This is a genomic window from Shouchella miscanthi, assembly GCF_007725405.1.
GTDB lineage: Bacteria > Bacillota > Bacilli > Bacillales > Bacillaceae_D > Shouchella > Shouchella hunanensis.
Genome location: NZ_CP042163.1, coordinates 1268776 through 1322700 on the forward strand (window position 1 = coordinate 1268776; position 53925 = coordinate 1322700).

A 53925-nucleotide genomic window follows, 5' to 3' on the forward strand; every position below is an offset into this window, starting at 1 on the left:
ACGTTTATTGTGACGATTATTGTCTGCACGGTTACTGGACTTGTTCTCCTTATGACAGGCTTTTGGGATTCTTCAGGTGGACTTCTATCTGGCGTTATTCATGATCCATCTCTGGAAGGTGGCGCATTAACGGGAGCCGCGTTCGGATCGGTCCTTGGAACATTTGGTGAGTATATCGTAGCGCTTTCCGTCATTTTCTTTGGCTTCACAACAATTGTTGGCTGGTATATATACGGTGAAAAGTGTTTTGAATACCTTGTTGGCACAAGAGGTATTACCGTTTATCGTCTTATCTATGTAACAGCCTGTGGAATTGGGGCATTAGTAAGTCTTGAAGCTGTATGGGCATTTGCGGATATGGCGAACGCGCTCATGATGATTCCGAACTTAATTGCCTTATTGTTACTGTGGAAAATCGTCGTATCGGAAACAAACGATTACTTTACAAACTTTTATAAAAAAGGAAAGGTATAATGAAGGGAGGTGCTGTACAGGTGTACAGGCCTCTTTTTTTACCAACTACTACGTGATACAATGTACGGATGACATTAGCGAATAAAGGACGAAACCTTATATGAAACAGATAGTACCTGTACAAAAAAATGAAACCCTCACGGTAACAATAGAAGATTTGACTCATGATGGCTCAGGTGTGGCAAAAGTAAAGGGCTATGCTTTATTTATTCCACAAGCACTTCCAGGTGAAAAAGCGGAAGTGAAAGTTGTGAAAACGAAAAAAGGCTACGGGTTTGCGCGGTTAATGAACCTTGTCGATGAAAGTCCGAGCCGAGTAGAACCACCATGCCCAATTTTTCATCAATGTGGTGGCTGTCAAATTCAACATATGGACTACGGCGCCCAACTGCATATGAAACAGAAGCAAGTCAAAGAAGTAATGGCACGCATTGGTAAATTACCAGATGTTCCGGTTCATCCAGTTGTAGGAATGAATGAGCCGTGGCGCTATCGGAATAAGTCGCAAGTTCCTGTAACATTCCAACGCGGAGAACTTGTCGCAGGCTTTTATGCAAAGCGAAGCCACCATATTGTTGATATGGATGAATGCATCATTCAGCATAAAGAGAATGATCTTGTTGTTCAAACCATTAAACGATTAGCAAAAGAATTACGGATTCCTGCCTATAATGAAGAGAAACATAATGGCGTTTTGCGGCATATTGTGGCAAGGTACGGCAAGACAACGGATCAAGTAATGGTTGTTTTAGTAACAAGGGGTAAAAAGCTCCCACAAAAGGACGAGCTGATAGCGGGTATACGAGAGGCAATCCCAACTGTTGTATCGGTTGTCCAAAACATAAACAACGAACGTACCAATGTGATCTTCGGAAAGCAAACGGATGTGTTATGGGGAGAAACGTATTTGTACGATGAGATCAACGGCATCCGCTTTGCCATATCGGCACGCTCGTTTTATCAAGTGAACCCAGATCAAACAAACCGACTGTATCAGAAAGCACTTGATTACGCAGAACTCACTGGTAGCGAAACCGTTATTGACGCTTACTGCGGTATCGGAACCATTTCTCTTTTCCTCGCTCAAAAAGCAAAGCACGTGTATGGCGTTGAAATTGTGCCTGAAGCGATTACCGATGCAAAGCGAAATGCAAAACTCAACCATATTGACAATGCAACCTTTGCAGTTGGAGAAGCAGAAAAAGTCATCCCATGGTGGCATGCTCAAGGCGTTACAGCCGATGTTATCGTTGTAGATCCACCGAGAAAAGGCTGCGATGAAGCATTGCTTAACACGATGCTTAAGATGAAACCAGAACGAATCGTCTATGTCTCGTGTAACCCTGCTACCCTTGCTAGAGATTTACGCATTTTAGAAGACGGCGGCTACCGGACAAAAGAAGTTACACCAGTTGACATGTTCCCACAAACAAATCATGTGGAGTGTGTGGCGGTTTTAACATTGATTTAACAGGGTTTTACGTGCCGATATGATGTAAATGACCACATTTTGACCACATTGCTCAGGAATTGAATGCTTGTTCGATTTTCTGAGCGGTGTTTTCTTGCATGTCCGGTGTGACATGAGAATAGGTATCGGCAGTAATTTTGGTGCTGCCATGACCTAATCTTTCTGATACGATTTTAGTGTTTTCTCCTAGTCGTAATAGCATCGTAGCGTGGGAATGCCTCAAGTCGTGAATTCTTATTTTCTTTAAACCTGCAAGTTTTGATATCTTATCCATGTGCATTGACAGTTGTCTTGGATATATTGGTTTGCCGTTAGGCATACAACAAACTAGATTACGGTTATCGTAATCTTGTCCGTGAGCTAGTTTCATTTCTGATTGTCTTCTACGATGCTCTTTTAATAATGTAATTAAAGAATCGTTTATAGTTATTGTTCTATATGAAGATTCTCTTTTTAAGTCACCAAAAACAAATCCCTTTGATACTTCGTCAAACATCAACGATTGGTCGATGATAAGTTTTTTACGTTCGTAATCAATTTTATCCCATGTTAGGCCTAAAAACTCGCTTCTTCGCAAGCCAGTTTGTGCAGCTATAACCAATGGAACCATGTAGAATAAATTGTCCATTTTCAGGAAATTAATGAATTTAATTAATTCTTGATTGTCCCAAACTTCGTAATTTCTTCTTCGTGCTCTTGGAAGTTCTAAAAATTCAAATGGATTCTTTAGAATAAGCTCAGTTTTAATGGCGTGTTTTAACGCACTACCTAAAACCGTGAAAGTATATTCGATGTAGCGCGGAGACTTGTCCTCATTGATCATGTCATTAACCATTTTTTCTCCATGATGTAGTCTTAAGTCCTTAATTTTCATTAACCCTATAACCGGCTTGACTCTTCTCTGCAAAGCTCTGTTATAATTAATGAATGTAGAGGGTTTTACGCGATGTTTGGCAACAGCTTCTAACCAATGGTCAAGAAACTCGCCTAACTTAACGTTATCATTATTAAATGAGTAACCTTTTTGAATTTGATCAATTATTGAAGCACATGCTGATTGTGCTTCTTTTTTAGTTTTAAATCCACTTTTTGTTTTTTGTTTTCTTTTTCCGGTGGCGGGATCGACACCTATATCAATTGTGAAACTCCATTTATCTCCTCTTTTTCGAAAGTAACCTTTCATAGAACCACATCTCCAATTTTAATATTCATTATGTCGTTTATTGAAGAAGACAGGTTAAGCAATAGACCGAAATATTATTTATCGCGTATTTCTCTGGCCATCTTAACCCATTTACGAACATCCTCCGCAGATACGCCTTGTCTTTCTAATTCTCGTAGATCTAACACCCATGCTTTTTCTTCTTCAGATAAACTAACTTGATTTCCTTCTTCAAAAAAGTAGGTTATATCAACGTTAAATAAATCCGCCATTTTTTGAAGAAATTCAATGGAGATTTTACGTTTGCCACTCTCCATCTGTGATATATAGTTTCTTGTTAAACCTCCAATTCGATCAGCGACCTCTTGTTGAGTAACACCTTTTCTTAATCGTAATTCCTTAAGTTTTGCTCCAATTTTCTCTTGTGTATTCATACAGGCTTCCACCACCAAATAATTCATTTTATATGCCAATAAGAACATTATGATACTAATTGTAACTTCAAGCAACAACGAATAGAATATTTGTAACATATATGAAACAAAAGTAACTAATTTAGTGATTTTAAAAATAAATGTTTACTTATTTGTTACGTTGGTTTATACTAAAATTAATCAAAAAGACGCAAACAAATTCGTTAATGAGCAAAATAAATTTTTTTGTCTTGTTGTTAACTTATTTGTTACTAAAAAGGAGGTGTGTTAACAAGTGAAAAAGCAAATTGAGGATTATCCTTTACTGCTTAACATGAAAAACGTTGCAGAGATAATGGGTTTCTCAGAGCGATTTACGTATGACTTTGTAGAGAGAGACGGTTTCCCTTTAATAAGAGCTGGTCGAACAAAGAGGGTGTTTAGAGACGATATGATTAATTGGCTAAACAATCAAAAAGTCAGAAAGGAGGCTTAACTAATGGAACCTACATCAGAAATCAAACGCCGCTGCATCGAACTGGTTCAAGATGAGTATGCGGAAGGATCACCACACACGCTCATTGATCGCTCTTTTTTTAGAGATTTCGACCGCTTAAAAGGTGTTATCGCATTAGAGCTACACAAGCATGGTTTTCGCACATTAAGCATTCAAGGAGATTTGTTGGTAACTAAATTCTAAAGAGGAGGTGAAACACATGGATAACATTATGGAACAGCTCCAAATGCCGTTTAAAGCAGAAGATATTGAGTGGCGGGTGCAGAGAGCAATGAAGACAAAAAAAGGGCCGAAAGCAACTGTAATGGCATATGTGACGAACCGAGCTATCATGAATCGTTTAGATGAAGTGTTCGGCGTAGGTGGGTGGAAAAACGAATATGTTGAGTGGAGACAAAAAGGCGTTATGTGCGGTATCACAGTCAAAATTGGCGGTGAGTGGGTCACGAAATGGGATGCTTCTGATGAAACGAATATCGAGAGTACCAAAGGCGGTTTCAGTGGGGCTATGAAACGAGCGGCTGTACAGTTTGGTATTGGTCGTTACCTTTACAATCTTGATGAGTATTGGGTGGATATAAAAGACAAAGGTCAATTTTATATTAAATCAGGCAAAGGTAATGATGAAATAACAGGTCGATGGGATGCACCTACATTACCTGCATGGGCGTTACCGAGTAATAATCAACCAAACAATAATCCTACCCCAAGTCACTATCAGGAATTATCTGTTATTGATCTAGAAGCTAAGTGGGAAACGTTAGCTGGCACAAAGGATGGCTTTGAAAAATTCTTTAATGACAAAATTGATGAAGGTCACTCTTACGAAAAAATTAATGATTTTTTACAGAGGAAGATAGATGAAAAACAAAAATAGAGCGCTCACAACCACGAAAGCGCTCTAACATAAAAAGGTTAGTCCAATTATAACACACTTTTCAAATAATGGAGGAATTAATATGACTGAATTACAGAAGCAGGTTGAAGCAATTTTAAACGATGGTGAGCAGGCTGAGGACTTTACCGTATCAAATATGGAGGATGCATTGGTAGCTGACGCTCGCATCATGTACCACAAAGGTAAGCAACAAGAGATTCAAGATATGCTCGACAGTCAATTGGAAGCTCTCAAAAACAAGGAGAATCGCTTGAAAGAGTGGGCAGAAGAGGCTAAAAGACCTTATCTGGAATCCGAGCAATTTTACACGCATCGATTAGAGTTTTTCCTTCGAGAGCAATTGGAAGGTGGGCTGAAAAAGAAATCCATTGAACTACCGAATGTGAAGCTGAAAATGGTTAAACAACAGCCTGAATTTACGAAAGACGAGGACATGCTCTTTAAATATGCCAAAGCTAACGAAATGGTCAAGGTGAAAGAATCGACTGACTGGTCAGCTATTAAGAAAGCGGCCAAGGTTATAAACGGTGTACTGATCGACGAGAACGGCGAACAGATACCCGGTGTAGAAGTAACGCCACGCCCTGACAAATTTAGTCTTGAGGTGATCAAATGAGTGCTAAATCAAAGGAAATCACAAACGCTCAGTTGTTGGTAGATAGAATCATTTGCATAGGGCTAGGAGCGATTTTAGCCATTGGGTGGTTAAGCATATGAGCGATACACAACAGGCTTTACAAGAATGGCTGTCACACATACCTGACAGCCTACACAACGACATACGCAATGCTTTAAAGCAGATGGGGGATAAACGTGGATCTTAAACAGCACTTGGAACATCCATTTTATAAAGAGGCGCATGAGTACAGAGAAGCCGTTCGTAGAGAACAAATAGAGAAGGGGTGTCATAAGTACCCTAAACCCTTTACGCCTTCTGATTGGAGCAACAGCGATCTAGCAAAGCACGCCATGCAAGAGAATGTCGATCAAGCCGTATACATTAGCGGCATGTTAGAGCGGATGGAAGAGCAGCAGGATTTTATCAACCGTTTGTATATCGGGTTTGTAAATGTGACGGATGAACACAAGCAATACGTAGGCGACCACCAAGTAGATAAGGTTGTCCGTGAAACTATTAGACCAACAGATTTACGATTGATTTCAAAGAACAAGTAGTATCCATAAACTGTAGGGGAGGAATTTAAATGGCTGTAATTTATTGTGAAATTTGCGAACGTGAATTAGAACGAGAAACTGGCATATGCGAGGAATGTGTTAGTGACATTGAACTCGGAATTATTAATCCAGAAGAATACGGATGGTAATTCGCAGTATGACCAAACAGCGATAAGGAGGATTAAACATGGTCGCCTTAAATGATCGTATAGATGATCTTGCAGAGGCTGTAAAAATATTAGCTTATCATCAACGATTAAGAAATGATTTGAGAGATACAGAGGTTGAAATGGCAAAGAAAATTGTCGGCAAACCATATGAGTGGGGCACGTACAAAGGTTACCTTATTGCTGGATCAAAACCTCATAAAGTGACCGCTGTTTTAAAGTGCGAGAAGACGGGCCATGAAACACATTGGTTTTATGATGCACATCATATTTACGACCGGATTATTAAATAAGCAAAGGGAATCGGAGTTACTAAACAATTAGGCTATTAGGAGGATCTTATGACGACAAACTTAAAAGATTCACAGGTGACAGCGGTATTAGAAATCAATGGAGAAGTTCACTTGTTAGCTATGGAACAGGAACATTATGAAGCTGTATCGACACTTGTAAAAATGAGCGCTACAACTGCTTATCCAACTGGTAAGAGTCAAACGGAATTACGTGAGTTTTTAGGAATAAACAATTAGGCTACTGCCACTAGGAGGATAAGCATGTCAGCATTTAAAGGTAATCGAAAAACAAATGATATTGATTTTGGTGATTACGTAAAGATCGAACAGCAAAGATACGGAGTAGCGAACGAATGGTATGTGCACAAAGTAATAGGTGCTCTTGAATCTAATACGTGGGTTGAAACGCCAATTGAAATTAGTGGCAAACCAGTCAATCATGACGAGATAAAAAAAGTGCTTAATGTAATATGTTGCGGAGTAGATGAAACCGAAGTATTTAGAGTACTTGAAGAGGATTGCGTACTTATAGAACGATGATACTGCCTATATAGGAGGGAAAACGTTTGAAATCAATATTTAAATATAACTTGAAATTGGTTCTTACACAAAATTTGGAATTGCCAGAAGGGGCAAAAGTTTTATCAGTTGCCAATCAGAAAGATCAGTTAGTTCTATGGGCTATAGTCGATCCAGAAGTAAAAGAAATGGATGATTATACAGTCGTAATCGGAACGACAGGGAATCCATTACTTGATACAGCAAGTTATATGGATTTTATAGGAACTGTAATGTTTGATAATGACACGTTCGTGGCTCACGTATTTTGCGAGAAGCTATAGGAGGGGAAACGGATGCATGAAGTTAAATTTAATTTTGAAGTAGATGGCACCAAAGTAGAGAAGGTACAGACATACAGTACAGAGCCAACTCTGGAGCAAATTAAAAAAGATATGCAAGAGTGGTTCATGAGTGAATGCTACATGTGGTTCGGTTATGAAGAGAACGGCGTTTACAGGAATTTAGCGGATTACGAGTAAGGCTACTACTGTATAGGAGGAAGAGGGATGATCTGTTACAAGTGCTCAAATGAAATGGAGCATACCGACAGTATTAGAAATTTTAATTGGTTTATATGCAAGACCTGTAATTCCAAAGCGCATCAAGTAATTGGATCATCTAGTGAAGTTATGAAGGTAGTCTGGCATAACATTGCTGTGTTAAAAGAATTTGATGCAGATTAACGCTCCCCTCTGTGGGGAGTATCACACTTGGGAGGGATAAAGCATGCAATTACATTTTTATACGGATTTTAAAAACATTAACAGACTTAAATCAGGGATTGAAATTCAAGTTTGGAATAAGAGTTTAGCGGATGAATCCGATGTTCATATTTGCTTTGATCCCAGTGAATACGAGATCCGTAGGAAAAACAAAAGAGTGTTTAAAGTAAATAAGCTATCATTTTAAACGCAACGATTGCTATAGTATCTGCGATTACTGTAGGGAGACAGGCATTAGGTAAGGTTCAAAAGACATAAGGGGAGTCAAACTCTCCTTTCAACGCGTTTCAAAACCGAACATACGTACTAAACTCATCACGAACATACATAAGATCAAAATAAAAAGGAGCTGATCACATTACCGTGCGCGCCCCTCCCTTCCAGTTAATATGCAATTGACATGTGCGACTGGATTAGTTTTGTTCTTCTTCTTCATCAGTAATTATAAAAAGGTCATCAAATGAACATTCAAGCACTTTGATAATAGCAACGATTGTATCGTAATCGATTCTATTATTTTCGTTTCTAACGAACTTGTCTAATGTTCTTCTGCTCATGGTGTAGCCTTGCTCTTGTATCAAACGATGAAGTTCAGAAACACTGTTTATTCCTTTCTCGGCCATCAAGATTCTAAGGCGGTTTTTCATTCCCATTATGAGACACTCCTTAAGCTGTTGTTATTTACTACGATTATACTCTAAATGACAACTTTTATACAACTTTTTATTATAAAGGTGTAAAAATTAGTAACAAAGACCCATAATCGCAATATTGTTATTTTAACACCTTTGTAGTAAAATTATAAATGAAGGTAGCAAAGTGAGGTGAAACAATGAAACTTCGGCATAACCTTCGTGAGCATATGGCTCGGAAAAGAGTCAGGTCCATAAAAGAATTAAGTCAAATAACTGGGTTGAATTATACAAAGCTAATCAAGTTTAACAACTACTCCCAGAACAAAATTGATCCAGACTTAATCGTTCCTTTATGTGAATTTTTCGGATGTAAGCTAGGTGACTTCATATACGTGTATGAAGGATCTGACGGAACAAACGATGGATTTCCGAAGAAGAGTAAATGTTCATGAATACAGATCTGGAGACTGCTTTCATCGGTAAAACGACTAAGTGGTTTTCAGATAACAAACAGTAGAGGAGAGATCAAATGAACGACTTGATGAAAGTATTTAGTTATGAATCTTCCGAAATTCGAACAGTTGTACAAGATGGCAAGCCATGGTTCGTTGCAAAAGATGTTTGTGAAATCTTAGGTATTACAAACGTATCGAAAGCTGTAATGACGCTTAATAACAAGTTTAAAACCACTCTAACTTTAAGTTATAGCGGTACAAATTATAAAACGAACGCCATTGCCGTTAACGAAGCAGGACTATACAAGCTAATCTTCAAGTCTCGAAAAGAGGAAGCGGAAAAGTTCAGTGATTGGATCGCGGAAGAAGTTTTACCAAGCATTCGAGAAACCGGTTCTTACAGCGTTCAATTACCACAATCATTTTCAGAGGCTTTAATGTTAGCCGCTAATCTTCAAAAGAAAATTGAAGAGGATCAACCAAAGATCGAGGCTCATGATCGCTTTATAAGCGCTTCTAACAATCAAAAGATGGCAGAGGTTGCAAAGGTGCTCGGGTTAGGTAGAAACACTTTATTCGCAAAGTTGAGAAGCATGAAAATACTAATGCCTAACAACACACCGTATCAAAGATACATCGATCAAGGTTACTTTGTCGTAAAGGAAACATCTGTAGTTATTGGTGACGAAACGATAAATAAGCCGCAAACATATGTTACGGCAAAGGGTGTTGATTGGCTGTCTAAGAAAATTGGACAAACAAAAAAGCCACTGTTGGCCCAGTGACTTAGAAATAACACGAACAAATATTAGGTACTAACAGTATACCATAAAAGGCTTGCTGTTAGTACAACTTTTTAGCAAATAGCAACTATTTTTTAAGGGGAGTTACAAATGGCTAAATACAGAAACGTAAGAATTGATTTCTGGCAAGATGGTTTTGTTCTTGACCTAACACCAGAAGAAAAATTCTTCTACCTATATCTCATGACAAACAGTAAAACGACACAATGTGGAATATACGAATTACCATTAAGGATTATCGAAACGGAGACGGGTTACAACCGAGAAACGGTTCAAAAATTAGTCGATCGATTTGTCGATTACGGTAAGGTACTCTACAACAACCCGACAAAAGAGATTGTCTTGCTCAATTGGGCAAAGTACAACTTCATCAATAGCCCGAAAGTGATTAAGTTACTAAAGAAAGAGCTAGAAAGCGTTAAGCATCAACCGTTTGCCGAGTTATATGTCGAGCAATTAGAACGGTATGGATACCCTACCGATACCCTATCCATAGACCATGGGGAAGAACTAAGAACTAATCATAGAGAACTAATAACTAATAAAGAGAATGTCGTTGAGATTATAAACCATCTCAACACCGTTGCCGACAAAAACTTTTCACCCGGTTCTAAGAAAACAAATAGCTTAATCAAAACGCTGATTGAAGAAGGTTATTCTCTAGAAGATTTTAAAACCGTCATTGAACGTAAAACCAAACAGTGGAAGAACGATCCTAAGATGGACAACTATCTAAGACCGATTACTTTATTCGCTGCAAGTAACTTTGAATCTTACCTAAACGAGAAAGATGTTATTGCTAACAATGGAGCAACCAAATCTGCTTTTGAAGATCTATACCGATACGCTGCTGAAAAGGATGAGGGGATATGAAAAGACTTGAATTAGTTCAACTGCTTGAGCAAGTCGATGCTGCTTATCCCGGTAAATTAAAATTGAACGAAAAGACCGTTGAACTTTGGTTTCGTCATCTAGAAAGCCAAGATTTTAAGAGAACGCTGCATAAATTGGACAAGCACATTGAACGTTCTCCTTTTCCGCCATCACTTCATGAATTGCGAGAAGTCGAACGGAGCGAGCATAACAAAGGTTATCTAACCAAAATGGATCAATGGGAGGCAGAGGCTAGTGGACCACCAAAACGTTATAGCTGAACAAATGTTGCTAGCCTGTGTGCTAGCCGACAACACGGTCATTAAAGAAATTGAACTATCGCCAGAACAGTTTTCTCCGCATCATGCGCCTGTTTTTAAAGCAATGAGGGAGCTAGATGCTGATGATAGCTTGATTGATATGGCTGCATTACACATGAAGTTAGGAACGGCAATGGGACAGGTCAATTTAAAAGAAGCGGTTGATTCACTTTTGACAACTGAGTCCTACAAACACTATGAAAATACGATTATACGAGCTTGGAAGCGTAAAGAAGCTAGGTTGAAAACACAAGAATACCTACAAGCAACGAATGATACTGGTACAGAAGAGGGCTTGAGTGAGTTAATAAGCCAATTATCAAGCTTAGAGCAAGCTGGGATTCAATCAGATGAATTTGATACTAGAACCGAGCTTATGGCTATATACGATGAGGCTTACGATGGTGTAGTTCAAAAGGGATTGCCAACCGGGTTCGTAGAGTACGACAGAATGACAAACGGTCATGATGAGGGGCAGTTAATTATTGTTGCGGCTAGGCCCTCCGTTGGTAAGACGGCATTTGCTCTAAATGTAGCGATGGGCCATATGAAGCAAGGTGCGTTCGGTCACTTATATTCACTAGAAATGAGTAAGAAAAGCTTTCTAAAGCGTATGTGGTCGGCGAATGCTCATATTGACAGTCAAAAAATGCGTGATCCACACCGACTCTTTAGCGAAAACGATTGGAAGAAATTCAACAATGGCATGTCTGAAATAAGTGAACTTGATATGTACATTGGCGATAATTCTTCGGTGACAATTCCGCAAATCTACGCTCGAACAAGAAAACTTATGCGTAAGTACCCAGATAAAAAGCATTTTGTCATGATTGATTATCTGCAATTACTCAAGCCGATAGCGAAGCGAGGCAACCGACAAGAGGAAGTAAGTGAAATGTCGAGGGCGCTAAAAACAATGGCTAGAGATTTAGGAATACCGGTTATTGCATTGTCTCAGTTATCAAGGGGCGTTGAGTCTAGACAAGATAAAAGACCGATGTTGTCCGACATACGTGAATCAGGCGCAATTGAACAAGACGCTGACTTAATAGCATTCCTGTACCGCGATGACTATTACGATAAGGAATCGGAAAACAAAAATACGATTGAAATTATCATAGGTAAACAAAGAGAAGGTCCAGTCGGAACGGTGGAACTGGCTTTTGTTAAAGAATATAACTTATTCGTCAACTTAGATCGGAGGTATGAAGATGACCGTCCGAGAGCTGTTTAACGAAGCGGCGCTTGAACAGTACGAAGAGCTAATGAAATGCATTCAGGTGCTAATTTATAAAAAAGCGGTTGATTGGTCTGATAGTGCAGATAAATTAGATTCGCTAATCGATCCAAAATACAAAAGACGCTTTTACGAGGTCGCTAAAGAAATGGGGGTTACATTTTGACAGAGGAACAAAAGATTTTAGTTAACGAAAATATGAAGCTCATTTATTCAATAGCTAATAGGATCAAGTCATCGCTAAAGCTTACAACCTTTGATTATGAGGACTTAGTAAACATTGGAGTGGTTGCGCTCATTAAGGCAGCTACAACATTCAAGGATGACCGAAACGTTAAGTTCTCCAGTTACGCTTATATAATCATCAAGCGTGACATGGTGTTTGAGATCAATAAAGATGTTGTTCGATTGGGTGTACCAAAACATTTGCTTGAATTAATTCCGCGATTAAAAGCCGAAATAAATTGGCGTGAATTGAATGAGAAAGAAGTATCTGAAAGGTTGAACATACCCGAAAAACGAGCAATTAGTTTATTGATTGTTGCCAATAATCAAACTAAATGGTCAATGGAAAAGCAAGTCAGTGAGGATAATGAGCTAGGTGAGCTCTTGGGAAAAGAAAGTGATTTCGGGATGGTGTTTGTAAGAGACTTCCTTTCAACTCTTGATGGTAAAGACCAAGAGATAGTAAAAGCCAAGTTGCTTGGTTATAAGCAAAAAGAAATAGCTAAGAAGTATAGTTCTACACCTCAGATGGTTAATCAACGCTTTAGATTGAAAATAAGACCGATGGCAAAACAATATTACGCGGAGGTGTAACGATGCAAGACCTATCGCAACAACCAGTGAGGGCAGTCGCTAAACCAAAGCATAAGAGGCGGACAAGGCAACGAGTGAACAGAGGCAAGTTCTCGGAGACCATACGCCAGCAGATCAAAGAGCACTTTGAAAACACATGCCAAGAGTGCAATGGGATAGGTGATCACATTCACCACGTAAAACCAAAGGGTAGCGGGAGCGGTCGAGGTGTATTCACAAACGGTCTGCTTCTCTGCAACGACTGTCATATGCAAATGCACGCTGAGTTAAGCCAAGCAAGGCTAAAACATTGGCAATCAGAGTTTGAATTTATGTACGGACCTTATTACTACATGGATAGTGAGGATCTAAAGGCTCTGTGAGAAAGGAGATCCCGATGGATCAACTTAAACTATTTGAACAGCCGAACGACTACACGCAGCACAAAAAGTATATCAATGGCGTCTTTAAATCAAAAGACGATCTTATAAATGATTTGCGTAATAACGGTAAACAAAACATCTACAGAGTCTTGTCATTTGGTGGAGGTACCCAATCTGCTCACCTCCTAGAAGATCACCTGCAAGGTAAGATCCATTACGACTTTATCGTTTTTGCAGATACGGGAGCGGAACCGCAATTTATACATGAACAAGTTGCGTGGTGGCAGGATCGTCAAAAGCAATTTAACAATCGTACACCGTTTATTATCGCCACTCACAACAGCATGGAGGGCGGTCTAGAAGAAATGCTGCACCGTTATATCCTAACGGACTATCAGCGCTTTCAGATGCCGGTTTATTGCAACACGATCGACGAGAATGGTCAAGAAGTAAAGGCAGGGATTATGCCGAGGCAATGCACTGTGGACTTTAAGATCGTCCCAGTAAAGCAAGCTGTACGCAGAGCGGTGTTAGGGCGGTTAAATCGCACAACAAAACAAAAAATGCCAGACAACATTGCATTTGTAATCGACATTGGTTTTTCATACGACGAGATTAATCGCATTAGCTTACAACAGTCACCGCAATTTAAATATATCTACCTAGCTTATCCTCTTGTAGAACAGGGGTTAACAACACAGGATAGCATTAAGTTCCTGCAAGACAACCAGTTACCAGAGAAGCGATCACGTTGTTACTTTTGCCCCTTTAACTGCGATAAACCTGAGATTGGCATGGATTGGGCAGAGATCATACATGAGGAGCCGTTATCGTTTTTAAAAGCCTGTTACTTTGACACGATGCTTCGCAATGTAGTTTTAAATGGGGGCAAACGAATCAAGTCGATACCTTATTTTCATTACTCAAGGCGTCCGCTCGCAGAGGTTTATGCAGCAGAATACAGTTATTACTTCAGACAATACGAAAACGAGCTATCCAAATGGATTGGTGAGTGGTTGGACAAAATCGAACAGAAATACGGTCAATTAATTCCTGTATAGAGGAGGCCCTTATGAGGTGGGTGGCTTATCACCGTGAAGGCGAGGAAAAGTTGTTAGTCATCCAAGTGTACGCAGAAGGGGAGACGGAACGGAATGTAGCGAAAGACAAAATACCGGGCAGGGTGAGAAAGCCTCTGTCCGATTGGGAGGGAGTAACCCATGAGTGAAGCTCCTTATACGCATTGTAAAAGGTGCCAGCGCAAGCTAATGAGTCCAGAAAGTCAAGTGATCGGTTACGGGAGAGTTTGCGCGGAGAAAGTCAGGTACATGCAATCTATGGATCTAATAACACTATTAGGAGGCAATGAAGAACATGTTAACGATACAACATAACGGCGACAACACAGCAGACATATACAAAGGCATCAGCATAGTAGCTAGGTTGGCGCGTCAGGCTAATGGAACAGTGGCGGTAAAAGTACTTACAGACGGACATGACGAGATCGCAGACGACGAGCAAAAAGCTCTGTTAATCATAAAGGAGCGAGTATAGATGGGTTTGCCTATTGAAAAGCAGACCTTTTACTCCATTACTATCGGGAAAGACATCCACGACATAACTGGAAGAAAAAGAACCAGAATGGGTTACGTTGTACTGTTAATTAAAACCCATCCAAATGGTGATGTATCAGGCTATGTTATGGAACACAGGGTTATAATGGAACATCATTTAGGGCGTTATTTAAAAAGTGATGAAGTTGTACACCACTTGAACGAAATTAAGCACGATAATCGACTGACTAACCTAGAAGTGATGAATCATACGGATCATACAGTTATGCATCATACAGGATTGAAAAGATCCGAAGAGACAAGAAAAAAGATATCCAAAAAAGCAAGGCAACGATATAAGGATCGGAAAGATCACCCTTTCTATAAAGATGTGGATGAACAGTTAAAGCAATTCTTTCTCATGGGCAAGAAACCGACAGAAATTTCGCGTCTTTTAGGGATTTCAAGAAGGTCTGTTTATAACAAAATAAGCTATCTAAATTTAAAGGAGGATAATAACAATGCTCAATAGAGTAATTTTAGTTGGTCGCCTTACGCGCGATCCTGAGCTTAAATTTTTGGCTAATGGAACGGCTGTAGCGAACTTTACAATTGCCGTAAATCGACCATTTTCTAATCAACAAGGAGAAAGAGGAGCAGATTTTATCAACTGTGTTATATGGCGCAAACCAGCAGAGAACGTTGCTAACTTCCTCAAGAAAGGAAGCCTAGCGGGTGTGGATGGCAGAATACAGACGCGCAGCTACGACAACAACGAGGGGAAGAGGGTTTTTGTGACTGAGGTAGTCGCAGAGTCGGTGCAGTTCCTAGAGCCGAGGAATAGCCAAGGTGGAGGCAATAACACGAATAACAATAACGGTAAGTACGACAACGATCCGTTTGCAAATGACGGTTCGATTGATATTAGTTCGGATGATTTACCATTTTAAGAAAGGGTGAATGCTGTGGCTAAGACAGAATTAACCCTTCAACTTGAAAGGGCCATATACAAAGCGACTATCAAGCAAGGGACTTTTGGTGGCTTCGAGGTAACAATTGGCTGGTTTGGCAAAGAGCGCGTGGATTACATGACTTACGACACAAAAGGTGTTTGGCGTTGTTATGAAATTAAAGTGTCTGTTGCGGATTTTAGAAGCAAAGCAAAAAAGACTTTTGTCGGTCACTTAAACTATTACGTTATGACCGAGGAGCTTTTTGACAAGGTAAAGGATGAGATACCGCCGGGCATTGGAGTTTATGTGCATGGGTGGTGCAAAAAGAGAGCGCGCAAACAGGAACTTTTAATTGATGAACAGGTGTTAAAAGATAGCATGATTCGATCACTAGCTAGAGAAGCGGAGAAGTTATTTAACGGCAATGATCCCGACTTTGTAAATTATATGAATCGTCGTATCAGTTATGAACGGTCGCAGTATGAACGTATGAGAGATGAATACTCCAACTACCGCAGAGAAGTCGAAGAGAAATACGGCCGTAGGTGGAATAGACAGGAGATGAAACAATGTTAATTACATTTCAAATCATTTTAGCAATCATGATCGTAATATTTGGACTCGGAACAATCGGAGAAAAACACGAAGAAGACAAACGAACATATAGCTTGGTGACATGTGTAGCAATAGCGGCAATGGCAGTAACCATTATATTTTAGGAGGCGCTTATGAATCTAACAAAGCTGTTTCAAATACAAAAAGAACTAGACGAGGCAATCATTGAAAAGAAAGAACTCCAAGGCAAAGATCTTTTGCCTGAACGCATCCTAGCCCTTCTAGTAGAGCTAGGAGAGTGCGCCAACGAGTGGAGAGGGTTTAAGTTTTGGAGCGAGAATCAGAAGGCGAGAACTTTTGCACCGAGAATGAAATACAGTGACCCAGAATTAAAACTAGGTGCATATCCAGCACCTTATAATCCACTCCTCGAAGAGTATGTAGACTGCCTGCACTTTGTATTGAGTATAGGGAATTCTGTCATAGATCCTGAATTAAATGGATTAGTGGATAACATTTATTTCTACCATGATGATGCAAAAGATCAAGAAAATGTGACCAACTATTTCTTACGTATGTTTGATAAGGTCGGTGACTTTAGTGCTTACAATACGGTCGGAAATTTCAAAAGCATGTTAAATATCTTCTTGGTGATAGGAGAAAGTCTTGGATTCACATGGGAAGAGATCGAACAAGCCTACTTAGACAAGAACAAAATCAACCACGAACGGCAAGCAAACGGCTATTAATGGTGAAACCTAAATGGTCTGATGCGGTAAGGGAGCAGAGAGAGGGTCCTGCTCCTGAGCCGGAGGTCAGAATGAGACATGGACGGTGTGAATGTGGTGATGGAAGATTCAAGCTGAGAGTGGCGAAAAGCGAGTGGACAAGAACCTGTAAGGGATGCGGAGAGGAGCAAGAAGTGTGATCCATTTACCAAAGATATTTATTAGCTCATTTATATTACTAGCAGCAGTGATTGTATATTGTTCCATTGCTCTTGCTCTAATGGGAAGAGAGGAGCGGCGCAATGGCAAAGATAAAAAGCAGAAAGACAAGCTACTACGGAAATGAATTCGACTCCAAGGCAGAAGGTGAGTTCTATCTCCTGCTAAGGTCAGACGAGAACGTAAAAGCAATTGAATTACAACCGCAGTACACGCTCTTGAGCGCCTTTTCTGTGCCGTGTTACCGATGTGAGGGTAATGGGAAGGTCGAGAATAAAAAAACGCTCAGAATGAACAAATGCACGTTGTGTAGCGGCACAGGTAAGAGGATGCGCCAGCCATGGAAGTATACTGCAGATTTCAAAGTGACTTATAAAGATGGCAAAGAGGAAGTCATTGACGTAAAAGGATACGCAAATGAACGCTTTCCACTCGTTAAGAAGATGTTTGAGAGCGTAATGGGCATAGAGTTGGTTGTCTGGCAGAAGAACAATAAAAAGGGTTGGGTGAGGAAATGAATAGTTTTGAGTATGATCTTTCGATAAGAGGAATAGACAACCGCTATATTAAACAGTTAAGACTTCTTGCTGAAGGGTATGCATCAACTAATCCAATTTCATTACCGGAATCATACCGAATTTTATTAGAGGCTTGGGATGTTCTTTGGTGGATGGAGCAGGATGATCGGTATAAAACCTTAGCAGCTTTATATGAGTGATTTACAAAGCGTCATCCAGTCAATGCGAGAGGTGCAGCAGAGGCTAGATGTGACCAGTAAAAAGATCTTTAATCTAGCGAAAGATAAAGCAGAAACGGAAAAAGCATACAAGATTGCGTTAAGGCAGGAGATCTTGAGGTTAAAAGATGATCGAAAGTACCCGGCTACACTCATTCTTGAATTAGCAAAGGGGCAAAAAGACATAGCAGAACTTCGTTTTAAGCGTGATATAGCTAGAGAAATGTATAAGGCAGGGCTAGACAGCATGAACAACACACGAACCGAAGCAAGCCTGTTACAAAGCATATTGAGGTGGCAGAACGAAACCGGTTAAGAAAAGGGGAGAGTGCATGAGTAAAGTCGATTTCATAGAAAAACCATTTGAAGAGCTGACTGTAGAAGAATTTAGAAGCATGAGACGCAACCCAAAAGGCTCAATCTCCCTAACAGACTTCTTAGGCCATTATAACATCAGTATTCAAGAATATTGGGATTACGTCACTGAGAATAAAGGGGTTGCTATAGTTCATGAAGAACGGCAGACACTCACTAACTATAAAGCTGCACAAAATCAGAGACAACCAGATGAACTAGAATACACCGGGGCAGAGATACAAGGGTTTCGAATGTTACGAGGCTATAACACTAACAAAATGAGTCATCGGATTGGAATATTTGCGGACGAACTTAAGAGATACGAGCGTCGTAAAAAAGTGCCAAATTGGATTGCGGATAGATATATAAGTGATCTCATGATCACGAAAAATGAAATACATCGATTAAGAATGTACCTAGGCAGGAGAACAAAAGGGTTTGAAGCAGAACGCACTATACCAGAATTTATAAAAAACGAAGTTAGGAAGCGTGATCGTAACAAGTGCACTAAATGTTTTAGTGAAAACAGATTGCATTTTCATCATAAAGAACGATTTTCAAAAGGTGGACTTCATGTAGAGAGTAACATTGTGCTTCTGTGCGCCGCTTGTCATGCGGAAGAGCATAAGAGTGAACAATCGTATTGGTTACTAAAGAAGATGGCTAAAGATGCACGTATCAACGAATAATAGGGGGGTTCTTAATGACAGCAATCGCAGAAAGAAAAGCTTATAATTCAAGGTTAAAACATGTGGAGGCTGAGTTATACCAATACCCTCATATCGTGAAAGAAATAGAAAAGCGCAGAATGGAATTGCTTTACCCTTATCAAGAATATGTAGATGAAAACCAAGGGAAGGGGGTAAACAGCGTACGAGCAATTTCGCGACAAACAGAGCGAATTGCAACCCGTCTTGTTGAAGATCGTAAACTTAGAAATTATGAAGAGATAGCTGATGCGATCGAAAGGGTATATAACGGGTTAGATAAAAATCAAATGAAATTTGTGAGGGTTAAATATTGGAGCGGAAAAAATTATTCTGCAATTCAAGTTGCTGACATGATAAATGTGAGTGAAAGAACATGTCATTATTACCGAAAAAAAGTGTTAGAAGAAATAGGGCACATAATTGGATGGGTGTAAGTTTGCAGTAAGTTTGCAGTTTTCGACCCTAAATCCATAGTAATATGTAAGTATGGGATAATACCCAATACGATATAACTTATTCCGCACTCCATATTGGGGCTAGAGGCGTGTAATGCGCACAAAGATTGGGCTGTCCATGCCTCACGTGGAGTGCAAACCTATAATATCACGTACCGTAAGCAAGATAAGCCCCTCACTCCAGTGGTCTTGCTTACGCAAGCGTGAAAAACTACACATCGGTGACGGAATAGGTAGACGTTAATCAGGTATAGGAGAGCTATTCGGGGATCAGTAAGTAAGGTAGGAACACAGCCGAATAGAGGTGGAAAGTCGTGTCCTTTGCTCTTTTGAGTAACCGTACACCTACCCATAGCAGTAAAACGAGGCGTCTGATGTCACGCCTATCCTATACTTTGTTAGGTGCAAATCCTAACCCGATGAACAAACAAAAAAGAAGCGTGTACGAGCTTAATAGCCGTATGCGCTTTTTATATTAAAAGGAGATGAATTAAATGAACATAGAACAAATAGCGAAAACAGCGCATGAAGTCAATCGTGCCTATTGTCAAGCAACAGGAGATCAGAGCCAACCGAAATGGGAGGAAGCTCCGCAGTGGCAAAAGGATAGTGCAATCAATGGCGTTTGTTTTCACTTAGAAAATGATGTGACGCCAGAACAATCCCATGAGAACTGGATGAAAGATAAACAAGAGAACGGATGGAAGTATGGAGCTATAAAAGATCCAGAGAAGAAAGAGCATCCTTGTTTCGTCGCTTATAGCGAGTTACCGAAAGAACAACGTGTAAAGGACTACTTATTCAAGGCGGTAGTCGATTCAGCTAAGTAAAGGCGTCCTAGCGGACGTCTTTTTATATTCGCTCTTAAGGAGAATAAACATGAAGAAGATCGATCCCAATAAAGATTGCGTAAAATGCGTATTTGCCCAGAAGATATACGAGACAGAGGAAAAGACAAGAATGTTTTGTACGTATGGGGCAGGGTGTGTGAAAAAATAACAGGATAATCCTCTTTGATGTCGAATAGTGCGGAAAGGGGGTTTTTGTATTGAAAGTTAAATTAAACCAAGCTATTAAGAAATACATGCTTGCTGTTGCGGCAATAGGACAAAGGATGACCGCTACAAGCGAAAAGTTTAAAACTGCTGAACCGAAAGGGTTAAGTGAAGTTATAGCAGTGAAAGAGATTTATAAAGAAGGTATAATGGAATTTGAAAATCAGTTTAAGGATTTAAAGAGGCTTGAAGCTCCCATTGAATTGAAACAAGAGCACAATGAGCTAATCGAAGCTTATAGGCAGTTTGTCGACGCTACTCAAGGTATGTCTGATACTCTTGATACAGTTAACATCAAGACAGATTCTGAAAAATTTGAGGTTGAAAAAGACAAACAAATAAACGCGAGTAACAGAATTGTTCAAATATCTAATAGAATTGTTCAGAAAGTCAGAATGTGATACCTGAAAAGAGGACTACCTTACGAGGCGGTTCTCTTTTTGTGTGTTAAAGAGGAGGGGTTTAGGTGGAAGAGGTCATATTGACGCAAGAACAGTTGCAAGAGCGTTTAGAATACTGGCAAGGAAAACTTAGACTGAGGGATTGGATCATCACAGCTAAGATAAAACGGCTGGTTGAATTTGAAGTTACTGGTCGCGCTGGTGAAATACATGCTCTTTACGAGTCGAGAGAAGCGGCAATTAAAATACTAGATCCGATGGATTGGAACGGCTCAGATGGATTTCCTCTCAATGACATGGAGCATACGTTAGTACATGAGTTATTACACATACACACTATGCCTATCAACAAGGATAAAGAAGATATAGGGGGCGGTTGTGTGTTTGAAGAGCAAGCTATAGAAAGTATCACAAGAGCCTTATTGTCGCTAGATCGGGAATAATGTAAGATATGGAAAAAGAGGTGAGCGGTTGTGAAGAAAAAGAAGATACCTGATTTAAACGTAATCATTGAGCTTGAAGCGGAACGCATGAAACAAGACAGGGAATTCGCGCAATGGCTACATACGATTCTGCCTAAGATCAAGAACAAGACCATCACAGAGGGTGAGACAGTAGCCGTAACGCAAGCTTTAGAAGCGAGATACATGAAATACCACGCAAAGTAGTCCGAGGGGCTGCTTTTTTATTATGAAAATTGAGGGGTGAAATGATGAATTGTTATGGAGTTTATAAAGGGTATAAAACTGGTGGAGTTGTAGGTACACCATGTGTAGATTGGGCGGCACCTGCTGCATCTGTGGTAATGGAAAACAGTGCAATTCAATTCTCAGTTGAAACGATAAAATTCGAGGATGGAGAGCGGATAAAGCTGACTGCAAGACGATTAGATAAGAAGTACTTAGCGGAGTCTGTACCTATGACCGATAAAGAGCGCGAGTTCTATCTGGAACACAAAGATGAATTTATTCGCTTATTGGTTAACGATGATAGATATACAAAGCCGGTAGGTTTGTATAGTGGCATTATTTAAATAGATCAGCAAAGAAGGGGGCAGAGGTGTATGTAGATGGCTAGACAGAGAGATCCAAGAAGAGACGAAGCGTATGAGATATGGAAAGAGACAAAGAAGCCGTTGAAAGAGATAGCGGAGGAGTTAGGTTGTTCCCCGTCTCAGATACGCAAATGGAAGAGCCATGATGAATGGGAGCGCAATGGTAACGTTACTAATGGCAAAGGGAGCGTTACTAAAAAGAGCGCACCAGATAAATCAAGAAAGAAACAACAGAATCGGAGTGGTAATCCCAATCCACAAAATCAATTTACCGAACGGAACAGTGCCGCGCTAAAGCACGGGCTTTTTTCTCGTTACATGCCAAAAGAAACATTGGAGATCATCGGTATGCTTGAAGATGCAAACCCTGTTGATCTTTTGTGGGATCAGATACAAATACAATACGCCGCAATTTTGCGTTCTCAAAAGATTATGTGGGTGAACGATGCCAATGATTCTACAAGGGCGCTCACGAAAGTTAAGGGTGGCTTGAAAGTCGATTCAGAAGGTAACTTGGTAAAGGTTGCTTTTGCAGAAGAGCTTCAATACGACAATCAATATGCATGGGATAAGCAAGCAAACTTCTTGAGCGCGCAGTCTAGAGCTATTGCAGAGTTACGCTCATCCATTAAACAGTTTAACGATATGGCACATGAAGATGATACTCGCAGACTCAAGTTAGAACAGTTGCAGCTTAACGTTAACAAGACAAAAGCGGAAGTCAGTCTCCTCTCTAATGATGAAGAAGAGTACGAAGATGACGGCTTTATGGATGCGATAAAGGGCGCTAGTGAGCAGGTGTGGAACGATGAAGAAGCTTAAACCTGCGCTGTTTAAATTTAAACCGTTCAGCACGAAGCAACTCAAGGTATTAACATGGTGGCAAGATGCATCGCCTTTTAAAGATAACGATGGCATCATATGTGATGGTTCAGTCCGAGCGGGTAAGACGGTTGTCATGTCTCTCTCGTACATTATGTGGGCAATGGAGACATTCAACGAGGAAAACCTTGGCATGTCTGGTAAGACGATAGGAGCGCTTAGACGGAACGTTATTACACCGTTAAAGCGAATGCTCAAGTCTAGGGGCTATCACGTTAAGGATCACCGCGCAGATAACTATTTGTCCATTACATTCAGAGGTAAGGCAAATTACTTCTATATCTTTGGTGGTAAGGATGAAAGTAGTCAAGACTTAATCCAAGGTATTACCCTTGCGGGTATGTTCTTTGATGAGGTCGCGCTCATGCCTGAATCATTTGTTAACCAAGCAACCGCGCGTTGTTCGGTGGACGGGTCGAAGATGTGGTATAACTGCAATCCTGCTGGACCGCATCATTGGTTCAAAACGAAGTTTCTTGATCTTAAGCACGAAAAAAGACTGCTACATTTACACTTTACGATGGATGATAACCTTTCGCTCTCAAAAGCGATTAAAGAGCGATACAAGCGGATGTACACGGGCATATTCTATAAGCGCTATATCTTAGGTCTATGGGTACTCGCTGAGGGCGTTATCTATGACATGTTTAATAAAGATTATCACGTCGTACCTACAGAGGAACGGCGCTATTCGCAGTTTTATGTATCGATTGACTACGGAACGCAGAACCCTACGACATTTGGATTGTGGGGCAAGGAAAAGAACACGTGGTATAAGGTGAAAGAATACCACTACGATGGTCGCGAGAAAGGCAAACAGAAGACGGACGTTGAGTATAGCCGTGATCTAAAAGAGTTTACAAATGGTTATCGCATATCCTCTGTCATTGTCGATCCCTCTGCTGCTAGTTTTAAGGCTCAGCTTAAAAGAGATAGCTTTAGGGTGCAAGACGCAAAGAACGATGTAGCGAACGGTATACAGAACGTAGCAAGCGCGCTGAACCGTATGCTCATTCTCTACAACGACTGTTGCATTGAAACATTTAAGGAGTTCAGCTCCTATACGTGGGATCAGAAAGCGGCTAAACGCGGCGAAGATAAACCAATCAAGCAAAACGATCATCATATGGACGGTGATCGTTATTTTGTGAACACCATTATATTTGCAAAGAAAGCGGGGTTAAGTTCAACAAACCCTTGGTAGGAGGTGACACATGGCATTAAGAACATGGGACAAGTTTGACAAGAGCATCATAGAAGAGACACACGGAAGCATTGAGCGGTACCGCGACCTGTACGAAGGTAATCATATTGAATTGTTCCCACGCGCTAAACGACTAGCGCAACAAGGCGAGATCACAGACGCAATCGCAGAGGGGAATCATGTAGCACAACAAATACAGACGCCTTACATCATAGCGAATGTGAGTAAGTTAATACCAGAGATACCTGCGGTACTCGTTGCTCGTTCGATTGGTTCGGTCACATCCTCGCTTTTAAGACGACAAGAACAGATCGAAGAGCTGGACGACGAAACAGACAGCATGATAGAGGGACCAGATGACAACTCGCTAAATGCTGAAATACTGGACGCGCAACAAGAGATCATTGAACAAATTGAGAAGAACAGCAAGCTTCGTACCGAACATTGGACGAACATAGTTCAGCATCAGGTAGATGGTGGTTTGGTTGGTTGTGTATGGATCGACGAACTGGGCCCACGTATGGAAATGAAACAGCGTGACGTTTATTTTCCGCACGATGACGATTTGGGTGTAGATCTGGTTTATGATCGCAAGATCTATGACGACCGCTATTTACACGTTTACCGTGAACGAGTGGAGAAAGATGGATTGCACACTGAACATCTACTCTTTATGGGTGAGGACAACAGCACTGAGTTTATCCCTGTTGATGAAGAGGAAGCGAAACAGCTACTTGGTATGAAGGATCTCAAGAAGGTATACAAAGGGCGCAACCGTCCATTTGTTGTGTATTGGGCAAACGAGAAGACATTCCGAAACCCGCTAGGTCGTAGTTGCCTTAAAGGCATAGAAGGAAAGCAGGATGAAATCAACTGGACACTAACGCGCTCGGCTATAACTTTTGAGCGTAATGGTAAACCTCGTATCGCAGTGAGTGAAGAAGTATTCAGTAGATTGGAAGAGTTAGCGGCTCAACGCTATGGGGAAGACAACCCGGAGAAAAAGATTGATCATCGCGATTTAGAGATCACAACGTTTGATGAGAACGGAAAAGCGCTTGAGATCATTCAAATTGATACGAGCAAGATTGGTGACATTGAGACTGTGCGCAACCTTATGCAGATGGTTCTGTCAGAAACGCGTACAAGCTCAAAGGCGATTGATTACTACTTAGGTGAGTCAACTGGTACCGCATCCGCTCAAAGTGGTGTAGCGAAGTTCTACGACCTTCTAACATCCATTCTAAAAGCGGAGCAGATACAAAGCGAGTACATCTACTTCCTCCAACAGCTCTATGAAAATATTTTGTGGCTCATGGCAGAAGAGGATGAGGCGGTAATGATTGAGGAACCGGACATTGCAATTCGTTCTATGATTCCAATTAGCCGCAAAGAATTGCTGGAAGAGAACGCGATGGCTTACGAGAAAGGCACGCAGAGCCTTGAAACAACTGTGCGCAACTGTAACCCTCTGGCATCAGAAGAGTGGATACAACAAGAGCTAGAGCGCTTAGAAATGGCATCAGAAACGCCTAATACATTTGGTGGTGGCACGTTGTCGAGTTACCTTGATAACCGCGACCAACCGTTGACGAGCGATGAAGAATGAACATTGACCAACTTCTACGCTACTTCTCTGATGCTCTAGAAGACATTTACCGTAACGTCGGTAGTATAGAAGGTTTATCGACCGACAGAGGCGCACAGGAGCTTATACGTTCAATCTCTGACACACTCGATAGTTTAGGAATAGCCATTGAAGAAGTCTTGCCTAACGAAATCCTAGAAGCGTATACGTCTGGTTTGATAACAGGTAATACGCTGCTAAGGGAAGAGGGGTTGGCGGTCGCTGGCATTGTGAAGAGTGACCAAGCGGTTATTCGTCCCATTCTACAGCGTAAGTTACACCGAGAGGCTTTATTTGAGATCACAAACAGTGGAATGGAAGACATACGAGCTTCGCTCGAAGTTGCCAAGAGTTATATGGCCGCTGATATTAATCAGGTCAGACAGACCTTTAAAGATGATATGGCGCGTGGGTCTATTCAAGGTGATCATAATCGCGTGATATCCGCTCGCATCAGCCAGAGATTTAAAGAACATGGCATTGTCGGTCATCGTACTATTGATGGGAAGCTGTTACCAATCGACTTTTATTCTAGTACAGTGGTTCGAACGAAACTGAGGGACGCTAACACAAAGGGCGCTGTTAATCGCTACACCGAAAACGGAGTGACAACCGTCAAGATAAGCGGTCAGGGGCAAACGTGTCAGGTATGCGCTCGGTATCAGAACTTAGTCGTAAGCTTAACAGGTGAGCATGAAGGCTTCGCGTCAATCAATGATAACAATATCAAGCTACCGCCGTTTCATCCGAACTGCCGTTGTACGTGCAGGCCTTTTGTATTGGAATACAAGACACCTCGAGAGATTCAGGAAGAAAAAGACCGATGGAAAGCCTTTGATCCTGTAAAGGATGTTCGCTCCCCTACACAAAAGAGAGCGTATGAAAGAGAGCAAAAACAACGTGTACAACGTAACGCCGAAAAGAAACAATACGCTGAAATGGTCATGTTGCTAGGTGATGATGCCCCTAAGACATTAGGCGCCTTTAGACGTATGAAGAAAGCCAACTCGCTTAATTTTCGAGATAAGAAAGCAGAAATGCGAGCAATCAAACGAAACGCAAAAGCCTCTAGTGGATAGTGGCTTATTTGTCGTGTCAAACCGTGCTGGGACACTATAAACATGTACGAGTAACGGGATCGCACACCAGACGTGCAGACGAAAGGAGAAAGATTATGTTTGCTAAACCATTGTTTAAGAAAAGAGCGCTACGTTTAGATATGAACCTTCAAATGTTTGCTGATGGTGGTAAGGATGATGATCCAGACGACGACCAAGGGGACGATACTCCTGACCTCGCCGAGTTACTGAAGAATCCAGAATTTAAAAAGCAATATGAAGCAGACATGAAGGGGAAACTAGGGAAGCGACTGAAAAAATATAAAGACGTTGACCTAGAAGAATATGAGCGCCTTAAACAAGAAGCCGCAAGCAAGGAAGATCCAGACGACGAAGAGGATGACAATAAAGCAGACTCTAAGTTGGACGAGTATGGAAAGCGTCTCGCCCGCGCTGAACGTAAAGAGAAGAGGGCAGCGGTCAAAGAATACGCTATGGAAAATAAGTTCAACGCTAAACTCGCAACGAAGCTTATCAGTATTGATGAGATTGAGTTGGATGATGATGGCGAACCAACGAACTTAGAGGAGCTATTCGAAGACCTAGCAGAAGAGTTTCCAGAGTACTTCACTGAAAAAGAGGAGGAAGAGGAACCTTCTAAATCTGGTTATGGACCAGGAGTGAAACAAAAGAATAATAGTAGAACGAAAAAGCCAGATGGTTACGAGGTTGGTAAAAGTTCTTACGCTCGTATCCAAGCAAGACGAAACAAAAATCGGAAAGGGGAATAACACATGTCTTATACGTTAAAACACGGCCGTACTGAATTTAAAGGCGGTATCAATATCCTCGCTTCGCGAGATTTGCAGTGGACTGAACACGGTATTACGCTCGATGCAGAGCATACAGGAGCGAAATACTTACCTGTTGGAACGCCAGTTTGTCGGAACCTTGGGACTGGTAAATACGAGGTTTATTCAGATGGCGAAGAGGGATCAAAACCAGAGGGGTATGATGATTTTGCGTTATTAAATGTTGATGTAAACGTTGATGGTAAGCATGACGTCATCATTGGTGAGGTACTTATCAAAGCATCAGTTTATGAAGCAAAGCTTCCTGATACGGTAACAGAGAAATTCAAAGAACTTACAAGACCGCTTATTCGCTATATAAAACACATCTAAACGCCAAACAAGGCGTATTTTTTATGTTTAAAAACGAGGAGGAAACAAAATGCCAGGTATTACACACTTAGAAGAATTCCAACAGCCAGCGCTTCGTGCGTTGGTCGATGAGTCGGAGCAAGATGCTCCCATTTCATTTGCAGATCGCTTTTTGCCAACAGAGCCCGTGTTCTCGCGTAACTTCGCTGGTGACATCATCAAGACAAATAATTTCCTAGCCGGTTACATCGGGAAAGGTTCAGAACCACCGACCGTTGATCGTAACGAAATGGCTTCGTACATGGGCGAAATTGCCCAGTTCGGTCTACAAGACATTGTAACGTATAGCGAGATTGAGGCGCTTCATGAGGCAATGAATAATGCTCGCTATCAAGATGCTGTTGATCGTATTACGGTACGTGCTGTAGATATTGTGGATGCGACGCGCCGCCTTATTCAATTGGCGAAAGCTGAGGCACTTTGTAAAGGAGAGTTATCTACTAACCGTAACAAAATTAAGTTTGATTTCGACTTTGGCATCCCCGCTGAAAACAAAGTAGCTCTTACAGGTGGCAATGATTTTAGTTCTCCTGACTTTGATATCTTAGGGTTCTTAGAAGAGCAAGTGCAAGCCTATTCAGATTTGAATCGCCGTCTGCCTGAAACCATGCTGTTGTCTCGTCAGGTTCTTCAAATGATGTTAAAGAACGAGCAAATTATTGCAGAGGCTGGACGTTCAGAGGGTTCTAATCGTGCATCCCAAGCAAATTTAAATAACGTGCTGCAAGAATTTGGTTTACCTTCAATTGAGGTAGTGCTAGACCGAGCTATAACGTATAAGGATAACGAAACCTCAAGCATTCTTACGAATGAGTTCCTACCTGTTAATCGGATTGTTATGGCTTCAAGCGGCGCAGGCAAATACTTACTTGGCCCAACGCTAGAAAATAACTTTCAACCAGGTATTTTGTTGACAGCAGAAGATCAAAAGAAACCAGTACAATCTGTCGTTGAGACGGTAGGTGCCGGGTTCCCTGTACTCGAAAACCCATTCTTAGTTAAACACTTGGATGTATTCACACCATAAGGAGGTAGCGCATGTCTAAACATACTGTCGAAGTATTAGATGCCATTGTTGATGGAAAAAAGAAAGGCGAAAAGCTGGATATTGATACAAAGTCAGCGAAGTACCTTGAATCAATCCATTACGTTAAAATCATCGGACCTGTGAAAGAAGAGAATAAGCAGAAGGATGATGAAAAGAAGGAGGATTCAGATGCCGAAGCCAAGCAAGGGGACTCCGAAGGACATGAGGCTCAAGAAAAACAAAAGGAAAAAGGGCAGAAAAAGAAGTAGGTGATTGGAATGGACTATGAGTCTATAAACGCTTATCTCGCTCAAATGCCCTTTACAGGCTTATATGATGGGTTATCGTCCGATGACAAGGTAAAGCATGTTTTCAATGCGCAGGAGGTACTTAAAGCGCACTTCCGTCCATCTTTGTTATCTGAGCGTGCTGTAGCCTTACAACTCTTGTATATGCTTGAAGGAGAGGAAGAGGAATACGCTAAGCTTCGAAGGCAAGGAGTGTCCTCTTTTTCTACCAATCGCGTGTCTGCTTCTTTATCAGGAAACGGAATTGCCCCAGAAGTGAAGGCTTTGCTTAAGTCTAAAGGTAGAGTGGGTCGGCTACAATGAAACCTCCTATGAGAGACGATGTAGTCGTCATGACAACGCAATTAGATGAAAATGGCAATCCTATTACTGACAATCGCGGTCGCCCTATAGCACCTAAAGAAACACCGACAAAAGCGCGTATCACAAACAAAGTTAGGGTCGTGCGTAACCGTCAGGGTGTGGAAGAGAAAACGAGTATTGAATTTGACTTACCGCCTGATGTTGAATTCGGTTTCGACTCAACCATTTCGTATACAGACACATTCGGCCAAGAGCGCAAGGCTCAGGTTGTTAACTGGGAAGAGTCAACGAACCTTAGCGGTTCGAAGGTCTATTTCAGGACGGTGTACGGTGGCTAGACGCGATTTTATGAGTGTTCAATGGCGAGGGTTGAAAGAGCTTGAAAAAGAGTTTAAGGCGATGCCTAAGAGGTTTGAGCGTGCAGCCATTCAAGAGCTAGGCAAGTACAGTTCGTTGCTTGAAGAAGGCACCAAAGCACTTGTACATCATGACGAAGGGGATTTAGAGGACTCTATCTCCTTTGATCCACCTAAGAAAAAGGGTCAAGGCTTTGAATTCGAAGGTGGTTCTTCTTCGAAGTACGCTTTAAGAAGACATTATGAACCTCCTAGAATGGGTGTACACGACAAGTTGCCGGGCGATAACTATTACGTTGGTGGTAGAGGGCGAAGAACGCACAATAAACCAGCGTGGCGAGGCGAAAGGGCAGGAAGACTTTATTTAGAGCGAGCTATCCGTGTAACGGATAAAGATTTCCAACGAACGGGAGAGCGCATTTTAGAACGAACCATGGATAGGAGGGGGCGCAAGTGATACAGGCTTGGATGCGTGAAGAGTTAGCTAGGGCTTTACCTAAGTTCACGTGGACGTTTGACCAGTATACAGCAAAAGACCATACTGGCACTGTCTATAGCGAAGGTGGATTACGTCCCTCATCAAGCGAAATTATGATGCGATACCCTAACTATCAGGTTTGGATACGCTCTTCTGATTGGGATTTAGCGCAACACGCAGCATATAAGGTATTCGATCTTTTCCACCGCCGAGGTTTAGATCGTAATTTTGATATATCAATAGACGACGGGATAGAGAAAAAGAGCTATCGCGTCTTTTTAATGTCCGCAGTTCAAGACCCGATACAAATCGGTCTAGAGGGCGATCTCATGCAATGGTCCATCAACTTTGATGTGACTCTATTAGAAATCAAGGAGGAATTATAATGCCAGAATTTAATCCATATGACATTCCGTTTGGTCCAGCAACTTTTATCATTGATGAGGGTTTAGATAGCGAAATTCGTTTTGATGGTGTAGATGAAATGCAAAACGAAGGTGGAGAGGTGACACTCACACCAGAAACTGAAGACATCGTTATTTTAGATTACGGAAATACAGCATGGGATAAACGTTTAGTTGGATGGGAAGCAGAGGTGGTTGTTTCAGCAGCACGTCAGACGCTTAAAATCTTACACGCAGCTATGTCTTTTGCGAGCGAGGTTGAGGGTACTGATGGGCGAGTAATAGGACTGCAAGATGCAAAAATTGGTTCATCTGCCAGGGAACGAGCACGCACCTTAACAATTCGTCCGAGAAATGCATCTGATTCGTCTCAAGATATTTATCTCTATAAAGTTGCGGCGATTGGCGATTTTAACCGATCATTTGGCAACGAGCAAGGTAATGTGCCGATGACATTTTCCGTATTTCCTAAAGACGGCGCAGACCCAACAAAGGACGGAAACTATTTCTATATTGGTGATCGTTCGGGATTAGATACGCCCTAATGAGCCCCAACCGGATCCTGAGCCACAACCTGAACTACAACCAGAAGAGCCGGACGGGGAACCAGAAGAACCGATAGAAGAAGACGAATAAAGGGGCTTATGCCCCTTATCTATTAGGAGGAAGTTAAATGACAACAATCTCGTTAAAAGTAAAAGGTGAAGAAGGCGAAGTAAAGAAGGTTAACCATGAAATTGAAGCGATTGGCGTATTTCAATTAGAAAAAGCAATGCGGACTCTAAAAGAAATCTTTGACGTTTTACAGCAAGACGAACAGCTATTAAACGTTGTAAATGATTTCTTGGAAGAATCAGAAGGCATGAGTGATGAACAAATGGTACAAAAACTAGTATCGTCGTTTGAAACATTGACAGTTAAATTGCCTGGTAAAGCTGTTGAACTCTTATCTGTCTTATCTAATATCGACTTAGAGACATTACGTGAACAAAAGGTGTTGGACGTATTCGACATTTTTGAAGCAGTTGTAGAAGAAAATGATGTGGAGAAGTTGGTTAAACGTGCAAAAAAGTCTTTGGGCGTCGCCAAGAAGGCGTTCAAATTCCTCAAGAAAGAGAAGAAAGAAGAGGAGACGTCAGCTTAGAGGAGGCTTTTGGCTATAAATTAGCCAACAAATTAGGTGGTTATAATCAAATTAAACAAATGTCGGCGATGACTCTCTTAGGCTTTATGGATACTGCACTAACAGAGGATGAAAGCAAAGCAGATCAAGAGCGTCAGCGTATGTATATTGAATATCTCATGATGGTACATGCGCGTACTCCACAAACAAAAGAGGAGAAGAAGGCGCAAGATAAATTCGCGCAAGAGCTTAAGCCGAAAGAGTTTATCCAACAAAAGAAAGGCCCTGCGAAGGTCTATAAGTGGGATGAAGGTCTCATGAACAGACTTAAAGCGGAACAACAAAAAAGGCTGAATATGTAGTCTTTTCTGCTTATTACTCGTATACTAGTTATATGAATAAGCGGAGGTGTTTCTTATGGCTGAGAAACAAGGGTTTTGGTCATCGATAGTCAATGGTGATGAAAGGTCTCAAGGATTAAGGGATTTGAGGAATCAGGAAACTGAATTACAGCGCAAATATCGCGAGGATATAGATGCGAATTTTAAAGAAGAAATGAATCTTAGGAAGAAAATGAACAAATTACCAACAGGAGATAGGGAAGACATTCATAATTTGATTACTGATTTAAAAAAACAAAAACAGATTATTAAAGCTCGTTATAAATCAGAGAAATCATTACTAAAAGACGAGGTCAAAAATTATATCAGTGAAACCTCTTCTATCAGAAAAGAAAAAAATCGTACAGAGAAAGAAATCTTAGCCGAAACAAATGTAGAGTTTAAGGAGTCTTTAAAAGCTATCCCAGAGATATTCAAAGATAGTATAAAAGAAGCGAAAAAAGGGTTGCAAGAATCTAAAGTAGATGGTTGGGAAAAAGAGAAACAAAGACTAATTGAAAAAGGTTATTCAGAAAAGGGGATTGAAGAGGCTAAATTTCATTGGGACAAACCGATGTGGCAAAAAATGGAGGAAAGTTACACCGGTCAAAAAAGAATGCCCGATTATGAAAAATCACAAACCACTAATAGAACATTAGGTTCAATTAAATTAGAACATCTAGGCGGTCATCCTAGAGTTAAAAAAGGCAACGTAACTATTAAGGCAGGGAAAGAGTCTGGGACACTTCAATTTGGAAGTAGATCTATTATGGTAACAGGAATGGGTTGGGAAGAAAAAGGAAAGCGTTCTGGTGGTAAAGCCGCCGCGGGCGCTGTTGTAGGTGGTATCGTTACCGCTCCAATTACATGGGGTGCTGGTGCTATCGTGGGTGCTGCTATAGGTGGTAGAAAGAAAGATGATTCAGTTGTAGCAATTGCGTTTTCTGATGGGAGCGTAAATTACACAATGTACTTAAAGGCTGACGCAAAAGAATATCAGAAGCTATGTAAGCTTCTTGCATAAGCATCCTGCTTTCAGGGTGCTTTTTATTGTGCCTTGAAAGGAGGATGGAGAATGGCAACATCTGTACGTGAGTTACGTGCAAACTTCACTGCTCATGCAAGAGGTTTAAGAACCGCTATTAGACAAGCGATAAAAGATTTGCGGTCAATGACTCAAGGTACTGTACAGAATACACGTGGTTTGAATCAGACAAATCAAGCCGCTCGTACAATGACGAGAACATTTAAAACAGCGGATGGACAAACGAGGACGGTTACAGCACGTATTAACAACATGTCCAAAGCTAATACGTTAGCGAGTCGTAGTTCAATTACACTCGCCAATCGAACGAATGAATTTGGTCGAGTCGTAAACCGTACGTCTGGACAAGTCCGGTCGTTTGGGACAATGACCGCTCAACAGTATCAAAATATTGCCAGACAGGGATCAATTGTTGCTAGAAGCACAAGGGCAATGGCAACCGAATCGTCACGTTCATTTAATCAGATGAACAGAACCTCAACGAACTACTCGCGTCAATTTATATCAGCGATGCGCAACAACGCGCGTTCAACCGAAGATATGAATCGTTCTATGCGTTCATTAGGCACACAGGGCGTTCGCCAAACCAATACGCTCAGTAACGCGATACGAACCCTAAGAAACCCATTGAATGAAGCGAATGCATCAACACATGCAATGGCGAGGAACTTCGAAACGATGTCATCTAGCTCTGTTCAATCTGTACGTAGAGTGGGAAGAGAAGTTGCAAACACAGCGAGCCAAATGCCTCAACAGGCGTCTATCATGACCTCGGCTTTTAACGGAGTAAATAGCGTATTGAGAAACCTTGGGGGTGGCTTAACTACATTCCGTAACGCTGTAGGGACGATTGCACAACCTGTAATGACCGCCACGGCTTCTATATCGAGAAGTGTTATTGGTGGAATCGTATCGCCTTTCCGCGAGGCAACGAATGTCGTAAAAGGGTACGCGACGGCGCTAGGGTTGTTATCGACAGGTGCATTAGCCAATACAGGGATGGCGCGGTTATCTGCGATTGAAAACGCTGGTGTGTCCCTAGAAGTCATGTTGGGTGATGCTGAGAAAGCAGATGCTTTTCTAGATGATGTCCTTACATTTGCGCGTACAACACCTTTTGCGTTCCCTGATCTGGCTGAGTCTGCGAGAAACCTTGTAGCATTCGGGATGGAAACGGATAAAGTAGTTCCGACAATGCAAGCAATTGGTGATGCTGCCGCTGGTGCTGGTAAAGGATCGCAAGGGTTGAACATGATTGCGGCCGCTTTTGGAGATTTACAAATAACAGCCAATGCTAGCCTCGACCCCATTAGGCGACTAGAGGGTAATGGTGTCCCTGCTCTTAAAATCTTGGCTAACCAAGCGGGTATAAGCGTTGATGAAATGCAAAAGAAAATTTCGAGTGGATCTATCGAGTCTACTTGGGCAATTGAATCGCTTGTAGAGGGCATGCAAAACGGAACCGATGGCGTTGCTGGTGAGACGGCTGCCATGGCTGGTTTAATGGAGCGAATGAAAGATACGTGGACAGGCTCTGTCGATAGTTTGAAGTCATCCATATCGTCAACAATGGCGACTATCATGGAGCCGATGAAACCCCATATCCAAGCGGCAATGGCTTGGTTCGGTGATACGTTTAGTAAACTACCTAATGCGATAACAATTTTTAAAGATGTTGCTGTAACAGCATTTGACTATATATCTAACGCTATAAGTAAGTTGCCTTTGCTTTCGTTAAGCGATGGGTTCAGTATCATTAAAAATGTTTTTCAAGCAGCTATACCGATTGTGCAAAGTTTTGGTAGCTCAATGGTTGAACATTTCAAGAACATCTTACCTACATTACAATCAGTCTTAGGCGGTATAAAAGAAGTTGCATCATTCGCGATGCCATATCTTAAAGATGCCGTAAATGCAGTCGTTCCGTTTGTTTTAACGATGTTTAATAAAATCTATGGGTTTTGGCAAAAGGAAGGTCAATCCATTTCCAATGCTGTATCCAATGCATTTAACACGATCCTATCAATCGTGAACTTTGTCATGCCAGCAGTTTTATTTGTTGTTGATATGATATGGACAGCGATAAAGAACGTTATTAATGGTGCAGTCAATGTTATTCAGGGTATTATAGGCATTTTTGTTGGTATATTCACAGGCGACCTGTCTAAGATGTGGGAAGGCATAAAAAATTTATTCATTGGTGCCATTGAACTTATTTGGGGAATTATTAATCTAACGTTCTTTGGAAGGATCGCAAAAGGCGTAATCATGTTTTTTACCTTGTTAAGGTCACTAGTAAGACAAGGTTGGGAGTTTGTTGTAAAACTCTTCACTAAAGGTGTGCAACCTGCATGGAAAGTGCTGAAAAGAGCTTGGGATTATATTGTAGATATAACCCAATTTACATTTAGAAATATAAAGAACTTTATTTCTGACTTCTGGGTGGGGTTAACAAAAATATTCGGAGCGGTTAAAGAAATAAGTTTACCAGTTATCAAAGCCTTTACAACCATGTGGAAGTCAGTGGGAAATATATTCACCAATTTAAGAAAGGTCATTTCAGATGGTTGGAATTTTATCACTGGAATCTTCTCAAGTGTATTAATTAGAATAGGTGAGCTTATTTCAGCAGGATTTAACGCTTATATTCGAACAGTAAATTCAGTACTAGGTAGCATTAGGAATGGCATAACATATGTATGGAATGGTATTTATAACTTCTTCAGTAAGGTACTAACTTCAATAGGTCAATTCATTGCCCGCACTTGGACTGGCGCTAGAGATAACACGATGGGAACTGTGAACGCAATTGCCAGCTTCATTAGACGTATATGGAATTTCATGTTTACGACGATCAGAAATTTCGCTGGTCGTATTTTTAATGCTGTTAAGTCCGCATTTACTAGAACGTACAACACAACGAAATCAGTGTTTAACACGGTAAAGGACTTCATTACGACAGTCTGGAATGCTTATGTCAATATCATTCGTACAGTCGCAACAACAATCTTTAACGCGGTTCGAACAGCTTTTACGAATGTCTGGAATACGACGCGAAACATCTTTAACACAGTACGTAACTTCATTTCAAATCTCTGGACGAATCTGTTTAACATTATCCGTACATCCGCAAACAATATTTTTAATGCCGTACGATCAGCGTTTAATTTTGTTCTCAACACAACTCGATCAATATTCAATTCTGTGTGGAATTTTATAAAACGAGTGTGGAACAGCATCTATACGACAATAAGGACATTTGTGCAAAATACGGTAAATCGGATACGTCAGCATTGGGAGATGGCCAGAAATAATACGATGGGTATTTTCAATGCCGTTCTCGCTTTCATTAGAAGGGTATGGACTAGTATCTTCAATGCCATTCGTGACCGTGTGCTTTCAATATTCAATCGCATTCGAGACACGTTCAATTCTGCAAGAGAGACGATATCGAGCATCTTTAATAACGTCTGGACATTCATTCGATCTATATGGACACGTATTTATGAAAATATCGCGTCTCGCGTAACTCGGATTCGAGATAACATCCGCAACGGCTTCGACACCGCAAGGAAGTGGGTAAGCGACATTGTATCCAACATGTGGACGAATGTTAGGAATACATTTGACGACATCGTATCTGCAGCAAGAGACTTACCTGGTAGAATTGGTACGGGGATTAAAAACATGGCCAACAAAGTTAAGGAAGGCATTAGTTCAGTTAGTAACCGAATGCTAGAGGGTTTAGCTGTAGGTGTTAACGGCGTTATCCGTGGCGTAAATTGGGTGCTTGATAAGATCGGAGTAAGCACTAGATTGCCAGAATGGAAGCCGAACTACGCGAGTGCATCAGGTGGAGGCAATAGAGGACGTCAGCTAAACAACAGCGAGATTCCACAATACGCTAAAGGTACAGGAGGACACCCCGGCGGTCTTGCGATGGTCGGTGATGGTGGCATGGAGGAATTGATTCAGTTCCCGAATGGTCGCTTAGCGATGTCACCTAATACAAATACGCTAGTCAACATGCCAAGAGGTACCGCTGTAATGAGTGGTCCAGATACGAAAAGCTTTTTAAGCTCATTACCTCACTATAACAATGGCGTCGGTAAATTTGTATCTGGCGCGATTGATTGGACAAAGGACATGGGCGGTCGTGCTGTAGGCGCTGTGAAAAACGGTGTTGGTGCCCTAAAAGACAAAGCAATGGACGTATGGGACTGGATGGCAGGAGGTGCTAAGAACCTCATGAACAAAGTATTGGATACAATGGGCGTTGTCGCTCCTAGTTTCCCTGGTGGCATGGGTGAGATGTCAAAAGGGGCTTTTGGTTATGCCAAGAATAAGGTCATTGATTATGTGAAAGGCTTACTACCTGACTTTAGCGCAGGTGGTGGAGGCAATGGTCCGGGTTGGCCGTCTCCATTTAGAAAGTCGTCATCCTTTAACCCGGCTAGACGTCATCCTATAACGGGTAGAATCCAGCCCCACAACGGTGATGACTGGGCGGCGCCGAGCGGTACGCCAATCCCATCACAATCCGCTGGTCGAGTCACAAAAAGCGGATGGGGTACAGGTTATGGAAACGTCATCTATGTACAATCAGGCGGTGGATTAGAATATCGATATGCTCACAATAGCCGTAACCTCGTATCTGTTGGCGATATCGTCAGACCGGGACAAACGATTGGACTTGTAGGTTCAACTGGTGACAGTACAGGGCCGCACGTACACTATGAGGTGCGACGTAACGGTAGGCCGCTTAACCCTTCTGGCTTTGCGGATGGTGGTATTGTAGACATGGCTCAGTTAGCTTGGATTGCGGAAGGTGGATGGGCAGAGTCGGTTATCTCTCACGATCCAGCGAAGCGCGTAAGACAAAAAGCAATCTGGAAAGAGACGGGTGATAACCTTGGCTTCACAGACAACGACAGCAAAGTGGTTAGCTTGTTACAACAGCTTAATCAGTTAGTTGGACAAGGCTTCGAAGGGATGCCTGATGAGCTTGTCTTAAACGTGGATAGCCGACCGATGGCAAGAACGTTACTCAAGCCATTGAATCAGATGCAAGCGGATATGGCTGCAAATAAAATCATTATGAAGGGAGGGGGAAGACGTTGATTGTTACAGTAGAAAGGCTAGACGGTACGAAATACGTGTTGGATGAGGAACTAGGATTGATATGCTCTGATTTCATCGTAGATTCTCCCTCCCCGGTAACAGAAACCTCTACAAGACCGGGTGTAGATGGTTATGCCGATCTAGGCACAACATACGAAGGGCGTACGCTGTACGCTCGCTTTTACTTAACCGGCGTTAATAACTATCATTATGCAATGCTTCGCTCACAGGTGTTTCGCATTTTCGACAGCCGAGAGGAATTTATTGTTTATACAAGTGAGGAATCTAGAAAGAGGTGGCGTGTTAAATGCGCTGCTTCTTTTCCTGTTAATCGAATTGCGGGCCCGGTTGGAGAGTTTGAAGTACCGTTCATATCGAAAAGCCCCTATGCAGAGTCGCTAGGGACGCTAAGAAACGACTTTACCTTTCGTGAGGATGTATGGGCATTCGGGCAGAATATACCACTTGGCGTGCCTCTCTCGTACGAATTTACGCAACGACGATTTAGCGTATGGAACCTGGGTGACACAGATGTGGATGGACGTCATGATTACCTACGCATTTATTACAAAGGCGCAAGCAACAACCTCACGATTACAAATCGGACAACAGGAGAGGTATGGCGATACAACGGATCAAGCAATACAAATGACACCATTGTTTTAGATGGTGTTTTTTCGCGTAAAAACGGGTCATCTATATTCGGACAAACAAACCGCAATGTCATGACATTGGCGGTAGGAGAAAACATTTTCGAAATAACAGGTACAAGCGGAGCCTTTACGATTGAATTCGACCTCCGCTTTTTGTACTTCTAGGAGGGATTGCATGTCAGGTATTAATGATCAGGTAGGCCCACGGCTTTATCAAACGCTTGAAGATATAACGGGATTGCATAAGGAGTCAAAGGAAGCGCGTGAGCGTTCGCAGAAAGCAGAAGATAAAGCGGCTTCCGCAGATTGGAAAAGCGAAATTACGCAGAAACGTCTATTTGAAGCAGTGGACGGGCAAGAGCAATTAGACGAAACCAAAATGATTCGCGTGGATGTAGAAGACGGTAAAGTTTACCCAAATGCATCCGCTAAATTGGACGCGGTACAGCAACGGACTACCGCGCAGTTGGCACAAACAGCACTACACTCGGTTGGTGGTGATAAAGTTGTTTCTATGGCTGTTTATAAACGTTTAATTCCAGAAAATGATGATAAAGGTCGGTTGGAAAGAGCTTTGATTGACATAGCTCCAGGTGATACACTCGTACTTGGCGATAAAGAATACTACACAGGATCAACAATTAAGTGTGAGAAGCATGTGAATCTGTTGGGATTTAAAACAAAAATTAAACCTACTACAGATGGACAAGATGTATTGCTTCAGTTTGACAAAATTGATGGACTAATAATTAACGGTCTTGATTTCGATCAGGAAAATCGTGGGCGAACATCATTAGCATTGAATGAGTGTACAAACTTCTCGATTATTTATTGCTCGTTTACTGGGTATAGCAAAGATTTCGGACACGGCACGACCGATAGTGGCGTGAGATTGCATAACTGTATTAACGGAAAGTTAATTGGGCTCGATTTTGAAAATCACGGTTTTCAATACGGAGTCGGAGTTAATGAATTGAACCGATGCATTACCATTCAAGGCGAGAAGAGTGATGGCACGTTAATATCTGATTGTAGCTTCAATAAAGTAAATCAAGCTATTGTTATTTCGCACGGAAACCATATCGTGGTTTCCAGCTTTTTTAAAGATGTTCGAGATAACTCACTATACTTCTTATCTACAGTAGATAGTGTTCTTGTAACAGCGTGTCAATTTGACGATCGGTATGATGAAAGTATAGTACTGTCAGGTGGATCGTATATCATAGCAAACAACCGCTTTGCTAATGTCCCAAATAAATTGGTTGCGATTGCAGGAAATACTAAAAGTATAACTTTCTGCAATAACGACTGCGATAACAGCAGTATTGATAGAGGTCAATTCATTGTTTATCGAAATATGGATGACGTAGTTGGTAACTTGTTTATTTATCAAAATGGATTTTTGCAACCTATAAACGCTAACAATCACGAATATTTCGGTATCGGTTCAGTTAAAAACTTCAAATTTTACGATAATGACGTTGAAGTGTTTACAGCCGCTTATCAAAGGATGATTTATTTCAATGGTAAAGAAGCGGTAGGCTTTGTTGATCGCAACAGATTTAGAGGGACTTCGGCGCAAGGCGTGTCGGTTGAGATTAATATCAATAAGGTTGAAAACCCAGTAGTCGTGTTCGGAGATAATGAACAACGTGCCTGTCGTGCAAATGCAAGGGGCTTAATAATTAGAGGGAATAACCAGCTACAGTTTTTAAGTAACACACCGTATGTATTAGGACGTGTTCAAAATAGCGAGTTTTGGGCTGATTCAGTACCAACAACCGGGACGTGGAAAACTGGCGATGTTTGTAAAAATACGAATCCTGATAGTGGTGGAATTGAAAAATGGGTATGCGCCGCTAGTGGGACACCCGGTACCTGGGTGCCTGTACAATTGGGTGTGAGACGTAGTATCGGTTTTACACCAAACTATGTGGGGCAAAAGGCTATTGTTAACGGGGTTTCTTATACGGCGGTTGGACTAGGATCTCAAGATGATTGGCAAAGAGATACAAATGCTCAAGGGTTTTACACTCAACAGCATTATATTGTTCTTATTAACCGATTTGAAGCTATAGAAGCCAGATTAAATAGAGGTGGTATTTAATGATTATAGGTTTGGAAATACCCTATTATGAGCTAAACAATGGTCTTCTGGCACGCAGGGCTTTTGCGAGGATCGATACGTTTCAAGGGAATCGTAACAGCATGGCAATTGATGTGAAAGTTTACGCGAATCAATCGCAGGCAGAATTGGGAGCGCCCTATATTGATTCTTTTATTGTTGACATCCCGTATGAAGGTGGAGATGTTTTTGAACAAGGCTATGAATTTTTAAAGACAATAGACCGTTTTGAGGATGCAAAAGACGTTGTTTCAGAGGAGTAGGACGCTACTGTCTGGTAATTGTCGAATAATATCAAGCACAAATGTTCGTCTATTTGTTGAATGGAAAAACGTGGTATGATAGCCTAGGAGTAGGTAGGAAAGGGTAGCTCCCTGACCGTCAGCGCACCCAGATGCGCACCTGCTCTATTTTTATTGGCAGGTGTTGTCTAAAGCGCAATACATTCCGCTGGGGGAATAAAAAATGAATAACGTAGCAAGAATGGAAGTCAACGCGCAAGAGTATTTGTTGTCTGAAATGGTTGCACTTGTGTATGATCTTGTGCCAGGGATTGATGTGGACAAGCTTAGAAACAAAGTGTCATTTATTGTATCCAAGTACCATGTAAAACAGTCTCGAGCCCAACAAGTCGAGTCAGACTTACCTAAAAAGGTTGAGATGTTCCTTTCAGCCAAGAAGCTTGAGAACAGAAGCAAAGAGACCATAAAAGGTTACGGCATTGATCTCAGGCTCTTTTGTAAGCACATGGATCATCATAACAAACAGACTGAGCATATTACGAGTGCGGACATTAGAACGTACCTTTCCAGCTACGAAAATCGAAAAATGAGCACAATTGGGAAAAAGCTATCGGTGTTAAAGTCATTCTTTGGATGGCTTGTCGCCGAAGAGTTTATTCAGCGTGATCCAACTTTGAAAATAAATCCACCTAAGACTGAAAAACGCATGCCGAAAGCGTTGACGATAGAAGAATTAGAACTAATGAGGGAATCGTGTAAAACGATACGACAACGAGCCTTTTTAGAGGTGTTTTACGCCACTGGTTGTCGTTTGTCAGAGATACACTCTCTTGATCGATCTGATATCAATGCACAAAACATGAGTAGCAACGTTGTCGGGAAAGGTGATAAAGAGCGAGAGGTTTACTTGTCGTTCAAAGCCATGTACCACCTTAACAAGTATCTAAAATCGCGAAATGATGATTGTCCTGCATTGATGGTTACGCAGCGGTCGCCGATCAGACGTATGGATAAAAAGACCATCCAAGATGAGATCAAAAAAATAGCAAAGAATTGTGATCTTGATCATAAAGTTTCGTGTCACGTGCTAAGGCATACATTCGCGACTTTGACTTTAAATAATGGTGCAAAGTTAGAAGCGGTTCAAGAAATCCTTGGACATAGCAATCCGCAAACAACATTGCGATATGCTCACATAACAAAGGAATACAAGCAAGAACAATATAGAAAGCACTTAGTGCAATGAAGCATCTCGATTGGGGTGCTTTTTTCATTGAAAGGAGGGTCTATGAAAAAACCTGATCCAATTATTATCCAAACTATGTCCGGTGTATTTGAACCACTCACAGGCACCTTTGCCGAGGCAGCGCGAGAAACCGACGATGGCGAGAAATCTTTCTCATTCAGCATCCAAAAGGATGAGAGTAATGCTCATTTATTTGATCTCCTCTTGCCAAAAGAAGCGATCATATTCGAGAACGAGCGCTATGTCATTGATCCATACGACCACGATCCACTCGGCACCACTGTCGTAAAGTCTATAGAGGCGCGTCATGAGATATTTGATATCTTAAAAGCTGAGTATCAAACAACCGAAACAACAGGCGCCTTGCGTATCAGACGAGCGCTTGATCTTGCTTTAGCAAACACAGGTGTCACATATACCTTTGTCGGTGCAGACTTGCCTAGTGAAGACTTTGAAAACTTCGGCCGCGCTTCGGCGCTTGAAATGATGCAACAGATTATGGATCGTTTTGGTGTCCATTACCGAATAAGCGGCAGACATTTAACGATAGCGGTTGAAATTGCGCGCTACACCGATGGTCAATTCCGTCACGGTCACAACCTTAAATCGATTCGTGAGCATCAAGACGGATCTGATATCATCACGTACATCGAAGGTTGGGGGCGAATGAATGAGGAGACTGACCAACCGATTGTTAAAACGATATACGAGTCTGAACATAGCGGACGGTATACCGATCACGAAACTGGTAATAAGCGCTTGTATAAAGCATTCTTTCAGGATGACCGCTTTACCACCCAAGCTGGTATTGATGCAGAGGCGGCGCGTAGAGCAAGTGGACTGCCGCACTATCACTTAGAAGTGGAATACGAGGAATTAGTAGAGAATGGTCTTAAGCTACATGACTTTCAATTAGGGGACTATATTTGGGCCATACATGAAAAGATGCAGCTCGATATTCAAGCGAAGATCATTTCCGTCGAGCGCTATCCATATGAAAACAGAAGTCCCGTTGTCGAACTGGGCTCTTTTCGTCGTGACATCACAGACAAAATCAATGGTCTTGAACAGAATAACAAACGCATCGATGTGTTGAATGCATCTGTTGCGGTCGCTAGGCAAGAGTCAATCAACGCTAATGAAGTAGCAAAGGCTGCTCAACAAGCAGTTAGTGGAAACAGTCAAGATTTATCAAATCATATTAACGATATGACACGACATGTAACGCTCGAGCAAGTTCGTAGATGGGATAGCAACCCTTCATCTAGCGATGTGGAAGCGGATATTAGAGCGGTACGCGATGATTTGAACAAGGTTGATGAAAAAGTAGCTTCTGCACAGCAAGAAGCTAGTGATGCTTTAAATCAAGCCAATAACCGCAATAGGTCAAGAGCCTTATTCATAGGTGACGGTACTCAAACGGTTTTTACATTGCCTTTTTCTTATGATATTGGCATGAACCAATTAGACGTGTATGTAGGCTATACGAAGCGTATAAGTGGAACTCCTGCTGACTTATTGCCCGTTGGATTCATACCGGATTATAACGAAACAAGCACAACGCAAATTAGTTTTACTGATGCACCACCGATAAATGCACCAATTGAAATCTTAATAAAGGAGGTGTTGTCTTGAGGAAAGTGCCTGAAGAATTAACCCATCAGGAGAAAGCGGATCAAGCAATGGAAATGGCAAAAGCAATGGGTGCTAATCCACCTTGGAACTCTTTGGCCCTACAAAATAACTACCGCAATTTAGATGGTCACACTTTAAAAGTAGCTAAATTCAATCCGAATGTAATTCGTTTTCAAGGAGCCGTTCGCTCGGGTTTACTATCAGCGAATACGGTCATTACAGTCTTGCCGCAAGGATTTAGACCAATAACGCCAAAAATGCTTGTAGTAGGGCTGGATGGACTTACAGGAGGGTTGTTGGGTTTAGTGTCAGGTAGTGCAATCCTAGATATCTCAACTGACGGGCAGGTGAGGTTAAGAAATGCGTTAGTAGCATCAAACCTCATCTTTTATGGAGTGACATTGGATCTAACATGAAAACGGGGAGCCGATACTCCCCTACGCCTTACACAAGGAAAAGGCGGTACTTATTTATAGCACAAAACACAAGGGAGTAAACGAGCCAAAACTCCTGATAAATATGGCACATGAGAGGAGGGAAGGCGATGGAGGAGAACAAGATGATCAAATATGACACCATGCTAGACACACTGTCAATAGTCTTAACATTCTATATGGGCGTCACAGGGATTTTCTTTATTTTCTCGGATCGAGGGTTGTTTTATCAATCTGAAACTTACAAAGTGATGGCAACATTAATACCGCAGTACGGATGGGGAATATTATTTCTCGCGGCCGCTGTGGTTTTATCAATTGCGGTAGTCGCTGAAACCAAATATCAATATTTATTGTTTATTGCAGGAGGGTTAATGACAACCATCTTGCTATTTTTATATGCATTAGCCTCATTTGATGCAGGTACACCGAGCGTATTGCCTTATCGCTATTTAGCTATGAGTTTATTTAGTGCGGCTATCGCTGTCTTGGGAGGAATAGCATGGAGAACAACACGCCGATTACAAGAGCCGAAGTAAAGGTTGAGATTCAAAAGCAGTTGGCTCCTGTAGTAAAAAAAATGGATGATATGAAGGACGATCACCATAAGTTGCATATATTGTTTTCTGAGCAAAAGGGTGTTCTGATACAGATTGCAGAGAATACAAAAGGATTTAAAGACGCGGTAAATGGTGTTAAAGACAGCGTAAATAAGGTCGATGATCGACTTGGTGTTGTGGAATCAGAATACGAGTTGAAGAGGGAAAATCAAAAAGGGAAGTGGGAGCTACTTAAAATTGTGTTTGGCGCTGGTGGTATTTTTACTGTCATCATATTAGCCATCATACAGCTTTTAGGGGGATTCCCAACGACGTAAGCCATCCTGTGAGACTCGGGGTGGCTATTTATTATGAGGAGGAATTTATATGCAGGAAGTTTTATTGTTCGCTACAGTGCTTGCACCTATCGTGTTAGCACTTATTGAGTTGGTTAAAAAGACGTTCAAGGTGAAGGTAAATCTTTTGCCTTTAATTGCGTTGGTTATCGGTCTATCGATCGGTGCGGCGGCAACGCCTTTTACTGACATGGAATTAACATTAAGGTTATGGGCTGGTGGTTTTGCAGGTCTATCAGCAACAGGGTTATTCGAACTTGTAAAACATCGTGATGGACAAACTAAGGAGGGGAAATAATTATGGCTAAAGTTGCAATGTGTGCAGGACACGGAGGTAATGGATCGACAGCAGGTAAAAGAACACCAGCGGGTGAGTACGAATGGAACTTTAACAATAAGGTAGTACTTGCCGCAATTGCTGTCCTTAGAGCGTCAGGTCATGAGGTATTACGCTTAGATGATCCGACGGGTAAAACAGATGTATCGCTAAAAACACGTACAGACCGCGCTAATTCATGGGGCGCTGATATTTATATCTCTGTCCATCATAACGCTTTGGGCTCTAGGTGGAGAGATGAGGAGACCGGTATTGAAACCTTTACCCAAAATGGCAATCACCCAGACGCTGAAAGGTTAGCGGCGGCTGTACACCCTCTATATGTTAAAGCAATGGGATTGCGTGATCGTGGGGTTAAAAAGGCGAATCTGCATATCACAAGAGAGACGAGGATGCCTGCAATACTAACAGAGGGCGGGTTCATGGACTCTCGCCACGATGTGGCTGTTATGCGTGATGATGACAAATTGAAAGCGCAAGGCGAGGCAATTGCTAAAGGGGCGATTGCTTATTTAGGTGGAGAAGTGACGATTCCGAACGATACAAAGACAGGTGGGGTAATTGTTGATAATAGACCTGCTCCTAAACCATCGAAGAAATCCATCGCTCAAATGGCTGATGAAGTAATCGCTCAAAAGCATGGTAACGGGCACGAAAACCGACGTAAATCATTAGGTATCAGTGTAGCTGAATACGAGAAGGTGAGAGCGGAAGTCAACCGGAAATCAGGTCTAGGATCATCAAAGCCAGCACCAGCCAAGCCTAAAAAAAGCATTGCTCAAATGGCTACGGAAGTCATCAACAACCAACATGGCAATGGTCATGATAACCGTAGAAGATCCTTGGGAATTTCTCAGGCAGAATACGAGAAAGTGCGAGCTGAGGTTAACCGTCGTGCAGGTGGCGGAACAAAGAGTCCTGTTAAATCCGTTGACCAGATGGCTAGAGAGGTGATAGCAGGCAAGCATGGTAATGGACATGAGGCGCGTAGGAAGTCATTAGGTATCTCACAGGCGCAGTATAATCAAGTTAGAGCAAGAGTAAATCAGTTGGGATAAACAAAAAAGCCCCGCTTCGGCGGGGTTAAACAAATTCACTATTATACAGCTATCTTAAGACGTTATAAAAAACTATACATATATCTCGATATAAGATATAATATATATAATAAAGATAACTTGCGATGGATAAGGCTGGGTTCCCGAATGGGAGTATGTGGTTAACCACTTAGAATTCCTTTGCCCCTGAGGTTATCTTTTTTTCATGCCCTCTTTTAATTTATCATATATATACTCAGGGTCTGCTTCAATTTCTTTATAAATTAAATCGATTGTTCTCTGTGAGTATCTGTATATCACTTGTTTCCCCGATTCCCCAGATTGAAATTGAAAGCAATAAGCCTCATCTGATTTTAATTCGAAATAATCCACGAATAACAAGAATACATGCATATTAATTCCAAATTCAATTTCGCTTTTACCTAATCTCTTTTTTAACGAATTAATACAATTTTTTGCACTATGAGGATGTGTTTTATTTGGATCTTTTATTTCTCTTAATACCTTAATTTTCACATCCGAATTATTATCGATGCCAACGAATGAAGTTGCTTTACTCTTATCTTTTACTAAAAAATGTTGATGCTCTATAACTATGGCAAATTTACCATGAGCGTTAGATTTCTTGCTAAGATAACTAATCTCTTCATTTACATCAATTATTTTCTTCGCAATTTCTTCTGGATATTTAGCGATTATCTTGCTATTATCAATCGCTTCCATTGAGACATTTAGTGTAAGGAAATTTTGAGGAATTAGAGTTGTTACATCAAAATTATGAAATTCACTTAATTTCTCGGAAAAGTTAATTACGCATGATTGAAACAAGGGAATATAAACCATTTCATATTCTTCTGTTATAAAGTGAGTGCTCGTATTACGTAGCTCAATTATCTTTTCTAAATTTTTTCTTAAGGGGTCTTTGTCGTTGGTAAATATTTGTTTAACGGCATACTCTAACGAAATTGTTCTATCGCTCTCTTTGTAGTAAATGCTATTTTCTCCAAATTTTTTTATAAGGTGTGATTTCAACATTAGTTCCCAAGCGTTACAGATAAAAAAGGCGAATCCCTCAACTCTGTATTGTATGGTGGGTTTATTGTAGATTTCAATTCCTAGTATAAATGCTTCGTGACTTTTATCTAATAATCTGTCCGCAATTGGTTTTTCAGTTGCCAAAATACCCACGCCTTTTCTAAAAGATTGTAATTTTTATTATACTTTATATATACAAAGGATTCATTAAACATTTATATATTGTTATAAATATAAACACAAAAACCCCGCTTCTCAGCGAGGTCTCAAGGGGGTTATTAAATATCATTACATCATTTTCCATTTTCTCTTAAATAAACTGTATAGTTCTCATCTTCACCTTTATTAGTTAGGTCATGAGAACTGTTTGTTGAACTATCAATTATTTTTATAATTATTTTTAATGAAATGAATGCAATCACTAATAAGAAAGATTCAACAATAGTTATTGTAGTAAATTCATGTATAAAATCAGGAGGTAAATCAGGTGGGGGAGAGTTAAATCTATAAATTTTGTCCACGATAAATAGAATGCTGTGAACTATAACTAATCCCAACCAAATACGGAAGATATTCTTACTTAAGTTTAAATTTATCTTTGATACTGAATAAAATTTAGGTGTATTATTTTTAATTATTAAGGATTTGTAGAGCGGACCTAAAACATCATCCTCAAATAAATCGACTTGTCTCTCCCAGTTATCTTGCCAGGTTTTACTACCCTCATTGACCTTCCACCAACTGTAAGCAAAGACCGATCCTATACAACTAAGAATAACGACATATATACTTGATGACATATCTCTTTCTGAGGATACAAGTAAAAAGTAGCCAGCAAATGTCGCAGCAAGAAAAGTCCAAAAATAAGTCGCTCTTTTCCAATACAGTTCTATTTCAAATTTTCTAATATCCAAAGCATAATTAAGAGCCATCATTTTTCTCTTTTTATCAAATTTATCTAGATAATCATCTTGATTAATAGTTGTACTTTTACTTTTATCGTTCTCATTCAATTAAAATCACCTCTTATTTAGATAACTATAGTATATATCGGTAATTAATTCATTACTAAACAGTTGTTAAAGGTTTATCGTTACTTGTGTAGAATAGGATATTTAAGGAGGTTAAGTATGAGAAGAGAATTTGAAGCATTCGCTTATCTATGGTCCATCCATGATGCAATTATTGATCGGTACCCTAACGCCAACAATCATTATGGTAACTACAATCAAGTTGTTAACTACGCACTCTACAATTACGGTTTTGCCTTCACTGAGCAACAAAAAAGAGACCTACATCAATCGGTCTCCGTACGCAACGACATTTGTCATTTCCGCCACATAAGCTACGACGACTTAGTAACACTCAAGCGCTTATCCTCATCGCTTATACCCGCTAAGATTTCTTCCCACAGTCGATCCTCGTCTAGATCCTCTAAACGTATCTCAAAAGCCTCGTCGAAAGGGCATTTATTCATTTAGCCTGCCCATATAATACAACAAATTCCTTTTTATATCTTTTTTTAGTGTCGACCTTGTCCCTCCAACCATGCCTGTGCGTCCTTTACACCAGTACTGCCAATTTAAATACAGATTATCCACTTGGCTTGGTTCTTCCTCAACTTTAATGTTCGCTTGTTTGAAGTAGTGTCTCTTAGCGAATTGGTCATCTGCAATCAGTTTAAGTATCTGCTGGTGTAGATCGGGTGAGCGGTCATATATGTTGTGTAAATACTCTCTTGTTAGTCGATTGATAATGTATGAGCGTATACTTATTTCTGGTCGATCTTCTACGGTTAACGGATCCCAACCAAAAGGATTTTCAGGTAGTTCCATTTCAATCATCCTTTCTTAGTTGGATTTATTATATACGAATGTATGTTCTGTGCACAACAAGAAAAAAGAACCAATTAAGGTTCTTTTAAAAATCAATTTGTACATCTACTTCATCGCCAGCGCTTTCAAAATCATCATCATGAGGCGCGCTTATCAAGATTCTAACCCACTCGACTTCGTTAGGATCAGAGTTCTCAAGCATGTAAACGATAGTTCCTTTTTTATTAACTGCACCGATAAATTCGCCGCCGATATGATCAGAACTCATGAAGTCAGGGTCTAATTGTTCGCCAGTATTTGTAGTTATAGTCGCCTGATCCATGTAGAAGTTAACTGTGTCCTCAGAGGAATTTGATACTTCCATATCTATACTAATGATGCCTGTTGGTTCGAAGTCGTAGAAGTCAGCTAATTCAGCAGGCCAATCAACAACTTCGCTCACTGTTACTTGAGGTAAATCAAGAGACATGGAGCCAGTTTCAATTGTTTCTGTTGTGTCATTACGTCCTAGCAGGCGCAAAACACCATCTTCGTTAGTATCGCCAACTTGCATTTCCCAATCGTTATCTGAACCAGTGTCTTCGCTGTCTGTCTCCTCTTCCTCGTCGTCTTGATCCTCTTCTGTTTCATCCTCGGTCGTATCTGTCTCTGCCGATGCTGTTGCTTCATTATCAGCCTCATCTTGGTTATTAGATGACGCGTCATCGGAACCACAAGCAGTCAATGTAACAAGACCAACAGCTAGTAAAAATGATAATTTCTTATTCATGTAATGCCCCCTAATGTATTAAATTGTAAACATTGCTAAATTTAATTTTACTATTTAAAACTTAGAGAACACAAGATAAACTTGAAAAATTATGTAATAAACTACTTGTCCGCAATCATAAGCTAATAGCACGCCAAGCTAAGCTATTAGCTTTTAGTTGTATATCCCCGTCAGGTACTACCGTCAAAACTTCTCTTATTTCTCAGACTCGTTATTACCGCTATGATCGACACTCTCATATAAATCATCTACTTTTACGTTCAAAAGTGCTGCCAACTCAAAAGCTCTTTGTATTCGTGGATGACCTTCTCCGCGCTTCCATTTAGTCACTTGTTCAGTAGTCACGCCTAATTTTTTCGCAATGTATTTCGTTTGCAATCCTCTTTCATCTATCCAAAATCCTATTCTACTCTTCATTTTTCATCACCGTTTATGGATTTCTATATTCAATTAGGATAAACCTTTAAGAATTTAAAGTTATTTTTATTTACTTTTAAGTTCTCATACAAGCAATACCGCTAATATCATGTATCAATCGACAACAGAGGAGTGATCACATGAGTAACAAGTGGGTGCGATCCATTAGTTTTAATAGGACAAATAAAGACGATATATTGCGTCTACAGTTGATCGGAAAGAAATCATTCTCGCGGTTTATAAAGAAATTGTTAGACGATGAGATTAAAAGAAAAGGGCTACTACCATCCGATACTACCCACAGCGCTACACCACAGTCAGAGCACAAGGTACTACCGATTAAAAGGGTCGAGGTGGTAACACCGAAGAAGCCACAAACACCACCTCCATATAATCCGATGCTTAGGTCACAAAGATGATCCTTGAGCTGTTGTTAGGTGGTGCAGCGTGGATTGGGGCAGAGTATCTTAAAGAGGGCCATACCGACAAACAGAGGTTAGACCGGATATTCCGAAAGTGTGGTTTATACATCAAATACAACCAAAAAGAGGATACGCCAAAGCTATTGAGGACGAAGAAAGCGATGGACCATACCGAATATGTGTACCGATTACCTGAAGGTTTGACGTTTTCCGATTTCAAGAAAAAGAAAGAGGCAATCGAAACTAGTTTGAATGGATCCAAGGAAGGATTTAAGTTGGGCAACATTAGAAATATAAATATCGACCAGGGACTAAAACACAATATAAAACGAATTACGAACGGAGAGACATACAAAAAAGAGGTACTGTTAAGCTATGACACTGCTCTAAAAGTTAAGATTTACAATCGACCATTAACGGAACTTTTGCCATATGAAAATAATTGCAAAGGATGGACGGTGCCAATTGGGGTGACCCGAGATAAGGAAATCAAACACGACTTTGATAAGATTATGCACATGGTTGTGGCGGGTACGACAAGGTATGGTAAATCAATTTTTTTAAAGACGGCCATTACAACTCTTGTATCAAATCAACCTGATAATGCCTTATTTACTCTGATCGATCTCAAAGGCGGCCTAACCTTTAGCCGTTACAGCAAATGTCCTCAGATACAAGGTATTGCGAGCGACGCAGAGCAAGCGTTGGAGAGACTGGAAATAATCAACGTACAAATGGATGGGGTAATGGATTATCTAAAGGCTGGTGGCTATGAGAACGTACAAGAGGCAGGTATAAAGGCAAGGCATTTTGTCGTTATTGATGAAGGGGCAGAGTTAGCACCGGGGATCGAGAAGGATAAGGAACTTAGGCAAATTAAAAACCAATGTGAAGTGATTTTATCTAGGATTGCACGAATAGGCGGGGCACTTGGATATCGACTCATATATGCCACGCAAACGCCATACAGTGAGGTGCTAAACCACAATATTAAACAAAACTGTGATGCCAAATTGTGCTTTAAGCTGCAGACTGATAAAGCGAGTGAAGTCGTGCTAGGTGAGGGGATAACGGATGCAGCGCATTTACCCTTTATTAAAGGACGTGGCGTTTACCTAACAGACCGCAAATACATTGTTCAAACACCTATGATCGACAATGATTATATCGAGGGAGTGGTAGAGCATGCGAGTAAAAACAGTCGGATCAGTCAGTGATTTTTTAAATAATAAAGAATGTCCACCTAAACAAACTAAAAAAAGAGCTGCCAGTAGACAGCTAAACATAAAAGTTGGCACTGGATTAGCAGCGGGGGCAACCGCAATTACTATATCCAACACCAAAGCTAAAACAGTTTATGCCAGCGCAACCGAGAGTATGCCAATGGATGCTATGCCTGTTTGGAGTCCGATTGACAGCGCAAAGGAGACTATTGTAGAAGCGTTTATGCCACTTGTTGACGCGATCCAAGCACTATCATACCCTATTGCCCTTGTGATGCTCACAGGCGGCGCTCTAATGTTTATGATCAATCAAAAAGAGCGAGGGGTGGGATTGATACAAAATGCAAGCATAGGCTATATTTTAGTGCAGCTCATGCCAATATTTATGAATCTGTTAGTTGGGATCGGAGGAGCCTTGGCATAAAAAAGAAGCGTCCTCATTCGGCGCTTTTTTTCTTTTTATTAATATTTATTTCGTTTTACTTCTCTATATACATCGAGCGAGCGTCTCATAAAGTCAGCTTCTTCTTTAGAGTACTCATCAATTCTGTGTGGTATATGAATGATACCGAGCAGAAAATCAGATGACACATTGAATAGCTCGCAAAACTTAACAAGAGTAGCGTAATCCATCTGTCTTTTATCCTGCTCATAATTAGCATAGGTAACTTTATGGATGCCTAACTTATCCGCTACCTCATATTGGTACAGGTTATGTCGTTTTCGTATGTAGGCTAGTCGTTCGCCAAATGTTTCCATATAGATGCCCTCCGCCCCTAGAATATATCGGGACGGTTTTACAGTCTGTTAATAATCCGTTTCGTGTTTAAATTTTAAATAAAAATCCACTTTATTTTTCTATTTGACGAACAAGTGTTTTGTGATATTATAAAAGTACCAAATTTATTTCCCAATGTAAGTTCCGC

At 41.0% G+C, this 53925-nt stretch carries 79 protein-coding genes (1 of these 79 only partly in view); 70 read left to right on the forward strand and 9 right to left on the reverse strand.

The genetic code is table 11. The annotated features are described in order from the left end of the window. Together FPV17_RS06150 and rlmD are read left to right on the forward strand one after the other, a co-directional pair. Positions 1–474, forward strand: the final stretch of a protein-coding gene (locus FPV17_RS06150) for an alanine/glycine:cation symporter family protein (RefSeq protein WP_035393192.1). 924 nt of this gene lie to the left of the window's left edge; the window shows 474 of its 1398 coding nt (coding positions 925–1398); its start codon lies off the left edge, out of view; it ends in the stop codon at positions 472–474. Positions 475–574: 100 nt separating this feature from the next. After that, on the forward strand, positions 575–1945 hold the full coding sequence (gene rlmD / locus FPV17_RS06155) for a 23S rRNA (uracil(1939)-C(5))-methyltransferase RlmD (protein ID WP_144558488.1): 1371 nt from the start codon (positions 575–577) through the stop codon (positions 1943–1945). Between the two features lie 52 nt (positions 1946–1997). Here rlmD and FPV17_RS06160 read toward each other — a convergent pair whose 3' ends face one another. After that, a complete protein-coding gene (locus tag FPV17_RS06160; RefSeq protein ID WP_144558489.1) occupies positions 1998–3128 on the reverse strand; it encodes a site-specific integrase in 1131 nt (376 codons plus the stop codon). A gap of 74 nt (positions 3129–3202) precedes the next feature. Then, positions 3203–3541: a helix-turn-helix domain-containing protein gene (locus FPV17_RS06165; RefSeq protein WP_186370743.1), complete on the reverse strand. Its 339-nt coding sequence runs from the start codon at positions 3539–3541 to the stop codon at positions 3203–3205. Between the two features lie 274 nt (positions 3542–3815). On the opposite strand from FPV17_RS06165, the gene FPV17_RS06170 reads away from it, so the two are divergent. The 10 genes from FPV17_RS06170 (at position 3816) to FPV17_RS06215 (ending at position 7611) form a co-directional block, all read left to right on the forward strand. Further along, entirely contained in the window at positions 3816–4016 is a 201-nt protein-coding gene (locus FPV17_RS06170) for a helix-turn-helix domain-containing protein (protein ID WP_246117143.1), read from the forward strand. A gap of 3 nt (positions 4017–4019) precedes the next feature. Continuing rightward, positions 4020–4220: a hypothetical protein gene (locus FPV17_RS06175; protein ID WP_144558491.1), complete on the forward strand. Its 201-nt coding sequence runs from the start codon at positions 4020–4022 to the stop codon at positions 4218–4220. Positions 4221–4236: 16 nt separating this feature from the next. Beyond that, positions 4237–4914, forward strand: coding sequence for a Rad52/Rad22 family DNA repair protein (locus tag FPV17_RS06180; protein ID WP_144558492.1), 678 nt, complete (start codon positions 4237–4239; stop codon positions 4912–4914). A gap of 82 nt (positions 4915–4996) precedes the next feature. Continuing rightward, positions 4997–5551, forward strand: coding sequence for a host-nuclease inhibitor Gam family protein (locus FPV17_RS06185; RefSeq protein WP_144558493.1), 555 nt, complete (start codon positions 4997–4999; stop codon positions 5549–5551). 197 nt (positions 5552–5748) lie between these two features. Next, on the forward strand, positions 5749–6111 hold the full coding sequence (locus FPV17_RS06190) for a hypothetical protein (RefSeq protein ID WP_144558494.1): 363 nt from the start codon (positions 5749–5751) through the stop codon (positions 6109–6111). 187 nt (positions 6112–6298) lie between these two features. Then, the gene (locus tag FPV17_RS06195) at positions 6299–6571 is read left to right on the forward strand and encodes a hypothetical protein (RefSeq protein ID WP_144558495.1); all 273 of its coding nucleotides are present in this window, start codon (positions 6299–6301) and stop codon (positions 6569–6571) included. 48 nt (positions 6572–6619) lie between these two features. Then, positions 6620–6808 (forward strand): hypothetical protein, encoded by a 189-nt coding sequence (locus tag FPV17_RS06200; RefSeq protein WP_144558496.1) that lies wholly within the window; start codon positions 6620–6622, stop codon positions 6806–6808. Between the two features lie 24 nt (positions 6809–6832). Further along, positions 6833–7111, forward strand: coding sequence for a hypothetical protein (locus tag FPV17_RS06205; RefSeq protein ID WP_144558497.1), 279 nt, complete (start codon positions 6833–6835; stop codon positions 7109–7111). A 26-nt stretch (positions 7112–7137) separates the two neighbouring features. Further along, positions 7138–7413, forward strand: a complete 276-nt coding sequence (locus FPV17_RS06210; RefSeq protein ID WP_144558498.1) for a DUF7352 domain-containing protein — start codon at positions 7138–7140, stop codon at positions 7411–7413. A 12-nt stretch (positions 7414–7425) separates the two neighbouring features. Next, positions 7426–7611, forward strand: coding sequence for a hypothetical protein (locus tag FPV17_RS06215; protein ID WP_144558499.1), 186 nt, complete (start codon positions 7426–7428; stop codon positions 7609–7611). A 656-nt stretch (positions 7612–8267) separates the two neighbouring features. Here the strand turns inward: FPV17_RS06215 and FPV17_RS06220 are convergent. Next, positions 8268–8507, reverse strand: coding sequence for a helix-turn-helix domain-containing protein (locus tag FPV17_RS06220; protein ID WP_144558500.1), 240 nt, complete (start codon positions 8505–8507; stop codon positions 8268–8270). Positions 8508–8686: 179 nt separating this feature from the next. Here FPV17_RS06220 and FPV17_RS22495 point away from each other — a divergent pair, with 179 nt between their 5' ends. The 55 genes from FPV17_RS22495 to FPV17_RS06475 all read left to right on the forward strand — a co-directional run bounded on the left by FPV17_RS22495 (position 8687) and on the right by FPV17_RS06475 (position 47298). Next, positions 8687–8941, forward strand: coding sequence for a helix-turn-helix domain-containing protein (locus tag FPV17_RS22495; protein WP_144558501.1), 255 nt, complete (start codon positions 8687–8689; stop codon positions 8939–8941). 77 nt (positions 8942–9018) lie between these two features. Next, entirely contained in the window at positions 9019–9729 is a 711-nt protein-coding gene (locus FPV17_RS06230; RefSeq protein ID WP_144558502.1) for a phage antirepressor KilAC domain-containing protein, read from the forward strand. A gap of 108 nt (positions 9730–9837) precedes the next feature. Then, positions 9838–10620 carry a conserved phage C-terminal domain-containing protein gene (locus FPV17_RS06235; RefSeq protein ID WP_144558503.1) on the forward strand — a complete coding sequence of 261 codons (783 nt, stop codon included), beginning with the start codon at positions 9838–9840 and terminating at the stop codon, positions 10618–10620. Then, positions 10617–10901: a replicative helicase loader/inhibitor gene (locus FPV17_RS06240; RefSeq protein ID WP_144558504.1), complete on the forward strand. Its 285-nt coding sequence runs from the start codon at positions 10617–10619 to the stop codon at positions 10899–10901. The genes FPV17_RS06235 and FPV17_RS06240 overlap by 4 nt, the downstream gene beginning before the upstream one ends. Then, a complete protein-coding gene (locus FPV17_RS06245) occupies positions 10876–12174 on the forward strand; it encodes a replicative DNA helicase (protein ID WP_144558505.1) in 1299 nt (432 codons plus the stop codon). Before FPV17_RS06240 ends, FPV17_RS06245 begins: the two co-directional genes overlap by 26 nt. Further along, positions 12152–12343 carry a hypothetical protein gene (locus tag FPV17_RS06250; RefSeq protein ID WP_144558506.1) on the forward strand — a complete coding sequence of 64 codons (192 nt, stop codon included), beginning with the start codon at positions 12152–12154 and terminating at the stop codon, positions 12341–12343. The genes FPV17_RS06245 and FPV17_RS06250 overlap by 23 nt, the downstream gene beginning before the upstream one ends. Further along, entirely contained in the window at positions 12340–12996 is a 657-nt protein-coding gene (locus tag FPV17_RS06255) for a sigma-70 family RNA polymerase sigma factor (RefSeq protein WP_144558507.1), read from the forward strand. Before FPV17_RS06250 ends, FPV17_RS06255 begins: the two co-directional genes overlap by 4 nt. Before the next feature lie 2 nt (positions 12997–12998). Then, positions 12999–13358, forward strand: a complete 360-nt coding sequence (locus FPV17_RS06260) for an HNH endonuclease signature motif containing protein (RefSeq protein WP_144558508.1) — start codon at positions 12999–13001, stop codon at positions 13356–13358. Between the two features lie 14 nt (positions 13359–13372). Then, on the forward strand, positions 13373–14419 hold the full coding sequence (locus tag FPV17_RS06265; protein ID WP_246117144.1) for a hypothetical protein: 1047 nt from the start codon (positions 13373–13375) through the stop codon (positions 14417–14419). Positions 14420–14430: 11 nt separating this feature from the next. Next, entirely contained in the window at positions 14431–14586 is a 156-nt protein-coding gene (locus tag FPV17_RS21785) for a hypothetical protein (RefSeq protein WP_186370744.1), read from the forward strand. Beyond that, positions 14579–14752, forward strand: a complete 174-nt coding sequence (locus FPV17_RS22500) for a DUF6011 domain-containing protein (RefSeq protein ID WP_367614629.1) — start codon at positions 14579–14581, stop codon at positions 14750–14752. The genes FPV17_RS21785 and FPV17_RS22500 overlap by 8 nt, the downstream gene beginning before the upstream one ends. Continuing rightward, entirely contained in the window at positions 14733–14912 is a 180-nt protein-coding gene (locus FPV17_RS06270; protein WP_144558509.1) for a hypothetical protein, read from the forward strand. Before FPV17_RS22500 ends, FPV17_RS06270 begins: the two co-directional genes overlap by 20 nt. Continuing rightward, positions 14913–15443 carry an HNH endonuclease gene (locus FPV17_RS06275; RefSeq protein ID WP_144558510.1) on the forward strand — a complete coding sequence of 177 codons (531 nt, stop codon included), beginning with the start codon at positions 14913–14915 and terminating at the stop codon, positions 15441–15443. Beyond that, entirely contained in the window at positions 15433–15861 is a 429-nt protein-coding gene (gene ssb / locus FPV17_RS06280; protein WP_144558511.1) for a single-stranded DNA-binding protein, read from the forward strand. The genes FPV17_RS06275 and ssb overlap by 11 nt, the downstream gene beginning before the upstream one ends. A 15-nt stretch (positions 15862–15876) precedes the next feature. Beyond that, the gene (locus tag FPV17_RS06285; RefSeq protein ID WP_186370641.1) at positions 15877–16440 is read left to right on the forward strand and encodes a hypothetical protein; all 564 of its coding nucleotides are present in this window, start codon (positions 15877–15879) and stop codon (positions 16438–16440) included. Then, positions 16434–16583: a hypothetical protein gene (locus FPV17_RS21790; protein WP_186370640.1), complete on the forward strand. Its 150-nt coding sequence runs from the start codon at positions 16434–16436 to the stop codon at positions 16581–16583. Before FPV17_RS06285 ends, FPV17_RS21790 begins: the two co-directional genes overlap by 7 nt. A gap of 9 nt (positions 16584–16592) precedes the next feature. Next, positions 16593–17168 (forward strand): dUTP diphosphatase, encoded by a 576-nt coding sequence (locus tag FPV17_RS06290; RefSeq protein WP_144558512.1) that lies wholly within the window; start codon positions 16593–16595, stop codon positions 17166–17168. A gap of 71 nt (positions 17169–17239) precedes the next feature. Beyond that, positions 17240–17347, forward strand: a complete 108-nt coding sequence (locus FPV17_RS22625; RefSeq protein ID WP_496196955.1) for a DUF8096 family protein — start codon at positions 17240–17242, stop codon at positions 17345–17347. 102 nt (positions 17348–17449) lie between these two features. Further along, positions 17450–17884 (forward strand): DUF1064 domain-containing protein, encoded by a 435-nt coding sequence (locus tag FPV17_RS06295; RefSeq protein WP_144558513.1) that lies wholly within the window; start codon positions 17450–17452, stop codon positions 17882–17884. Continuing rightward, positions 17881–18084, forward strand: a complete 204-nt coding sequence (locus FPV17_RS06300) for a hypothetical protein (protein ID WP_144558514.1) — start codon at positions 17881–17883, stop codon at positions 18082–18084. Before FPV17_RS06295 ends, FPV17_RS06300 begins: the two co-directional genes overlap by 4 nt. Beyond that, positions 18077–18418, forward strand: coding sequence for a hypothetical protein (locus tag FPV17_RS06305; RefSeq protein WP_144558515.1), 342 nt, complete (start codon positions 18077–18079; stop codon positions 18416–18418). Before FPV17_RS06300 ends, FPV17_RS06305 begins: the two co-directional genes overlap by 8 nt. A 16-nt stretch (positions 18419–18434) precedes the next feature. After that, on the forward strand, positions 18435–19148 hold the full coding sequence (locus FPV17_RS06310; RefSeq protein ID WP_144558516.1) for an HNH endonuclease: 714 nt from the start codon (positions 18435–18437) through the stop codon (positions 19146–19148). A gap of 14 nt (positions 19149–19162) precedes the next feature. Further along, positions 19163–19603, forward strand: coding sequence for a DUF722 domain-containing protein (locus FPV17_RS06315; RefSeq protein WP_144558517.1), 441 nt, complete (start codon positions 19163–19165; stop codon positions 19601–19603). Between the two features lie 515 nt (positions 19604–20118). Beyond that, positions 20119–20454 carry a RyR domain-containing protein gene (locus FPV17_RS06320; protein WP_144558518.1) on the forward strand — a complete coding sequence of 112 codons (336 nt, stop codon included), beginning with the start codon at positions 20119–20121 and terminating at the stop codon, positions 20452–20454. A 218-nt stretch (positions 20455–20672) separates the two neighbouring features. Continuing rightward, on the forward strand, positions 20673–21080 hold the full coding sequence (locus tag FPV17_RS06325; protein ID WP_144558519.1) for a hypothetical protein: 408 nt from the start codon (positions 20673–20675) through the stop codon (positions 21078–21080). 65 nt (positions 21081–21145) lie between these two features. Further along, complete coding sequence (locus FPV17_RS06330; protein WP_144558520.1) at positions 21146–21523, forward strand: hypothetical protein; 378 nt, start codon at positions 21146–21148, stop codon at positions 21521–21523. A 30-nt stretch (positions 21524–21553) separates the two neighbouring features. Continuing rightward, entirely contained in the window at positions 21554–21748 is a 195-nt protein-coding gene (locus FPV17_RS06335) for a hypothetical protein (RefSeq protein ID WP_144558521.1), read from the forward strand. Positions 21749–21789: 41 nt separating this feature from the next. Next, positions 21790–22113, forward strand: coding sequence for a hypothetical protein (locus FPV17_RS06340; RefSeq protein ID WP_144558522.1), 324 nt, complete (start codon positions 21790–21792; stop codon positions 22111–22113). Positions 22114–22149: 36 nt separating this feature from the next. Continuing rightward, positions 22150–22956: a phage terminase small subunit gene (gene terS, locus FPV17_RS06345; RefSeq protein WP_144558523.1), complete on the forward strand. Its 807-nt coding sequence runs from the start codon at positions 22150–22152 to the stop codon at positions 22954–22956. Beyond that, entirely contained in the window at positions 22943–24220 is a 1278-nt protein-coding gene (locus tag FPV17_RS06350) for a PBSX family phage terminase large subunit (RefSeq protein ID WP_144558524.1), read from the forward strand. The genes terS and FPV17_RS06350 overlap by 14 nt, the downstream gene beginning before the upstream one ends. A 10-nt stretch (positions 24221–24230) precedes the next feature. Then, positions 24231–25829, forward strand: coding sequence for a hypothetical protein (locus FPV17_RS06355; RefSeq protein ID WP_144558525.1), 1599 nt, complete (start codon positions 24231–24233; stop codon positions 25827–25829). Continuing rightward, positions 25826–26926: a phage minor capsid protein gene (locus FPV17_RS06360; RefSeq protein WP_144558526.1), complete on the forward strand. Its 1101-nt coding sequence runs from the start codon at positions 25826–25828 to the stop codon at positions 26924–26926. Before FPV17_RS06355 ends, FPV17_RS06360 begins: the two co-directional genes overlap by 4 nt. A 95-nt stretch (positions 26927–27021) precedes the next feature. Further along, positions 27022–27696: a hypothetical protein gene (locus FPV17_RS06365; protein WP_144558527.1), complete on the forward strand. Its 675-nt coding sequence runs from the start codon at positions 27022–27024 to the stop codon at positions 27694–27696. A 3-nt stretch (positions 27697–27699) separates the two neighbouring features. Beyond that, the gene (locus FPV17_RS06370; RefSeq protein ID WP_144558528.1) at positions 27700–28089 is read left to right on the forward strand and encodes a hypothetical protein; all 390 of its coding nucleotides are present in this window, start codon (positions 27700–27702) and stop codon (positions 28087–28089) included. A 49-nt stretch (positions 28090–28138) separates the two neighbouring features. Further along, positions 28139–29155, forward strand: a complete 1017-nt coding sequence (locus FPV17_RS06375) for a major capsid protein (protein ID WP_144558529.1) — start codon at positions 28139–28141, stop codon at positions 29153–29155. Positions 29156–29166: 11 nt separating this feature from the next. Beyond that, positions 29167–29424, forward strand: a complete 258-nt coding sequence (locus FPV17_RS06380) for a hypothetical protein (RefSeq protein WP_144558530.1) — start codon at positions 29167–29169, stop codon at positions 29422–29424. A gap of 9 nt (positions 29425–29433) precedes the next feature. Further along, positions 29434–29766: a hypothetical protein gene (locus FPV17_RS06385; protein ID WP_144558531.1), complete on the forward strand. Its 333-nt coding sequence runs from the start codon at positions 29434–29436 to the stop codon at positions 29764–29766. Next, positions 29763–30104 carry a hypothetical protein gene (locus FPV17_RS06390; RefSeq protein WP_144558532.1) on the forward strand — a complete coding sequence of 114 codons (342 nt, stop codon included), beginning with the start codon at positions 29763–29765 and terminating at the stop codon, positions 30102–30104. The genes FPV17_RS06385 and FPV17_RS06390 overlap by 4 nt, the downstream gene beginning before the upstream one ends. Next, positions 30097–30579: an HK97 gp10 family phage protein gene (locus FPV17_RS06395; protein ID WP_144558533.1), complete on the forward strand. Its 483-nt coding sequence runs from the start codon at positions 30097–30099 to the stop codon at positions 30577–30579. Before FPV17_RS06390 ends, FPV17_RS06395 begins: the two co-directional genes overlap by 8 nt. Beyond that, the gene (locus tag FPV17_RS06400) at positions 30576–30986 is read left to right on the forward strand and encodes a hypothetical protein (RefSeq protein ID WP_144558534.1); all 411 of its coding nucleotides are present in this window, start codon (positions 30576–30578) and stop codon (positions 30984–30986) included. The genes FPV17_RS06395 and FPV17_RS06400 overlap by 4 nt, the downstream gene beginning before the upstream one ends. Beyond that, the gene (locus tag FPV17_RS06405) at positions 30986–31549 is read left to right on the forward strand and encodes a hypothetical protein (RefSeq protein ID WP_144558535.1); all 564 of its coding nucleotides are present in this window, start codon (positions 30986–30988) and stop codon (positions 31547–31549) included. Before FPV17_RS06400 ends, FPV17_RS06405 begins: the two co-directional genes overlap by 1 nt. Before the next feature lie 128 nt (positions 31550–31677). Beyond that, on the forward strand, positions 31678–32148 hold the full coding sequence (locus FPV17_RS06410) for a hypothetical protein (protein WP_144558536.1): 471 nt from the start codon (positions 31678–31680) through the stop codon (positions 32146–32148). Between the two features lie 140 nt (positions 32149–32288). After that, the gene (locus FPV17_RS06415; RefSeq protein ID WP_144558537.1) at positions 32289–32489 is read left to right on the forward strand and encodes a hypothetical protein; all 201 of its coding nucleotides are present in this window, start codon (positions 32289–32291) and stop codon (positions 32487–32489) included. A 55-nt stretch (positions 32490–32544) separates the two neighbouring features. Continuing rightward, positions 32545–33531 carry a hypothetical protein gene (locus tag FPV17_RS06420; RefSeq protein WP_144558538.1) on the forward strand — a complete coding sequence of 329 codons (987 nt, stop codon included), beginning with the start codon at positions 32545–32547 and terminating at the stop codon, positions 33529–33531. Between the two features lie 51 nt (positions 33532–33582). Next, on the forward strand, positions 33583–38673 hold the full coding sequence (locus tag FPV17_RS06425; protein WP_144558539.1) for a peptidoglycan DD-metalloendopeptidase family protein: 5091 nt from the start codon (positions 33583–33585) through the stop codon (positions 38671–38673). Continuing rightward, positions 38670–39491, forward strand: coding sequence for a phage tail family protein (locus tag FPV17_RS06430; protein ID WP_144558540.1), 822 nt, complete (start codon positions 38670–38672; stop codon positions 39489–39491). Before FPV17_RS06425 ends, FPV17_RS06430 begins: the two co-directional genes overlap by 4 nt. A 10-nt stretch (positions 39492–39501) precedes the next feature. Next, positions 39502–41433, forward strand: coding sequence for a hypothetical protein (locus FPV17_RS06435; protein ID WP_144558541.1), 1932 nt, complete (start codon positions 39502–39504; stop codon positions 41431–41433). Continuing rightward, entirely contained in the window at positions 41433–41714 is a 282-nt protein-coding gene (locus FPV17_RS06440; protein WP_144558542.1) for a hypothetical protein, read from the forward strand. The genes FPV17_RS06435 and FPV17_RS06440 overlap by 1 nt, the downstream gene beginning before the upstream one ends. 202 nt (positions 41715–41916) lie before the next feature. Continuing rightward, the gene (xerA, locus tag FPV17_RS06445) at positions 41917–42939 is read left to right on the forward strand and encodes a site-specific tyrosine recombinase/integron integrase (RefSeq protein WP_246117054.1); all 1023 of its coding nucleotides are present in this window, start codon (positions 41917–41919) and stop codon (positions 42937–42939) included. A gap of 42 nt (positions 42940–42981) precedes the next feature. Then, positions 42982–44574: a phage tail protein gene (locus FPV17_RS06450; RefSeq protein WP_144558543.1), complete on the forward strand. Its 1593-nt coding sequence runs from the start codon at positions 42982–42984 to the stop codon at positions 44572–44574. Further along, complete coding sequence (locus FPV17_RS06455) at positions 44571–44990, forward strand: hypothetical protein (protein ID WP_144558544.1); 420 nt, start codon at positions 44571–44573, stop codon at positions 44988–44990. Before FPV17_RS06450 ends, FPV17_RS06455 begins: the two co-directional genes overlap by 4 nt. A 128-nt stretch (positions 44991–45118) precedes the next feature. Further along, entirely contained in the window at positions 45119–45547 is a 429-nt protein-coding gene (locus tag FPV17_RS06460; protein WP_144558545.1) for a hypothetical protein, read from the forward strand. Beyond that, a complete protein-coding gene (locus FPV17_RS06465) occupies positions 45511–45885 on the forward strand; it encodes a hypothetical protein (RefSeq protein WP_144558546.1) in 375 nt (124 codons plus the stop codon). Before FPV17_RS06460 ends, FPV17_RS06465 begins: the two co-directional genes overlap by 37 nt. A gap of 49 nt (positions 45886–45934) precedes the next feature. Next, positions 45935–46201: a holin gene (locus FPV17_RS06470; RefSeq protein WP_144558547.1), complete on the forward strand. Its 267-nt coding sequence runs from the start codon at positions 45935–45937 to the stop codon at positions 46199–46201. Positions 46202–46203: 2 nt separating this feature from the next. Beyond that, the gene (locus FPV17_RS06475; RefSeq protein WP_144558548.1) at positions 46204–47298 is read left to right on the forward strand and encodes an N-acetylmuramoyl-L-alanine amidase; all 1095 of its coding nucleotides are present in this window, start codon (positions 46204–46206) and stop codon (positions 47296–47298) included. Positions 47299–47490: 192 nt separating this feature from the next. On the opposite strand, the gene FPV17_RS06480 is transcribed toward FPV17_RS06475, so the two are convergent. The 5 genes from FPV17_RS06480 to FPV17_RS06500 form a co-directional block, all read right to left on the reverse strand. After that, positions 47491–48477 carry a DUF3644 domain-containing protein gene (locus FPV17_RS06480; RefSeq protein WP_246117053.1) on the reverse strand — a complete coding sequence of 329 codons (987 nt, stop codon included), beginning with the start codon at positions 48475–48477 and terminating at the stop codon, positions 47491–47493. Between the two features lie 149 nt (positions 48478–48626). Further along, positions 48627–49346 carry a RipA family octameric membrane protein gene (locus tag FPV17_RS06485; RefSeq protein ID WP_144558549.1) on the reverse strand — a complete coding sequence of 240 codons (720 nt, stop codon included), beginning with the start codon at positions 49344–49346 and terminating at the stop codon, positions 48627–48629. Positions 49347–49802: 456 nt separating this feature from the next. Next, a complete protein-coding gene (locus tag FPV17_RS06490) occupies positions 49803–50168 on the reverse strand; it encodes a YhjD family protein (protein WP_144558550.1) in 366 nt (121 codons plus the stop codon). Between the two features lie 85 nt (positions 50169–50253). After that, positions 50254–50937, reverse strand: a complete 684-nt coding sequence (locus tag FPV17_RS06495) for a hypothetical protein (protein WP_144558551.1) — start codon at positions 50935–50937, stop codon at positions 50254–50256. Between the two features lie 195 nt (positions 50938–51132). Continuing rightward, a complete protein-coding gene (locus FPV17_RS06500) occupies positions 51133–51354 on the reverse strand; it encodes a helix-turn-helix transcriptional regulator (RefSeq protein ID WP_144558552.1) in 222 nt (73 codons plus the stop codon). A 140-nt stretch (positions 51355–51494) separates the two neighbouring features. On the opposite strand from FPV17_RS06500, the gene FPV17_RS06505 reads away from it, so the two are divergent. From FPV17_RS06505 to FPV17_RS06515, 3 genes are all read left to right on the forward strand, one after another. Continuing rightward, positions 51495–51773 (forward strand): hypothetical protein, encoded by a 279-nt coding sequence (locus FPV17_RS06505; protein ID WP_144558553.1) that lies wholly within the window; start codon positions 51495–51497, stop codon positions 51771–51773. Positions 51774–51937: 164 nt separating this feature from the next. Then, positions 51938–52993 (forward strand): FtsK/SpoIIIE domain-containing protein, encoded by a 1056-nt coding sequence (locus FPV17_RS06510; RefSeq protein ID WP_246117145.1) that lies wholly within the window; start codon positions 51938–51940, stop codon positions 52991–52993. Continuing rightward, the gene (locus FPV17_RS06515) at positions 52962–53423 is read left to right on the forward strand and encodes a pilin (RefSeq protein ID WP_144558555.1); all 462 of its coding nucleotides are present in this window, start codon (positions 52962–52964) and stop codon (positions 53421–53423) included. Before FPV17_RS06510 ends, FPV17_RS06515 begins: the two co-directional genes overlap by 32 nt. Positions 53424–53461: 38 nt before the next feature. Here the strand turns inward: FPV17_RS06515 and FPV17_RS06520 are convergent, their stop codons facing one another. Continuing rightward, positions 53462–53758, reverse strand: a complete 297-nt coding sequence (locus FPV17_RS06520; RefSeq protein WP_144558556.1) for a helix-turn-helix domain-containing protein — start codon at positions 53756–53758, stop codon at positions 53462–53464. Positions 53759–53925 lie beyond the last annotated feature (167 nt).

Excerpts from the sequence above, each read along its gene's own strand:
- rlmD (WP_144558488.1), top strand. The coding sequence starts at position 575 with ATGAAACAGATAGTACCTGTACAAAAAAATGAAACCCTCACGGTAACA.
- FPV17_RS06160 (WP_144558489.1), bottom strand. The coding sequence starts at position 3,128 with ATGAAAGGTTACTTTCGAAAAAGAGGAGATAAATGGAGTTTCACAATT.
- FPV17_RS06165 (WP_186370743.1), bottom strand. The coding sequence starts at position 3,541 with ATGAATACACAAGAGAAAATTGGAGCAAAACTTAAGGAATTACGATTA.
- FPV17_RS06175 (WP_144558491.1), top strand. The coding sequence starts at position 4,020 with ATGGAACCTACATCAGAAATCAAACGCCGCTGCATCGAACTGGTTCAA.
- FPV17_RS06180 (WP_144558492.1), top strand. The coding sequence starts at position 4,237 with ATGGATAACATTATGGAACAGCTCCAAATGCCGTTTAAAGCAGAAGAT.
- FPV17_RS06185 (WP_144558493.1), top strand. The coding sequence starts at position 4,997 with ATGACTGAATTACAGAAGCAGGTTGAAGCAATTTTAAACGATGGTGAG.
- FPV17_RS06195 (WP_144558495.1), top strand. The coding sequence starts at position 6,299 with ATGGTCGCCTTAAATGATCGTATAGATGATCTTGCAGAGGCTGTAAAA.
- FPV17_RS06200 (WP_144558496.1), top strand. The coding sequence starts at position 6,620 with ATGACGACAAACTTAAAAGATTCACAGGTGACAGCGGTATTAGAAATC.
- FPV17_RS06205 (WP_144558497.1), top strand. The coding sequence starts at position 6,833 with ATGTCAGCATTTAAAGGTAATCGAAAAACAAATGATATTGATTTTGGT.
- FPV17_RS06215 (WP_144558499.1), top strand. The coding sequence starts at position 7,426 with ATGCATGAAGTTAAATTTAATTTTGAAGTAGATGGCACCAAAGTAGAG.
- FPV17_RS06220 (WP_144558500.1), bottom strand. The coding sequence starts at position 8,507 with ATGGGAATGAAAAACCGCCTTAGAATCTTGATGGCCGAGAAAGGAATA.
- FPV17_RS22495 (WP_144558501.1), top strand. The coding sequence starts at position 8,687 with ATGAAACTTCGGCATAACCTTCGTGAGCATATGGCTCGGAAAAGAGTC.
- FPV17_RS06230 (WP_144558502.1), top strand. The coding sequence starts at position 9,019 with ATGAACGACTTGATGAAAGTATTTAGTTATGAATCTTCCGAAATTCGA.
- FPV17_RS06235 (WP_144558503.1), top strand. The coding sequence starts at position 9,838 with ATGGCTAAATACAGAAACGTAAGAATTGATTTCTGGCAAGATGGTTTT.
- FPV17_RS06240 (WP_144558504.1), top strand. The coding sequence starts at position 10,617 with ATGAAAAGACTTGAATTAGTTCAACTGCTTGAGCAAGTCGATGCTGCT.
- FPV17_RS06250 (WP_144558506.1), top strand. The coding sequence starts at position 12,152 with ATGACCGTCCGAGAGCTGTTTAACGAAGCGGCGCTTGAACAGTACGAA.
- FPV17_RS06260 (WP_144558508.1), top strand. The coding sequence starts at position 12,999 with ATGCAAGACCTATCGCAACAACCAGTGAGGGCAGTCGCTAAACCAAAG.
- FPV17_RS06265 (WP_246117144.1), top strand. The coding sequence starts at position 13,373 with ATGGATCAACTTAAACTATTTGAACAGCCGAACGACTACACGCAGCAC.
- FPV17_RS21785 (WP_186370744.1), top strand. The coding sequence starts at position 14,431 with ATGAGGTGGGTGGCTTATCACCGTGAAGGCGAGGAAAAGTTGTTAGTC.
- FPV17_RS22500 (WP_367614629.1), top strand. The coding sequence starts at position 14,579 with ATGAGTGAAGCTCCTTATACGCATTGTAAAAGGTGCCAGCGCAAGCTA.
- FPV17_RS06270 (WP_144558509.1), top strand. The coding sequence starts at position 14,733 with ATGTTAACGATACAACATAACGGCGACAACACAGCAGACATATACAAA.
- FPV17_RS06275 (WP_144558510.1), top strand. The coding sequence starts at position 14,913 with ATGGGTTTGCCTATTGAAAAGCAGACCTTTTACTCCATTACTATCGGG.
- ssb (WP_144558511.1), top strand. The coding sequence starts at position 15,433 with ATGCTCAATAGAGTAATTTTAGTTGGTCGCCTTACGCGCGATCCTGAG.
- FPV17_RS21790 (WP_186370640.1), top strand. The coding sequence starts at position 16,434 with ATGTTAATTACATTTCAAATCATTTTAGCAATCATGATCGTAATATTT.
- FPV17_RS06290 (WP_144558512.1), top strand. The coding sequence starts at position 16,593 with ATGAATCTAACAAAGCTGTTTCAAATACAAAAAGAACTAGACGAGGCA.
- FPV17_RS22625 (WP_496196955.1), top strand. The coding sequence starts at position 17,240 with ATGAGACATGGACGGTGTGAATGTGGTGATGGAAGATTCAAGCTGAGA.
- FPV17_RS06295 (WP_144558513.1), top strand. The coding sequence starts at position 17,450 with ATGGCAAAGATAAAAAGCAGAAAGACAAGCTACTACGGAAATGAATTC.
- FPV17_RS06300 (WP_144558514.1), top strand. The coding sequence starts at position 17,881 with ATGAATAGTTTTGAGTATGATCTTTCGATAAGAGGAATAGACAACCGC.
- FPV17_RS06305 (WP_144558515.1), top strand. The coding sequence starts at position 18,077 with ATGAGTGATTTACAAAGCGTCATCCAGTCAATGCGAGAGGTGCAGCAG.
- FPV17_RS06310 (WP_144558516.1), top strand. The coding sequence starts at position 18,435 with ATGAGTAAAGTCGATTTCATAGAAAAACCATTTGAAGAGCTGACTGTA.
- FPV17_RS06315 (WP_144558517.1), top strand. The coding sequence starts at position 19,163 with ATGACAGCAATCGCAGAAAGAAAAGCTTATAATTCAAGGTTAAAACAT.
- FPV17_RS06320 (WP_144558518.1), top strand. The coding sequence starts at position 20,119 with ATGAACATAGAACAAATAGCGAAAACAGCGCATGAAGTCAATCGTGCC.
- FPV17_RS06340 (WP_144558522.1), top strand. The coding sequence starts at position 21,790 with ATGATGAATTGTTATGGAGTTTATAAAGGGTATAAAACTGGTGGAGTT.
- terS (WP_144558523.1), top strand. The coding sequence starts at position 22,150 with ATGGCTAGACAGAGAGATCCAAGAAGAGACGAAGCGTATGAGATATGG.
- FPV17_RS06350 (WP_144558524.1), top strand. The coding sequence starts at position 22,943 with ATGAAGAAGCTTAAACCTGCGCTGTTTAAATTTAAACCGTTCAGCACG.
- FPV17_RS06355 (WP_144558525.1), top strand. The coding sequence starts at position 24,231 with ATGGCATTAAGAACATGGGACAAGTTTGACAAGAGCATCATAGAAGAG.
- FPV17_RS06360 (WP_144558526.1), top strand. The coding sequence starts at position 25,826 with ATGAACATTGACCAACTTCTACGCTACTTCTCTGATGCTCTAGAAGAC.
- FPV17_RS06365 (WP_144558527.1), top strand. The coding sequence starts at position 27,022 with ATGTTTGCTAAACCATTGTTTAAGAAAAGAGCGCTACGTTTAGATATG.
- FPV17_RS06370 (WP_144558528.1), top strand. The coding sequence starts at position 27,700 with ATGTCTTATACGTTAAAACACGGCCGTACTGAATTTAAAGGCGGTATC.
- FPV17_RS06375 (WP_144558529.1), top strand. The coding sequence starts at position 28,139 with ATGCCAGGTATTACACACTTAGAAGAATTCCAACAGCCAGCGCTTCGT.
- FPV17_RS06380 (WP_144558530.1), top strand. The coding sequence starts at position 29,167 with ATGTCTAAACATACTGTCGAAGTATTAGATGCCATTGTTGATGGAAAA.
- FPV17_RS06385 (WP_144558531.1), top strand. The coding sequence starts at position 29,434 with ATGGACTATGAGTCTATAAACGCTTATCTCGCTCAAATGCCCTTTACA.
- FPV17_RS06390 (WP_144558532.1), top strand. The coding sequence starts at position 29,763 with ATGAAACCTCCTATGAGAGACGATGTAGTCGTCATGACAACGCAATTA.
- FPV17_RS06405 (WP_144558535.1), top strand. The coding sequence starts at position 30,986 with ATGCCAGAATTTAATCCATATGACATTCCGTTTGGTCCAGCAACTTTT.
- FPV17_RS06410 (WP_144558536.1), top strand. The coding sequence starts at position 31,678 with ATGACAACAATCTCGTTAAAAGTAAAAGGTGAAGAAGGCGAAGTAAAG.
- FPV17_RS06415 (WP_144558537.1), top strand. The coding sequence starts at position 32,289 with ATGTATATTGAATATCTCATGATGGTACATGCGCGTACTCCACAAACA.
- FPV17_RS06420 (WP_144558538.1), top strand. The coding sequence starts at position 32,545 with ATGGCTGAGAAACAAGGGTTTTGGTCATCGATAGTCAATGGTGATGAA.
- FPV17_RS06425 (WP_144558539.1), top strand. The coding sequence starts at position 33,583 with ATGGCAACATCTGTACGTGAGTTACGTGCAAACTTCACTGCTCATGCA.
- FPV17_RS06435 (WP_144558541.1), top strand. The coding sequence starts at position 39,502 with ATGTCAGGTATTAATGATCAGGTAGGCCCACGGCTTTATCAAACGCTT.
- FPV17_RS06440 (WP_144558542.1), top strand. The coding sequence starts at position 41,433 with ATGATTATAGGTTTGGAAATACCCTATTATGAGCTAAACAATGGTCTT.
- xerA (WP_246117054.1), top strand. The coding sequence starts at position 41,917 with ATGAATAACGTAGCAAGAATGGAAGTCAACGCGCAAGAGTATTTGTTG.
- FPV17_RS06450 (WP_144558543.1), top strand. The coding sequence starts at position 42,982 with ATGAAAAAACCTGATCCAATTATTATCCAAACTATGTCCGGTGTATTT.
- FPV17_RS06460 (WP_144558545.1), top strand. The coding sequence starts at position 45,119 with ATGGAGGAGAACAAGATGATCAAATATGACACCATGCTAGACACACTG.
- FPV17_RS06465 (WP_144558546.1), top strand. The coding sequence starts at position 45,511 with ATGGAGAACAACACGCCGATTACAAGAGCCGAAGTAAAGGTTGAGATT.
- FPV17_RS06470 (WP_144558547.1), top strand. The coding sequence starts at position 45,935 with ATGCAGGAAGTTTTATTGTTCGCTACAGTGCTTGCACCTATCGTGTTA.
- FPV17_RS06475 (WP_144558548.1), top strand. The coding sequence starts at position 46,204 with ATGGCTAAAGTTGCAATGTGTGCAGGACACGGAGGTAATGGATCGACA.
- FPV17_RS06490 (WP_144558550.1), bottom strand. The coding sequence starts at position 50,168 with ATGGAACTACCTGAAAATCCTTTTGGTTGGGATCCGTTAACCGTAGAA.
- FPV17_RS06495 (WP_144558551.1), bottom strand. The coding sequence starts at position 50,937 with ATGAATAAGAAATTATCATTTTTACTAGCTGTTGGTCTTGTTACATTG.
- FPV17_RS06500 (WP_144558552.1), bottom strand. The coding sequence starts at position 51,354 with ATGAAGAGTAGAATAGGATTTTGGATAGATGAAAGAGGATTGCAAACG.
- FPV17_RS06505 (WP_144558553.1), top strand. The coding sequence starts at position 51,495 with ATGAGTAACAAGTGGGTGCGATCCATTAGTTTTAATAGGACAAATAAA.
- FPV17_RS06510 (WP_246117145.1), top strand. The coding sequence starts at position 51,938 with ATGGACCATACCGAATATGTGTACCGATTACCTGAAGGTTTGACGTTT.
- FPV17_RS06515 (WP_144558555.1), top strand. The coding sequence starts at position 52,962 with ATGCGAGTAAAAACAGTCGGATCAGTCAGTGATTTTTTAAATAATAAA.
- FPV17_RS06520 (WP_144558556.1), bottom strand. The coding sequence starts at position 53,758 with ATGGAAACATTTGGCGAACGACTAGCCTACATACGAAAACGACATAAC.